Raw genomic sequence first — 55,354 nt, forward strand, 5'->3', positions numbered from 1 at the left:
ACCGGCGTGCTGCCCGGCATGGTGGGCCGCGCCGATCCCGACGTGATCAAGAGCAACTACTACCCGACCAACCGCAACGTGCTGCTGCAAAAGGGCGGCGTGAGCCAGAAGGTCAAGTCCTTCGAGGACACCAAGCTCAACGGCCTGTTCGACGCCATCGCGGCCGAGACCGATGCCGCCAGGCGCCTGGCGCTGGCCGGCGAGGTGCAGAACTACCTGATCGACCAGGCCTATGTGATCCCCATCTTCGAGGAACCCCAGGCCTTTGCGGGCGCGGGCTGGGTGCGCGACGTGGGCTTCGAGGCCGTGGGCCGGCCCAGCTTCTACAGCACCTGGCTGGCCAGGCGCTGACCGGAACGCTCCCTGAGGAACCGCTCCCATGCCGCGCCGCTATCTGCTCAGCCGCATCGCCCAGGCCGCCCTGGTGCTGTGGGCGGCCTTCACGGTCTCGTTCATCCTGCTGCAGCTGCTGCCGGGCGACGCCGTGCTGATCAAGTTTCTGAACCCCGAGCTGGGCCTGGGCCCGCAGGAGATTGCCGACATCCGCGCCGCCTACGGCTCGGACCAGCCCGTGTGGCAGCAGTACCTGCATACACTGGGCCAGTTCCTCACGGGCCATTTCGGCTATTCGCTGCAGGCCGGCGTGCCGGTGAGCCAGGGCCTGGCCACCAGCCTGCCACCCACGCTCAAGCTCGCGGCCCTGGGCTTTGCCGCAGCCGCGCTGCTGGCCGTGGCGCTGGCGGCGGCCGCCAGCCTGGCGCCCTTTGCCTGGCTGCGCAACGCGCTGTATTCGCTGCCCTCGGTCTTTGTCTCGGTACCCGTGTTCTGGCTGGGGATCATGCTGATCCAGGTGGTGTCGTTCCGCCTGGGCTGGATCGCCGTGATCAATCCCGGCCCCTGGGAAGGACTGGTGCTGCCCACGCTGACCCTGGCCGTGCCGATCTCGGCGCCGCTGGCCCAGGTGCTGCTGCGCAATATCGACGCCGTGCTGGCCCAGCCCTTCGTGGCCGTGGCGCGGGCCAAGGGCGCCTCGCGCCGCTGGGTGCTGCTGCGCCATGTGGCGCGCAATGCCCTGCTGCCCACACTGACCATTGCCGGCGTGCTGTTCGGCGAGCTGCTGGCCGGCGCCGTGGTGACGGAGGCCGTGTTCGGCCTCAACGGCCTGGGCACGCTGACCCAGCAGGCCGTGGGCAACCAGGACACGGCCGTGCTCCAGGCCGTGGTGGTCGTCTCGGCCGCCGCCTTCGTACTCATCAACCTCGCCGTGGATCTGCTGTACCCGCTGCTTGATCCGCGCCTGCGCCATTCCGTGGAGAACCGGCCATGAACACTGCCGTCTCAAGCGCTCTTTCCCCGGCCCTGGATGCCCAGGCCGCGCCCCCCACTCCTACTCCCATTCCCACGGCGCTGCCAGCGTCGTCACCGGCCCCTGCGCCAGCCGCCCCGCGCCGCAGCTTCGCCTTGCCGGCCCGCCTGCAATCCCTGAAGCGCCTGCCGCCCACGCTGGCCCTGGCCTGGCTGGTGATTGCCGTGGCCGCGATGTGGGCGCTGGCGCCCGGCTGGTTTGCCCACCAGAACCCGATCGCGGGCCAGGCCGGCCAGCAACTGCTGGCGCCCAGCGCCGCGCACTGGCTGGGCACGGACGCGCTGGGGCGCGACCTGTGGGCGCGCGTGGTGCATGGCGCCGTGCATTCGCTGTCGGGCGCCTTCGTGGCCGTGGGCGTGGGACTGGCCGTGGGCACGCTGATCGGCCTGCTGGCCGGGGCCACGGGCGGGCGCACGGAAGATGCGCTGATGCGCCTGGTCGATGTGCTGCTGGCCGTGCCTTCGCTGCTGCTGTCGCTGACCATCATCATCGTGCTGGGCTTTGGCACCATCAACGCGGCCATTGCCGTGGGCGTGGTCTCGGTGGCCAGCTTCGCGCGCCTGGTGCGCTCGGAGGTCGTGCGCGTGCGCCGCTCCGACTACGTGGAGGCCGCCTTTGGCAGCGGCGGGCGCTTTGCCGCCGTGCTGTGGCGCCATGTGCTGCCCAACTCGCTGACCTCGGTCATCGCCATGGCCGCGCTGCAGTTCGGCTCGGCGATCCTTGCGATTTCCACCCTTGGTTTTCTGGGCTACGGCGCGCCGCCGCCCACGCCCGAATGGGGGCTGCTGATCGCCGAGGGCCGCAACTACATCGCCACCGCCTGGTGGCTGACCACGGCGCCGGGCCTGATCGTGGTGGCCGTGGTGCTGGCGGCCAACCGCATCGCCACGGCCTTCGCACGGAGGCCTGCATGAGCGCCGCCATCGAGGAACGCATCCACGCCGCACCAGCGGTGGCAACCACCGCCCCCGTGCTCGAAGTGCAGGACCTGGCCGTGGCCTACCGCGATGCCGCAGGCCAGGCACAGCGCGTGGTGCACGGCGTGTCGTTTTCCGTGGCGCCGGGCGAGGTGGTGGCCCTGGTCGGCGAGTCGGGCTCGGGCAAGACCACCACGGCGCAGGCCGTGATCGGCCTTTTGGCCGACAACGGCCACCGCGAGCACGGCAGCATCCACCTGCAGGGCACCGAGGTGTCGGAGTGGCCGGCCGCACGCTGGAACGCCATCCGCGGCCGCGTGGTCAGCCTGGTGCCGCAGGACCCCACCATGTCGCTGAACCCCGTGCGCACGGTGGGCGACCAGGTGGGCGAGATCCTGCGCATCCACGGACTGCGCGACCGCACGGCCGTGCAGGCGCGCGTGCTGGAGCTGCTGGCCCGCGTGGGCCTGTCCCAGCCCGCGCTGCGCGCACGCCAGTATCCGCACGAGCTGTCGGGCGGCATGCGCCAGCGCGTGCTGATCGCCATCGCCATCGCGCTGCGGCCCGCCCTCATCATTGCCGACGAGCCCACCAGCGCGCTGGACGTGACCGTGCAGCGGCGCATCCTGGACCTGATCGACGCGCTGCGCCGCGAGACCGGCACGGCCGTGCTGCTGGTCACGCATGACCTGGGCGTGGCGGCCGACCGTTCGCACCGCCTGGTCGTCATGCAGAGCGGCCGCATCCAGGAGCAGGGCCCCACGCTGGAGCTGCTGCGCAATCCGCAAAGCGCCTATACGCGGCGGCTGCTGGCCGATGCGCCTTCGCTGGCGCCCGCGCCGCGCCGCACGCCCAGGCCCGCCACCGCCGATGACTGGGCCATCGAGGTCGAGGACCTGGTGCACGAGTTCGCGGCGCCAGGCCATGCCTCGGCCCACGGGCGCGGCATCTTCCGCGCCGTGGACGGCGTGTCGCTGCGCGTGCGCCGGGGCAGCACGCATGCCATCGTGGGCGAGTCGGGCTCGGGCAAGACCACCACCATCCGCGCCATCGTGGGCCTGGGCCGGCCCACGGCGGGCCGCATCCGCATCGAAGGCACCGAGGTCACGGGCCTGCGCGGCGAGGCCCTGCGCCAGCTGCGCCGCCGCGTGCAGCTGGTCTACCAGAATCCGTTCAGTTCGCTGGACCCGCGCCAGAGCGTGTTCGACATCATCGAGGAGCCCCTGCTGAACTTCGACCCGCTGCCGGCCGATGAGCGCCGCCGGCGCGTGCACGACATGCTGGAGCGCGTGGGCCTGCCGGCCGCCGTGCTGCCGCGACGCCCGCATGCGCTGTCGGGCGGCCAGCGCCAGCGCGTGGCGATTGCGCGCGCCCTGGTGCTGCAGCCGCAGGTGCTGGTGCTGGACGAGGCCGTATCGGCCCTGGACGTGACGGTGCAGGCGCAGATCCTCGCCCTGCTCGCCCAGCTGCAGCAGGACCTGGGGCTGACCTATCTCTTCATCTCGCACGACCTTGCCGTGGTGCGCCAGATTGCCGACACGGTATCGGTGCTGCGCGCGGGCCGGGTGGTGGACGCGGGCAGCGTGGAGGAGGTGTTCCAGCGCCCCACCAGCGACTACACGCGTGAACTCATGGACGCCATTCCCGGCAAAAGGAGCATTGATTTTGTCCCTCACCCCGCCTGATACCAACCGTGGCCACGGCTCCCGCACCGGCCCGCGCCTGGGCTTCTTCAGCCGCCTGCTCGACGATGCGCCGGCCGGCGAGCGCTACCGCCTGGTGGCCGAGCAGATCGCCCATGCCGAGGCCCAGGGCTTCGACTCGGCCTGGGTCGCCCAGCACCATTTCCATGAAAGCGAGGGCGGCCTGCCCTCGCCCTTCGTCTTCCTGGCCCATGTGGCGGCGCGCACGCGGCGCATCCGCATCGGAACGGGCGTGATCACGCTGCCGCTGGAAAACGCGCTGCGCGTGGCCGAGGATGCGGCCGTGCTGGACCTGCTGACCGGCGGCCGCCTGGAGGTGGGCCTGGGCACGGGCGGCACGGCCGAATCCTTCGAGGCCTTTGGCGTGCAGGGCGCCGAGCGCGGCGCCGTCTTCGCGCGCAACTTCGGCGTGCTGCAGGACGCCTGGGCCGGGCGCGCGCTGGCCGGTGGCGTCCACCTGTACCCGGCCGCGCCGCAGCTGCTGGAGCGCGTCTGGCAGGCCACGTTCTCGGCCGAGGGCGGCGCGCGGGCCGGGGCCAACGGCGACGGCCTGATGCTGTCGCGCACCCAGCCACGGCCCGAAGGCGCGCCGCAGGCCACGCTGTCCGAGATCCAGAACCCCATCATCGACGCCTACCTTGCCCGCCTGCCCGCGGGGCGGGCGCCGCGCATCCTGGGCTCGCGCACGCTGTTCGTGGCCGACCGCCGAGACGATGCGCTGCGCTGGGCCGAGGCCGGCCTGCGCCGCGTGGCCCGGCGCCATGCCGCCCAGCCCTCGCAGTGGGCGGCCCGCGTCGATCCGCAGGCGCCGCTGGCCGATCTCATCGCCGCCTACGACGTGCATGTGGGCACGCCCGACGAGGTCATCGCCTCGCTGCGCGCCGACACGGCGCTGGCGCGCGTGAGCGACATCGTCTTCCAGGTGCATTCCATCGACCCGCCGCACGACGCCATCCTGCGCTCCATCGAGCTGACGGCCGCCCATGTGGCACCAGCCCTGGGCTGGCGCCGTGCAGATCTGCAGGCACCCTCTTCCCTCCCCGCAGCCCGGGCCGGACTGCTGCAAGCCGCATGACCATGAACACCACCGTACAGCCCCGTTTTCCGGACGACGTCATCGACCACCTCGCCGGCATCACCCCCGGCAGCGCCCTGGACCGCGTGCGCCGCCACCGGACCGAGGCGCGCACGCAGGCCCAGCAAAGCTTTGCCGCCCTGTTCACGCCCGCCGAGCCCGTGCCCGGCACGGTCTCGCTGCGCGAGCGGCTGGCCCTGGCCGCCTTCACGGCCGGGCTGCATGGCGAGCCGCGCAGCGCCGTCTTCTATGCGAAGGCGCTGGCGGCCGAAGATGCGGAACTGGCTGCCGCCGTGGCATCCGAAGTCGTGCGGGGCCGTGCACAAAGCCTTCAGCCCGGCAGCGGCCCGCACGGGCCGTACGGCCGCTACCCGGCAGGCCCGCTGAGCCGCGAAGACCAGAGCGGCCCCGCCTATGCCGTGGACCCGGCCCATGCCGCGCTGCTGGGCGCGCGCCTGGCCGCGGCGCTGGCCCATGCGCACCTGCTGGCCTACCACCCGCGCGACGCCAGCGCCGGGGCCCTGCAGGCGCTGCAACAGGCGGGCTGGAGCGAGACGGACATCGTCATCGTGTCCCAGCTGGCGTCCTTCCTGTCCTTCCAGATCCGCGTGGTCGCGGGGTTGCGCGTGCTGACTGCACGCCCCGCGTCCCCGGCAGCCCATCAACCCACCCTGCAAGCCCAGCCATGACCTCAACGAACTCCGCCGCTCCCCAGGTCTTCACCCAGGAACAGCTCGACTGGCTGCCATGGATTGAGCCGCTGGACGAAAGCGAGCTGACCGAACGCCACCATGCAGGCCTGGTCGATGCCTCACGCGCGCAGTCGCCCTACTTCCGCCTGCTGGCGCGCGACCCCGACACGCTGGGCGCACGCACGCGCACCGACAAGGACATCTTCTACAACCCCGACGCCGGCCTGCCGCGTGCCGAGCGGGAGCTGGCGGCCGCTGCCACCTCGCGCGCCAATGGCTGCATCTACTGCGCCTCGGTCCATGCGCGCTTTGCCACGCACTTCTCGCGCCGGGGCGGCGACGTGCAGCGCCTGCTCGACGAGGGTCCGGGCACGGACCTGGGGCCGCGCTGGAACGCCATCGTCACGGCGGCCGTGGCGCTGACCCAGACGCCGCCTGCGCTGGAGCCCGCCCACATCGATGCGCTGCGCGCCGCCGGCCTGGACGATGCCGCCATCTCCGATGTGCTGCACGGCACGGCCTTCTTCAACTGGGCCAACCGGCTCATGCTGTCGCTGGGCGAGCCACGGACCACCGCATGAGGGCTTTCGCCCTCACCACAGGCCCAGCAGCTTCCACCAGGCGCTGCCGACCACGGCAAAGACCAGCAGCTCGATCACGCACATGGCCGCGCCCACGCGCCACCAGTTGCCCAGCGTGACATAGCCGCTTCCGAAGATGATGGGCGAAGTGCCGGTGGCGTAGTGGGTCAGCGTCATCATGATGGCCGAGCCGGCCGTCATCATCAGCATGAAGGGCACGACATAGTCGGCCGGAATCAGCTGCCCGCCCACGGTCAGGAAGGCCAGCATCATGGCGCTGATGTGGGCCGTGGTGCTGGCGAACAGGTAATGCGAGAACACGAACACGCCCACCAGGATGGCCGCCACCGGCAGCCAGTCCAGACCGCTGGCGACGATGGCGTTCTTCATGCCCACCGCGAACCAGGACACCACGCCCAGCTTGTTGAGCTGCTCGGCCAGCATGACCAGGGCGCCGAACCACACCAGCGTGTCCCAGGCGCTTTTCTCGGACAGCACGTCATCCCAGTCGATGGTGCCCGTGATGATCAGCACGAACAGGCCCAGGAAGGCGACCACCGTCGGGTCCAGCGTGAAGGCAGGCCCGAACAGCATCTGCGGCACGTTGGCCCACAGCAGCAGCATCAGGCCGAAGGTGCCCAGCATCACGCGCTCCTTGCCCGACAGCGGCCCCATGCGGGCCATCTCGCTGCGCGCGTACTCCACGGCATTGGGCGTGGCCTTGAGTTCGGGAGGCGACAGCAGGTAGATCACCAGCGGCATCAGCAGCAGGCACAGCAGGCCCGGCAGCAGCATGTACAGCGCCCAGGTGGTCCAGCTCAGGTGCAGGGCCTGGCCCGTGGCCTTGGCCACGAAGTCCACCACCAGCGGATTGGGCGCCGTGGCGGTCAGGAACATGGCCGAGGTGATGGGATTGGCGTGGTAGTTGACCAGGGCCAGATAGGTGCCCACCTTGCCCTGCGTACCCTTGGCCGGGTCCGACTCGAAGGCATTGGCGATGGACTTCATGATGGGGTGCACGATACCGCCGCCGCGCGCCGTGTTGCTGGGCGTGAACGGTGCCAGCACCAGCTCGCAGATCGCCAGGCCGTAGCCGATGCCGATGGTCCGCTTGCCCAGCAGCGCGATGAACATCAGTCCGATGCGGTTGCCCAGCCCCGTCTTCTTGAGGCCGCGCGAGATCAGGATGGCCACCACGATCAACCATATCAGCGGGCTGGAAAAGCTGCTCAGCGCATCGGTGACTGCGCCCTTGGACGAGCCTGACGTGACCTGGGACAGCGAGACGATCACGATGGCCATCAAGGCCATCACGCCAATGGGCATGACCTTGAGGATGATGGCCACGATGGTGGTCAGGAAAATGGCCACCAGCTGCCAGGCCTTGGGCGTCAGCCCCTCGGGCACGGGCACCAGCAGCAGCCCGAACAGCACGGCGGTGGCGATCAGCGCCGGCACCAGCCGGAACGGCACGGCCGACTTGAAGTAGCGGAACAGCGAGGCAATCTTCTCGAGCATGTGGATCCTTTGCGTTGCCGGAGCGGCGCCGAGAGAGCATGGCCTGCCGGGAGCAAAAGCCCACCAGCCTGCACGGGCACTGGCGGCCGCGCCGCATGACTGACATCATGATGCAGTGCAGCATGAGCCCGGCTTCCAGCGGGCGCCTGCGCCACCGAAGTTTGACAGGCATCAAGGCCGGGCCAGTAAACCTGGCGACCCAGGCCACCGAGCCCCGCTCACATGACAGCATCCCCAGACCGGGTGCCTTTCGCCCCGGTGTACCCATGCAGTGAAAAAAGGAGAAAAGCCGACATGCCAGCCAACCGATTCTTGCCCGAGGAATGGGAATGCCGGCTCCAGGAGATCGACCTGGAGATCGCCCGCCACGCCGTCATCTGCAAGATCCCGCTGCTGCAGGCCGGCGTGGTGGAGCGCGTGCTGGCCGATGACGCCAGCGTCTGCGGCGGCGGCCACGAGGCCGCTTTCAAGACCCTGCGCGGCCTCTTGTACATGCACTACACCGAGCTGCTGCACATCAGCGAGGTGCTCAGCCCCGATGCCGCCCAGGAAATCGCCCACCGCGTGCGCCTGCGGCTGGGCCAGCGCATCGGCAACCAGCTGGGCGGCTGATGCCGGGCTGTCTGCCTGGCCTTTGCCCTGGCGCGAGGGCATGAAAAAAGGGCTACGACAGTTGTCGTAGCCCTTTTCAATTTGGTTGCGCGAGAAGGATTTGAACCTCCGACCTTTGGGTTATGAGCCCAACGAGCTACCAGACTGCTCCATCGCGCGGTATTCCAAAATTATAGCAGATTATTCAGCTGCCTTGGCTTCGGCGGCGCCTTCTTCAGCGCGCTCGACCAGTTCCACGAAGGCCATGGGGGCGTTGTCGCCCACGCGGAAGCCCATCTTCAGGATACGGGTGTAGCCACCAGGACGCTTTGCGAAGCGGGGGCCCAGCTCGTTGAAGAGCTTGGTCACGCTGTCGCGGTCGCGCAGGCGGTCGAATGCCAGGCGGCGGTTGGCAACGGTGTCGACCTTGGCCAGGGTGATCATGGGCTCGATCACGCGGCGCAGTTCCTTGGCCTTGGGAACGGTGGTCTTGATGGCTTCGTGCTCGATGAGCGAATTCATCATGTTCTTCAGCATCGCCAGGCGGTGCGAAGAGGTGCGATTGAGTTTGCGGAGGCCGTGACCGTGACGCATGGTGCTTTATTCCTAAAATATGTAATTAGGGCTTGCGCAAACAAGGATGCAAGCCTGGACCCGTTACCGGATCTGCAGCTTGCCTCAACCGAATTTGCGCAAGTTGTTGATTAATTCGGGCAGCCGTATCAGGTACTGCCCGAGGCACTGAGGCTCTCCAAAAAGGAGAGCCCGCAATTATAGTGCTTAGCGCTTTTCCAGGCCAGCAGGCGGCCAGTTCTCCAGCTTCATGCCCAGCGTCAGACCGCGGGAAGCCAGGACTTCCTTGATCTCGTTGAGCGACTTGCGACCCAGGTTGGGGGTCTTGAGTAGCTCGTTTTCGGTACGCTGGATCAGGTCGCCGATGTAGTAGATGTTCTCTGCCTTGAGGCAGTTGGCCGAACGCACGGTGAGTTCCAGCTCGTCCACGGGACGCAGCAAGATGGGATCAAAGGCGGTTGCGGCACCACGGCCACCGGCCGGAGCATCGAAGACGCTGGCGATATCGCCGCCGTCCAGCTGAGCGAACACGGCGAGCTGTTCCACCAGGATCTTGGCGGAGGCGCGCACGGCGTCCTCGGCAGTGATCGCACCATTGGTTTCGATCTCCACCACCAGCTTGTCGAGGTCGGTGCGTTGTTCAACGCGGGCCGATTCGACGGCGTAGCTCACGCGCTTGACGGGCGAGAACGAAGCGTCCAGCACAATGCGGCCGATCGACTTCGTGGACTCGTCGCCATAGCGGCGCACGTTGCCGGGCACATAGCCGCGGCCCTTCTCGACCTTGATCTGCATGTCCAGCTTGCCGCCTTGCGACAGGTTGGCGATGACATGATCAGGGTTGATGATTTCCACGTCGTGGGGCGTCTGGATGTCGCGCGCCGTCACGACGCCTTCGCCATCCTTGCGCAGGGAGAGCGTGACCTCGTCGCGGTTGTGCAGCTTGAACACCACACCCTTGAGGTTCAGCAGGATGTTGACCACATCTTCCTGGACACCGTCAATGGACGAGTACTCGTGCAACACACCAGCAATCGTCACTTCCGTCGCTGCGTAACCCACCATGGACGAGAGCAGGACACGGCGCAGGGCATTGCCCAGCGTATGGCCGTAGCCACGCTCAAACGGCTCCAGAACAACTTTGGCGCGATTGTGGCCAAGCTGCTCGACATTGATCGTCTTGGGCTTCAGCAAATTGGTTTGCATGCAGACTTCCTCTCAATACCCCCGGCTCGTTACACCGGTAAGGCTGGTGAAGCACCCCAGCGCGATGCCTCGCGGCTGGGGGACGGTTTTACAGAAATGTCGCTGCGCGGAATTAACGCGAGTACAACTCAACGATCAGGGATTCGTTGATGTCTGCACCGAACTCGTCGCGGTCAGGCGACTTCTTGAACGTGCCTTCAGCCTTGTCGGCCGACACTTCCACCCATGCGGGGAAACCGACTTGACCAGCCAGTTGCAGGGCTTCGACGATGCGGGCCTGCTTCTTGGACTTTTCACGCACGGCGACCACGTCACCCACCTTCACCATGTAGGAAGGGATGTTGACGGATTGGCCGTTGACCGTGATGGCCTTGTGCGACACCAGCTGACGCGCTTCCGAGCGGGTCGAGCCGAAGCCCATGCGGTACACCACGTTGTCCAGACGCGACTCCAGCAGCGACAGCAGATTGGCACCGGTGTTGCCCTTCTTCTTGTCGGCGGCTTCGAAGTAGCGGCGGAATTGCTTTTCCAGCACGCCGTACATGCGCTTGACCTTCTGCTTTTCACGCAGCTGCAGGCCGAAGTCGGAAGTACGCTGACCGGAAGTGCGGCCGTGCTGACCGGGCTTGGTGTCGAACTTGGACTTGTCGGCGATCGAGCGACGTGCGCTCTTCAGGAACAGGTCAGTGCCTTCACGGCGGGAGAGTTTGGCCTTGGGGCCGATATAGCGTGCCACTTGATTTCCTTTGTGTCATCTGCCGTGCACAAGCACGGGAGCCGCCCGCGATGTTACACATCTGGGCGGCGGTGGGCTTGGTGAAAAAGCTTAGATACGACGGCGCTTTTGAGGGCGGCAGCCGTTGTGGGGAACCGGCGTCACGTCCGCGATGGAAGTGATGCGGATGCCCAGGGCGCCCAGGGCGCGAACCGAGGATTCACGGCCGGGACCGGGACCCTTGATTTCGACGTCCAGGTTCTTGATGCCCTGTTCGATGGCAGCACGACCAGCCACTTCCGAAGCCACCTGGGCAGCGAAGGGAGTCGACTTGCGCGAACCCTTGAAGCCCTGGCCACCCGACGAGGCCCACGACAGAGCGTTGCCTTGGCGGTCGGTGATGGTGATGATCGTGTTGTTGAACGAAGCGTGCACGTGGGCAATGCCGTCCGAAATGTTCTTACGGACTTTCTTGCGAACGCGCTGTGCAGCGTTGTTTGCGGGAGACTTAGCCATAGTGATCTTTCAATCTCTTTATTTCTTCAAAGCCGCGGCACCCTTGCGCGGACCCTTGCGGGTACGTGCATTCGTGCGGGTACGCTGACCACGCATGGGCAGGCCACGACGATGACGGAAACCGCGATAGCAACCGATGTCCATCAAACGCTTGATGTTCATCGTTGTTTCGCGACGCAGATCACCTTCCAGCGTCAGGGAAGTCAGCTGATCGCGGATCTTTTCCAGATCGCCGTCAGTCAGTTCCTTGATTTTCTTGGAATATGCGATGCCAGCGGCTTCGCAGATCTTGCGTGCAGTGGTGCGACCGATCCCATAGATAGCGGTCAGGCCGATTTCAGCGTGCTGATGCGGCGGGATGTTAATGCCAGCGATACGTGCCATTATTCGTCCTCAAACTTTCCTATCAACCCTGGCGCTGCTTGTGGCGCTGGTCCGTGCAGATCACTCGCACCACACCCTTGCGGCGGATGATCTTGCAGTTACGGCAGATTTTTTTGACCGAAGCCGAAACTCTCATTTCATTCTCCTAAAACTCTACATCCGTTACGGCCTATCGACCGGGAAACATGCCCGCGATGGATAGATCGAATGGGCGTCTACTAACTCTTACTGGACCCGCCGGCACCGCCGGCCAGGCCCATCACTTAGTTCAATTGCCAAGTGTCGCTTTGAAGTTCGCCTTTTTGAGGAGCGATTCGTACTGTTGCGACATCATGTAGTTCTGCACCTGGGCCATGAAGTCCATGGTCACCACCACAATAATCAGCAGTGATGTACCACCGAAGTAGAACGGGACGTTGTACTTCAGGATCAGGAACTCGGGCAACAAGCACACGAATGTGATGTACACCGCACCAGCCAGGGTCAGGCGAACCAGGATCTTGTCAATGTAGCGGGCCGTCTGGTCACCGGGACGGATCCCGGGGATGAAGGCACCACTCTTCTTCAGGTTGTCGGCGGTTTCCCGGCTGTTGAACACCAGGGCCGTGTAGAAGAAGCAGAAGAAGATGATGGCGGTGGCGTAGAGCATCACATAGATCGGCTGACCGGGGGTCAGCGTGCTAGCAATGTCCTTCAGCCAGCGCATGGATTCCCCTGCACTGAACCAGTTCACAACGGTCGCCGGCAGCAAGATGATCGAGGAAGCGAAGATGGGAGGAATGACCCCCGCCATGTTCAGCTTCAGCGGCAAGTGCGAAGACTGACCGCCATACACCTTGTTACCCACCTGACGACGCGCATAGTTCACCAGGATCTTGCGCTGTCCCCGCTCGACAAACACGACGAAGTACGTCACGGCTGCCACCACGAGAACGATGAAGATCGCGGCCAGGATGCTCATGGCACCGGTGCGCACCAGCTCCAGCAGACCACCGATGGAGCTCGGCAGACCTGCGGCGATACCTCCAAAGATGAGGATCGAAATGCCGTTGCCCAGACCACGTTCCGTGATCTGTTCACCGAGCCACATCAGGAACATGGTGCCGGCCGTCAGGCTGACCACCGCCGTGAGGCGGAAGCCGAAACCGGGGCTCAGAACCAGACCTGCGGAGCTTTCCAGAGCCACGGCAATTCCCAGGGACTGAAAAATCGCCAGGCCCAGAGTGCCATAGCGGGTGTACTGGGTGATCTTGCGACGACCCGATTCACCTTCCTTTTTCAGCTGCTCGAATGTAGGGACCACATAGGTCATGAGCTGCATGATGATCGATGCCGAGATGTACGGCATGATCCCCAGTGCGAACACCGTGAAGCGCGACAGCGCCCCACCCGAGAACATGTTGAACAGATTGAGAATGCCGCCCTGCTGGCCATTGAACAGCTGCTGCAGCTGCGCTGGATCGATGCCCGGCACGGGGATATGAGCCCCGATGCGGTAAACGACCAGCGCGAGCAACAGAAAAACCAGACGGCGGCGAAGATCGCCGAATTTTCCGGTTTTTGCAATTTGAGCTGCGCTAGTAGCCACGGATGTCTTCTTTCAGATCATTAATCAGGCGATGCTGCCGCCGGCAGCTTCGATGGCAGCCTTGGCGCCGGCGGTAGCGCCGATGCCGTTGAGCTTGACAGCCTTGCTGATTTCACCGCTCTTGATGATCTTGACCACCTTTGCGATTTCACCAACCAGACCGGCTTGCTTCAGAGCTGCCAGATCGACTTCGGCCAGGCCCAGCTGTTCCAGAGCGGACAGGGTCACTTCTGCGTTGAACTTCAGCAGATGCGACTTGAAGCCACGCTTGGGCAGACGGCGCTGCAGAGGCATTTGACCGCCTTCGAAGCCCACCTTGTGGTAGCCACCCGAACGCGACTTCTGGCCCTTGTGACCACGGCCGGCAGTCTTGCCCAGGCCGGAGCCGATGCCGCGGCCGACACGGCGCTTGGCATGCTTGGCACCTGCTGCAGGCTTGATGCTATTGAGTTCCATCATCAATCCTTTCAGAGGACTTTGACCAGATAGCTGATCTTGTTGATCATGCCGCGCACAGCAGGCGTGTCCTGCAGTTCGCTGATGCTATTCAGCTTGCGCAGGCCCAGGCCACGGACGGTGGCGCGGTGCGATTCCTTGGTGCCAATGGGGCTGCGCACCAGTTGCACCTTCACGGTTTGTTGCGTTGTCATGTGATTGACTCCGATCAGGCGGTGAAGATGTCTTCAACCGACTTGCCGCGCTTGGCTGCCACTTCCGAAGGGGTCGTGGAGTTCTTCAGAGCGTCAAAAGTCGCGCGGACCATGTTGTAGGGATTCGACGAGCCATGGCTCTTGGCCACGATGTCGGTGATGCCCAGCACTTCGAAGACGGCGCGCATCGGGCCGCCGGCGATGATGCCGGTACCCTTGGGAGCGGGGTTCAGCATCACGGATGCTGCGCCATGCTGACCCATCACGGTGTGATGGATCGAGCCGTTCTTCAGGGACACCTTGATCATGTTGCGACGGGATTCTTCCATCGCCTTTTGCACGGCTGCAGGCACTTCCTTGGACTTGCCCTTGCCCATGCCAACACGGCCATCACCGTCGCCAACCACGGTCAGTGCAGCGAAGCCGAGGATACGACCGCCCTTCACAACCTTGGTGACGCGGTTCACCGCGATCATTTTTTCGCGCAGACCGTCGTCACGACCTTCGTCTTGCACCTTGGGAGAAAACTTTGCCATTTCTATCCGCTCCGCTTAGAACTGCAGGCCGGCTTCACGAGCGGCTTCTGCCAAAGCCTTCACGCGGCCGTGGTATGCGAAACCAGCGCGATCGAAAGCCACTTTCTCCACGCCTGCAGCCTTGGCCTTCTCGGCAATGCGCTTGCCGATCAGCGTAGCGGCAGCCACGTTGCCACCCTTGCCGATGGCGCCCAGTTGGGTGCGCACTTCGGCTTCGGCAGTCGAGGCCGAAGCCAGCACCTTGGTGCCGTCTTCCGACACCACGCTTGCGTAGATGTGGAGGTTCGTACGGTTCACGCTCAGACGTGCCACGCCTTGCTGTGCAATGCGGATGCGGGTCTGGCGGGCACGACGGAGACGCTGCTCTTTCTTGGTCAACATAATGCAGCTCCTTACTTCTTCTTGGTCTCTTTGATCACGACCTTCTCATCCGAGTAACGGATGCCCTTGCCCTTGTAGGGCTCGGGAGGACGAACGGCACGGATCTCAGCAGCCAGTTGGCCAACGGCCTGGCGGTCAGCACCCTTGACCACGATTTCCGTGGGCGTGGGGGTGGCAACAGTGATGCCGGCCGGCATTTCGAAGTTCACCGGGTGCGAATAGCCGATCGCGAGGTTCAGCTTGGCGCCAGAGGCCGAAGCCTTGAAGCCCACGCCGACCAGCGACAGCTTCTTCTCGAAGCCCTTGCTCACGCCCACCACCATGTTGTTCACCAGCTGACGCATGGTGCCGCTCATGGCGTTGGCTTCGCGCGAGTCGTTGACGGGCTCGAAAGACAGCTTGCCTTCGTTGTTGGAGATCTTCACCAGAACGTTCTGGGCCAGCGACAGCGTGCCGCCGGTGCCCTTCACATTGATCTGGTCAGCCTTGATGGACACATCCACGCCTGCGGGGATGGCCACGGGAGTCTTTGCTACGCGAGACATTTCAGTATTTCTCCTTAATGTCCGTTAGGCCACGTAGCACAGCACTTCGCCGCCCACGCCGGTGGCGCGTGCCTTGCGATCCGTCATCACGCCCTTGGGAGTGGTGACGATGGCCACGCCCAGACCGTTCATGACCTGGGGGATTGCGTCGCGGCCCTTGTACACGCGCAGGCCGGGACGGCTCACGCGCTCGATGCGCTCGATCACCGGACGGCCGGCGTAGTACTTCAGGGTAATTTCGAGTTCGGACTTGCCAGCGTCGGTCTTCACTTGGAAGCCGTCGATGTAGCCTTCATCCTTCAGCACCTGGGCGATGGCAACCTTGACCTTGGAGGAAGGAGCCGTCACGGTGGTCTTGGAGACCATTTGTGCATTGCGGATGCGGGTCAGCAAGTCAGCGATGGGATCACTCATGCTCATGTTTAATCTCTCCTGCTTGCTTACCAGCTGGCCTTGGTGACACCGGGGATGTCGCCAGCGAAGGCCAGTTCACGGATCTTGGCGCGGCCCAGACCGAATTGACGGAAGGTGCCACGGGGACGACCCGTGATCTCGCAGCGGTTGCGCTGGCGAGTGGGGTTCGCGTTACGGGGCAGCTTCTGCAGGCCCAGGCGAGCGGCGTCGCGCTCTTCGTCGCTGCGCTTTGCGTCAGCGGCGATTGCCTTCAGTTCTGCGTACTTGGCAGCGTACTTGGCCGCCAGCTTTTCGCGCTTGAGTTCGCGCTGAATCAATGCAACTTTAGCCATGCGCCACCTCAGTTCTTGAAGGGGAAACGGAAAGCGGCGAGCAGTGCCTTGCACTCGTCGTCGGTCTTTGCCGTAGTCGTGATGCTGATGTTCAGACCACGCAGAGCGTCCACCTTGTCGTACTCGATTTCGGGGAAGATGATCTGTTCCTTGACGCCGACGTTGTAGTTGCCGCGACCGTCGAACGAACGGCCGGAGATACCACGGAAGTCACGCACGCGGGGCAGAGCCACGGTGACGAAACGATCCAGGAATTCATACATCTGAACGCCACGCAGGGTCACCATGCAGCCGATGGCCTGGCCTTCGCGGATCTTGAAGCCGGCGATAGCCTTCTTGGCCTTGGTCACCACAGGCTTCTGACCAGCAATCTTGGTCAGGTCGGCCACGGCGTTGTCCATCACCTTCTTGTCGGCCACGGCTTCGCTCACACCCATGTTCAGGGTGATCTTGGTCAGGCGGGGCACTTCCATGGTGGAGGTGTAGCCGAACTTTTCCTTCAGTTCAGCCGCGATCTTTTCGCGATACAGTTTTTGCAGTCGTGCCATGTGTTACCCCTTAGGCCGCCTTGATTTCGGCGCCGTTGGACTTGAACACGCGAACGCGCGTGCCGTCGGCTTGCACCTTGATGCCCACGCGATCGGCCTTGCCGGTCGCTGCATTGAAGATGGCCACGTTGGATTGGTGGATAGGCATGGCCTTTTCCACGATGCCGCCGGTGGTGCCCTTCATGGGGTTCGGCTTGACGTGCTTCTTCACCAGGTTGATGCCGTCGATCAGCAGGTGGGAGTCGTCCTTGCGAGCCGAGACCACGCCTTGCTTGCCCTTGTCACGGCCGGTCAGCACGATGACTTGGTCGCCCTTGCGAATCTTGTTCATGGTGCTTCCTTTAGAGAACTTCAGGTGCCAGGGACACGATCTTCATGAACTTTTCGTTGCGCAGTTCACGAGTCACGGGGCCAAAGATGCGGGTGCCGATAGGCTCCAGCTTGGCGTTCAGCAGCACGGCGGCATTGCCGTCGAACTTGACGAGCGAGCCATCAGCGCGGCGAATACCCTTCGCCGTGCGCACCACGACCGCGCTGTAGACCTCGCCTTTTTTGACGCGTCCACGCGGTGCAGCTTCCTTGATGCTCACCTTGATGATGTCACCAACACTCGCATAGCGACGATGAGAACCGCCCAGCACCTTGATGCACTGAACAGACTTCGCGCCGGTGTTGTCGGCAACCTCTAACCGAGATTCTGTTTGGATCATTTCAATATTCCCAACTTGCTCCAGCAAACACCCGACAGCCCCAGAGTCTTCTCAAGGGCCGCGAGCAGCCAGTCAGTCTTGGGCCCGTCGTCCACGCCGAAAACCATTTCTCGGCGCTTCCACTGGGCAGATAACTTCACGATTTTCACGTGAAGCATGGGATTGTCCCAGAAATTCCTTTGCGCGTCAAACCCTTAGCGACTTTTCCCGCCCCTGCCCGGCAGCGTTGCGCAACGCCCACAAGGGCGCCGGCAACCGAGGGGCCGCCCGGGTCTCCCGATCGGCCCATGCCACCGGAGACGCCCATAAAAAAGCCGAGCCACGCGGGCTCGGCAAAGGGTGGCAGACTCAACGCAATTGTTGGCTGCGGACGGACCGCGCCGACGACGGCACAGACCGCGCAGCGGCTTTGGGGCCACCGCGTCGGGCTTGGGCGCGGCCCTTGCCCTGCGGAAAACGCACTTTCAAGCGCTTTCTTTTTGCTTCCCTCCCTCGTCAGCCTTGTGCTGGCTGCTGTTCACTGGCACTGAAGCTGGGCGCCATGAACCGCATTCTCATTCATAAAACCAATCGAGTACATATATTCATCAATTTTGACAATCATTCGTGGCGCAAGCGTCTTACGCAGAAAGCACAACGCCCTGCGCTGCAGGGCGTTGTGCATGGAGATGGACAGGATCAGGCAGGCAGGTACTGCGCCGCCAGCGGCATGAAGTCCGCCAGGCCGGCGTCGTGTCCCAGCTCCTCCTGGAGGATGGCCGCCACGCGCGGGGCCACTTCGGCGGCCTTGCGCGCGTCGAGGAACAGCAGGCGGCTGCGGCGCGCCAGCACGTCTTCCACGGTGCGCGCGTATTCGAAGCGCGCGGCAAAGCGCACCATGGCTTCGTTCAGGCCGTCGGCCAGCCATTCGTCGTTGCCCGGCAACGCCTGCACCGCCGAGGCTTCCGTGCCGTAGGAATGCAGGCCCTGGATCTGGTTCATGCGGTGGTGCACGGCGGACTCGGCCGGGGCGCCGGCCAGCGGCAGGCGGGCCGTGACACCACCGGGGCGGTGCGGCAGGCGGCCGATGGCAAAGCATTCGGAGAGCACATCTTCGGCCATGGCGCGGTAGGTGGTCCACTTGCCGCCCGTGACGGTCACCAGGCCGGTGCGGCTGGACATGACGGTGTGCTCGCGGCTGATCTTCTTGGTGTTTTCGCCATCGTCGTCCTGGGGCTTGACCAGCGGGCGCAGGCCCACCCACATGCTGCGCACGTCGGCCAGCGTGGGCTGGCGCGTGAGGTAGCGGCCTGCCTCGGTGAGGATGAAGTCCAGTTCTTCGGGGAAAGGCAGGGGTTCGCGCGCCAGGTCGTTGCGCGGCGTGTCGGTGGTGCCCAGGATGACCTTGCCCAGCCAGGGCACGGCAAAGAGCACGCGGCCATCGGCCGTCTTGGGCACGAGCAGGGCATGGTCGCTGGGCAGGAAGTCGCGGTCCACGACCACGTGCACGCCCTGGCTGGGCGCGACCATGGGCTTGACGGGACGGCCCTGGGCCTCGGCGTCCTGCTGGCGGAACAGGTCCACCCAGGGGCCGGTGGCGTTGACCACGCACTTGGCGCGCAGCGTGAAGCGCTGGCCGGATTCCGAGTCTTCGCAGATCAGGCCGGCGACCTTGCCGCCTTCGTGCAGCAGTTCACGTGCGGGGCAGTAGTTGACCAGCAGCGCGCCCTTGGCAGCGGCCGTGCGGGCCAGCGCCAGCGCCAGGCGGGCATCGTCGAACTGGCCGTCCCAGTATTTGACGCCGCCCTTGAGGCCCTGCTGCCGCACGGTGGGCAGGCACTTCACGGTGCTGGAGCGCGAGAGGAATTCCGTGGCGCCCAGGCCTGCCTTGCCGGCCAGCGCGTCATACATCTTGAGGCCGATGCCGTAGAACGGCGTGTCCAGCAGCTTGTAGGACGGCATGACGAAGGCCAGCGGCTGCGCCAGGTGGGGCGCGTTGTGCAGCAGCGTGGTGCGCTCATGCAGCGCTTCCCGCACCAGGGCGATGTTGCCCTGCGCCAGGTAGCGCACGCCACCATGGACCAGCTTGGTGGCACGCGAGGACGTGCCCTTGGCGAAGTCATGCGACTCCACCAGCACGACCTTGAACCCGCGCGCCGCCGCGTCCAGGGCCACGCCCAGGCCGGTGGCACCGCCGCCGATGATGGCCAGATCGTAGGTTTCAGGCTGGGCCAGGCGTTCCAGCAGGGCGGCGCGGCCGGTGGGCAGAGGGGAAGCAGCGAGGGACATGGATCTTCGACGAAGGAATGTGGGGCAAGTTAACAGGGCGCCATGTAGCCGCCATGTCAGCACCCGGGACGCCACGCCTGCGCCCAATGCGAAGGGGACGGAATCGGGTTTTCCGCTATTTTCGCTCGTTTTTGTATTTTTTTCTTCGCTATCTTTCGTTTCGTGTTTTTTGCAGTCAACGAATTTGGAGATAGGCCGGGAGACCAGCACAGGGCATGTTGTCCAAAGCCGACACGGCCCAACTCAGGGACGCCGAGCAAGAGCCGCCTCGCGGCGAGGGCGTCGTCCCCCTCCCTTGCGAAGCAAGTAGAGAGGGGGAAGGCGCGCAAGCGCCTCAGGGGGTGCTAACGCACCTTGCCGTTTTTCCAGGCATTGAGCAGCGTGTCATACGCAATCGTCTCGCCCTTGGGCTTTTCATTGGCCAGCTTCTTCCACGGCGCCTGCTTGTCGCTGAGCCACTTGGCCGGGTCGCCCTTGGGGTTGAGCTTGGGCGCGCAGTGCGCCATGCCTGCGCGCTGCAGGCGGGCCATGACCTGGTCCATTTCCTCGGCCAGGTTGTCCATGGCGCCCTGGGGCGTCTTCTCGCCGGTGACGGCCTGGGCCACGTTCTTCCACCACAGCTGGGCCAGCTTGGGATAGTCGGGCACGTTGTTGCCGGTGGGCGTCCAGGCCACGCGGGCGGGGCTGCGGTAGAACTCGACCAGGCCGCCGAGCTTGGGCGCCATGTCGGTCATGGCCTTGGAGCGGATGTCGCTTTCGCGGATGGGCGTCAGGCCGACGATGGTCTTCTTGAGGCTGGTGGTCTTGGCGGTGACGAACTGCGCGTAGAGCCAGGCGGCGGCCGTGCGGTTGGCGTCATGGTCCTTGAAGAAGGTCCAGCTGCCCACGTCCTGGTAGCCGTTTTGCATGCCGTCCTTCCAGTACGGCCCGTTGGGGCCGGGCGCCATGCGCCATTTGGGCGTGCCGTCGGCATTGACCACGGGCAGGCCGGGCTTGGTCATGTCGGCCGTGAAGGCGGTGTACCAGAAGATCTGCTGCGCGATATGGCCCTGGGCCGGCACGGGGCCGGACTCGCCGAAGGTCATGCCCATGGCTTCCTTGGGCGCGTACTTCTTCATCCAGTCCACGTACTTGGTGAGCGCGAACACGGCGGCCGGCGAGTTGGTGGCGCCCCCGCGCGAGACCGAGGCGCCCACGGGCGTGCACTTGTCGTCGGCCACGCGGATGCCCCACTCGTCCACGGGCATGCCGTTGGGAATGCCCTTGTCGGCCGCGCCGGCCATGGACAGCCAGGCATCGGTGAAGCGCCAGCCCAGCGAGGGGTCCTTCTTGCCGTAGTCCATGTGGCCGTAGATGGGCTTGCCGTCGATCTGCTTGACGTCGTTGGTGAAGAACTCGGCGATGTCCTCGTAGGCGCTCCAGTTCAGCGGCACGCCCAGCTCGTAGCCGTACTTGGCCTTGAACTTGTCCTTGAGGTCCTTGCGCTCGAAGAGGTCGGCGCGGAACCAGTAGAGGTTGGCGAACTGCTGGTCGGGCAGTTGGTAGAGCTTGCCGTCGGGCGCGGTGGTGAAGCTGGTGCCGATGAAGTCCTTGATGTCCAGGCCCGGATTGGTGAAGTCCTTGCCGGCGCCGGCCATGTAGTCGGTCAGGCTCATGATGCGGCCGTAGCGGTAGTGCGTGCCGATCAGGTCGGAGTCGGAGATCCAGCCGTCATAGATGGACTTGCCCGACTGCATCGAGGTCTGCAGCTTCTCGACCACGTCGCCTTCCTGGATCAGGTCGTGCTTGACGGTGATGCCCGTGATCTCGGTGAAGGCCTTGGCCAGCGTCTTGCTCTCGTACTCGTGCGTGGTGATGGTCTCGGACACCACGGCGATCTCCTTGACGCCCTTGGCCTGCAGCTTCTTGGCCGCCTCGATGAACCACTTCATCTCGGCCATCTGCTGGTCCTTGGACAGCGTGCTGGGCTGGAACTCCGCGTCGATCCACTTCTTGGCTTCCGCCTCTCCGGCCCAGGCCGCCTGCCCCGCCGCCAGCAGGGCCGCCGCGAGGGCGATGGTGTGAAGTCGTTGTTTCATCTGCCGTCTCCTAGATTCTTGCTGTCTCCCCGACATGCACATGCACCAGCGGGCCCCGGGGGAGCTTCGGACCCGGCTGTCGATAAATGGAATGAAGTGATCAGCCTTTGCGCATCACGACGGCCAGCACGAGCATGGACAGCACGAAACTGATCCACACCGAAGGCTCGGCCTCCAGCGAGAACCACTGCGCCATCTTCTCGCCCAGCCCCACCCAGGCCAGATTGACATAGGCCGCCAGCAGCAGCCCGATGAACAGCCGGTCCCCGCGCGTCGTCGCCATCGGCAGCCAGCCCTTGCGCATCACGGTCGGGCTGCGCAACTCCCACAGCGTCATGCCCACCAGCATCAGCACGATGCAACTGAAGAACACCGCCACCGGCAGCGTCCAGGCCATCCAGGAAAACATTGACGAGTCCTTTCAGAAATCCAGCATCAATACAGCAGCTTCTCGAAACCGGCAGAGCCCAGCCCAGGGACACCGAGGAAGGGCCTACGCCGGCCGCGCCGCCCCGCCCCGAGGGTGTCGTCCCCCTCCCCCGCGGAAGCGGGTAGAGAGGGGGAAGCGGCGTAAGCCGCTCAGGGGGTGCCTCACACCCTCCCCATTGCGAACCCCTTGGCGATGTAATGCCGCACGAACCAGATCACGATGGCGCCCGGCACGATGGTCAGCACGCCCGCCGCCGCCAGCGTCGCCCAGTCCATGCCCGAGGCCGAGACGGTGCGCGTCATGGTCGCCACGATGGGCTTGGCGTTCACGCTGGTCAGCGTGCGCGCCAGCAGCAGTTCCACCCAGCTGAACATGAAGCAGAAGAAGGCCGCCACGCCCACGCCGGCCTTGATCAGCGGCAGGAAGATGGTGAGGAAAAAGCGCGGGAAGGAGTAGCCGTCGATATAGGCCGTCTCGTCGATCTCGCGCGGAATGCCGCTCATGAAACCCTCCAGGATCCAGACGGCCAGCGGCACGTTGAACAGCAGGTGGGCCAGGGCCACGGCGATGTGCGTGTCCATCAGGCCCACCGTGGTGTAGAGCTGGAAGAAGGGCAGCAGGAAGACGGCCGGCGGCGTCATGCGGTTGGTCAGCAGCCAGAAGAACACATGCTTGTCGCCCAGGAACTGGTAGCGCGAGAACGCATAGGCCGCCGGCAGCGCCACCGTCAGCGAGATCACGGTGTTGATGGCCACGTAGATCAGGCTGTTGATGTAGCCCGAGTACCAGGAGGCGTCGGTGAAGATGGTTTGGTAGTTGGCCCAGGTGAAATGCTGGGGCCACAGCGAGAAGCTCGACAGGATCTCCTCGTTGGTCTTGAAGCTCATGTTGACCATCCAGTAGATGGGCAGCACGGCGAACAGCAGGTAGGCGACGAGGAACAGCGTGCGCTTGTGGAAACGGCGGTCTTCAGTCATGTCCAGCCTCCCGCAGGGCCACCCCAAGGCAGGCCGAGCCCCCTCGGGGGGCAGTGAACGAAGGGAGCGTGGGGGTCATTCTCTTGCCCCTTCCTTGTCTGCCGTGCCCACGCGCTGCATCCAGTTGTAGAGGATGAAGCACAGCAGCAGGATGATGAGGAAATAGATCAGCGAGAAGGCCGCCGCCGGCCCGAGGTCGAACTGGCCCACGGCCTTTTGCGTCAGGTACTGCGACAGGAAGGTGGTCGCATTGCCGGGCCCGCCGCCCGTGAGCACGAAGGGCTCGGTATAGATCATGAAGCTGTCCATGAAGCGCAGCAGCACGGCGATCATCAGCACGCCGCGCATCTTGGGCAGCTGGATGTAGCGGAACACCGCGAACTTGCTGGCGCCGTCGATGCGCGCGGCCTGGTAGTAGGCGTCGGGAATGGAGCGCAGGCCCGCGTAGCACAGCAGGGCCACCAGCGGCGTCCAGTGCCAGACATCCATGACCAGCACGGTGAGCCAGGCATGGGTGGCATTGCCCGTGTAGTTGTAGTCCACGCCCAGTGCGTTGAGCGCCGCGCCCAGCAGTCCGATATCGGCGCGGCCGTAGATCTGCCAGATGGTGCCGACCACGTTCCACGGAATCAGCAGCGACAGCGAGACCACGACCAGCACCGCCGAGGCCTTCCAGCCCTGGGCCGGCATGGACAGGGCCAGCGCGATGCCCAGCGGAATCTCCACCACCAGCACGGCCAGCGAAAAGCCGATCTGGCGCAGCAGGGCCGAGTGCAGCTCCTCGTCGCGCATGACCTGGGCAAACCATTCCGTGCCCACGAACACGCGCCGGTCCGGACTGATGATGTCCTGCACCGAGTAGTTCACCACCGTCATCAGCGGGATGATGGCCGAGAAGGCCACGCAGATGATGACCGGCAGGATCAGCAGCCAGGCCTTCTGGTTGACGGGCTTGATGGTCTGGCTCATGCCTGCAGCTCCTCGTTGACGTAGTAGCAGGTGTGGGGGCCCTGCAATTGCACCCAGACGGTCTGCCCTGCGGCGGGCAGGAAGGCGTCGGCGCCGCAGCGCAGCTTGAGAAGCCGCTCGCCCAGGCGCGCCACCAGCAGTTGGTGCGTGCCCACGTCCTGCACGCGCTCCACCGTGCAGGCCACGGCGCCAGGCGCGTCGGCCGAGGCCAGTGCCAGGTACTCGGGGCGTATGCCCAGGCTCAGGGGCAGGCCGGGCGCCACGCCGGCCAGTGCGGCGGGCAGGGACAGGTACTGGCCCTCGGCCAGCAGCCGGCCGCCGTCCTGCTGCAGCGGCACGAAGTTCATGCCCGGCGAGCCGATGAAGTGGCCGACGAAGGCGTGGCTGGGCCGCTCGAAAAGCTGGGCGGGCGTGCCCACCTGCACGGCACGGCCACGCGTCATGACCACCACCTGGTCGGCAAAGGTCAAGGCCTCCACCTGGTCGTGCGTCACATAGATCAGCGTGAGCCGCAGCTCGTGGTGGATCTGCTTGAGCTTGCGGCGCAGCTGCCACTTGAGCTGGGGGTCGATCACCGTGAGCGGCTCGTCGAACAGCACGGCCGAGACATCGGGCCGCACCAGGCCCCGGCCCAGCGAGATCTTCTGCTTGGCATCGGCCGACAGGCCCGCCGCGCGCTGGTCGAGCTGGCCGCTCATCTCCAGCATCTCGGCGATCTGGCCCACGCGGGCGCGGATGCGGTCGGCAGGCATGCGGCGGTTCTTCAGCGGAAAGGCCAGGTTCTCGGCCACGGTCATGGTGTCGTAGATCACCGGGAACTGGAACACCTGGGCGATGTTGCGCTCCTGGGGCGTGGCGCGCGTCATGTCGCGGCCGTCGAACAGCACCTTGCCCTGCGAGGGCACCAGCAGGCCCGACATGATGTTGAGCATGGTGGTCTTGCCGCAGCCCGAGGGACCCAGCAGCGCGTAGGCGCCGCCGTCCTCGAAGACCATGCTCAGCGGCAGCAGCGCATAGTCGCTGTCCTGCTGCGGGTTCGGCTTGTAGGAGTGGGCCAGATCGAGTTCTATGCGGGCCATCTCATCGTCCTCCGGGCCGCGCCGGCGCCAGCAGCAGCGCGCCGTCCGCGCCGAACACGTAGGCATGGGCCGGGTCCAGGTGCAGCGTAACCGCGCTGCCCAGATCCAGGTGGTGCACGCCCGTGACCTGGGCCACCAGCTCGCCCCAGGGCGTGGTGGCGTGCACGAAAGTGTCCGACCCCGAGATCTCGGCCAGTTCCACCACGCCTTGCAGCGCCACATCCCCGGGCCGGGCCTGCAGGCGCAGCGCGCTGGCGCGCAGGCCCAGGGTCAGGGGGCCGGCAGCGGCCAGGTCCACCGGCAGCGCCATGGGCAGCCGCGCGCCGCCGGGCAGCTCCAACCCGGTGTCCACGGCCTGCGCGGGCACCAGGTTCATGGGCGGATCGCTGAAGGCCCGCGCCACACGCAGCGAATTGGGTCGGTGGAACACCTCCGCCGTGGGGCCGTACTGCAGCAGCTCCCCCTCGTGCAGCACGGCCGTGTGGCCGCCCAGCAGCAGGGCCTCGCCGGGCTCGGTGGTGGCGTAGACCACGGTGGAGCTGCCGGTGGCGAACAGCTGGGTCAGCTCCTCGCGCAGTTCCTCGCGCAGCTTGTAGTCGAGGTTGACCAGGGGCTCGTCCAGCAGCATCAGCGGAGCGCCCTTGGCCAGCGCCCTCGCCAGGGCCACGCGCTGCTGCTGGCCACCCGACAGCTCGGCCGGATAGCGGTCCAGGAACATCTCGATGTGCAGCCGCTCGGCCAGGGCGCGCACGCGCTGCGCCACGTCGCGATCGCCGCGCAGCTTCAGCGGCGAGGCGATGTTGTCCGCCACCGTGAGCGAGGGATAGTTGATGAACTGCTGGTAGACCATGGCCACGTTGCGCTCGCGCACGGGCATGCCGGTCACATCGACGCCATCGACGCGCACCCGGCCTTCGGTGGGCACGTCCAGGCCGGCCATGATGCGCATCAGGCTGGTCTTGCCGGCCTGCGTGGCGCCCAGCAGCACGGTCACCGCGCGGCTTTCCAGTTCCAGGTGCATGGGGTGCAGCCAGGTCTGGCCACCCACACGCTTGCTGATTCTCTCCAACACCAGTTCCACGACTGCCCTCTTTTGGCGAGGCCGCCACCGGGGCAGCATTTGAACAAGGAGAAAGGCGGGCCTCCAAAGCGCGTTTGAAGGCCCGAACGTCTTCATTTTTGTTCTTTCCGGATCGCAGCCCATCAACACATACCCTAGGTGCTGTTCCTTTTTCTTCGTTTTAAAGTTCCCCAGCCCACGGCTGGCCGCGTCAAATGCGCTATAAACCCGTCGCCCGGCCCGATTGACTGCCCGACCATCCACCCGTCCCCCCGATCGCCCCTCCGATGGATTTGCCGTGAACACCAACCCCCGCCAACTACAGCTGCTGGACGAAGTCCGCAGCCGCCAGTCCACCACGGTGGAGCAGCTGGCCGAGATCCTGGGCGTGACGCTTCAGACCGTGCGCCGCGACATTCAGAAGCTGGCAGATGCCGGGCTGATGGTGCGCTTTCACGGCGGCGTGCGCGTGCCCAGCGCCACGGTCGAGAACCTGGGCCACCCCCAACGCCAGGTGCTGCATGCCGAAGGCAAGTCGCGCATTGCGCGCGCCGTGGCCGAGGCCATTCCCAACGGCTGCTCGCTGATCCTGAACATCGGCACCACCACCGAGGCCGTGGCCCAGGCCCTGCTCAAGCACCGGGGCCTGCGCGTGATCACCAACAACCTCAACGTGGCGGCCATCCTCAGCTCCAACGCCGACTGCGAGGTCATCGTGGCCGGCGGCGTGGTGCGCACGCGCGACCGGGGCATCGTGGGCGAGGCGGCCGTGGATTTCATACGCCAGTTCAAGGTGGACATCGCCCTGATCGGCATCTCGGCCATCGAGCCCGATGGCAGCCTGCGCGACTTCGACATGCGCGAGGTCAAGGTGGCCCAGACCATCATTGCCCAGTCGCGCGAGGTCTGGCTGGCCGCCGACCACAGCAAGTTCCACCGCCAGGCCATGGTGGAGCTGGCACGCCTGGACCAGATCGACCGCCTGTTCACCGATACCGCGCCCCCTGCGCCCTTCGACGCACTGCTTCGCGAAGCCGAGGTGCAATGCGTGGTGGCGCAATAAGTTTTCCGCAGCCGCTGCGCCACCGCCCGCACAGGACACGCGCACCGGCCCTGCTTTTCCTGGATACCGCACCATGACCTATCTGCTTGCCCTGGACCAGGGCACCTCCAGCTCGCGCAGCATCGTCTTCGACACCCAGGGCCGCATCGTGGCCTCTGCCCAACTGGAGCTGCCGCAGATCTATCCCCGCCCCGGCTGGGTGGAGCACGATCCGCGCGAGATCTGGCGCACCCAGCTGGCCACGGCGCGCGAGGCCCTGGCCAAGGCCGGGCTGGCGGCGGCCGACATCCGCGCCCTGGGCATCACCAACCAGCGCGAGACCACCGTGGTCTGGAACCGCGCCACGGGCCAGCCCCTGCACCACGCCATCGTCTGGCAGGACCGCCGCGCCGAGCCGCTGTGCGCCCAGCTGCGCGAGGCCGGCCATGCCGACACCATCCAGCGCAAGACCGGCCTGCTGATCGACGCCTATTTCTCGGGCACCAAGCTGCGCTGGATCCTGGACAACGTCAATGGCGCACGCGCCGCCGCCGAGCGCGGCGAACTGGCCTTCGGCACCGTGGACAGCTGGCTGATCTGGCAGCTCACGGGCGGACGCCGCCATGTGACCGATGTCTCCAACGCCAGCCGCACCATGCTGTTCAACGTCCACACCAACCAGTGGGACGACGATCTGCTGGCGCTGCTGGAGATTCCGCGCGCGCTGATGCCCGAGGTGCTGCCTTCCGCCGCCGATTTCGGCCGCACGGCAGCCGAGGTGCTGGGCGGCGAGATCGCCATCGGCGGTGTGGCCGGCGACCAGCAAAGCGCCCTCTTCGGCCAGGCCTGCTTTTCCGCCGGCATGGCCAAGAACACCTATGGCACGGGCTGCTTCATGCTCATGCACACAGGCGGCGTGTTCCAGACCTCTGCCAACGGCCTGCTGACCACCGCTGCGGCACAGCCCACCGCTACGCCGGCCTATGCGCTGGAAGGCAGCGTCTTCGTGGGCGGCGCCGTGGTCCAGTGGCTGCGCGACGGGCTGCGCGCCATCGAGCACAGCGGCCAGGTGCAGCAACTGGCCGAGAGCGTGCCCGACTCGGGCGGCGTGATGATGGTGCCGGCCTTCACGGGACTGGGCGCCCCCTACTGGAAGCCCGATGCACGCGGCACCATCACGGGCCTGACGCGCGGCACCACCATCGCCCACATTGCGCGGGCCGCGCTGGAATCCATCGCCTTCCAGAGCGCCGCCCTGCTGCTGGCCATGAGCCGCGATGCGGTCGCCAGCGGCGGCGCGCCGGTCAGCGAATTGCGCGTGGACGGCGGCGCCTGCGTCAACAACCTGCTCATGCAGTTCCAGGCCGACCTGCTGGGCATTCCCGTCGTGCGCCCGGCCTGCGTGGAGACCACGGCCCTGGGCGCGGCCTACCTGGCGGGCCTGTCCTCGGGCGTGTACCAGAGCACCGAGGAACTGTCGGCGCTGTGGAAGGCCGAGCGCCGCTTCGTGCCCACGCTGGACAAGCACCGCGCCGACGAGCTGATGGCGCGCTGGGAGCATGCGGTGGCCCAGACCGCGCTGGCGGCCTGAGGCTGACTGTCTTGCGCCGGCTTGCCAGCCTGGTTGCTTGCGGCCTGTGGCTGGCAGGCTGTGCCGCGCCACCGCAGGCGCTGCCGGTCCCGCAGCCCACCGCCTGCGCACGCCTGCAATGGCTGGGCAGCACCACCCTTGCGCGGGACGAGCCCATCGACGGCGCCATCACAGGCGGCATCTCGGGCCTGGACTACGACGCGCAGCGCGGCGACTACATGGCCATCAGCGATGACCGCTCGGCACGCGGGCCCGCGCGCTGGATGCGGCTGCGCGTGGAGCAGGTTCCTGCCGGGCAGCGCGCCGGCTCCAATCCCTGGCAGGCGCGGATCACCGAGCTGCACCCGCTGCGCGATGCCCAGGGCCAGCGGCTGCTCCCGCGCCATGCCGCGCCCGCCACCCAGCCCGTGCCCGACCCCGAAGCCATCCGCCTGCTGCCGGACGGCGGCCTGCTGTGGACCGATGAAGGCGACCCGGGCCGGGGCTTTGGCACCTCGCTGGTGAGGACCGACGCCACGGGCCGCCAGATCGCGCGGTGGTTCTACGCATTCAAGGACAAGGACGGCAGGCCGGGCCTGCGCTCGAACTTCGGCTTCGAGGGGCTGGCCGTCACGCCGGACGGACAGCAGGCCTGGCTGGCCCTGGAGGCGCCGCTGCGCCAGGACGGCCCGCGCGCCAGCGCCGCCACGGCGGGCGCGCCCGTGCGCATCAGCCTGGTCAGCCTGGACGACGGCCGGCTGCTGCGCCAGATCGCCTACCAGCCCGATGCCGTGCCGGCCGCCAGCTGGGCCCTGCCCCAGCGCGAGGTCAACGGCATCAGCGAAATCCTGCCGGACGGTCCCGACCATCTGCTGGTACTGGAGCGCTCCTACAGCCCGGGCCACGGCTTTGGCGCGCGGCTGTACCGCATCGGCCTGCAAGCGCCCGATACGCTGGCCATGGACAGCTTCATGCGCAACCCGCCGCAGGTGGCAGCCAAGCAGCTGATTGCGGACCTGTCCACGGTTCAGCGCGGGCGGCTGGACAACATGGAGGCCATGTCCTGGGGCCCGCCGCTGCCCGATGGCACGCGCGTGCTGGTGTTCGCCAGCGACGACAACTTCAACCCGGCGCAGGCCAACCAGATCCTGGTCACCGCCTACCGGCCCTCGACGCCCTGCGCCCCCTGAAGGCGCTTCAGGGCGTGGCCTGCACCTGCTCCTGCGGCAGGTAGATGCGCGTCAGACCGCGCGCAATCGCCTCCACGATCTGCTCGCGCCGCAGGCCGATGTGCTCGGCCATCAGGCGTTCGCTGGCCTGGGCGTCGCGGTCGCTCAAGGCCTGCAGGATTTCCAGGTGCTCTTGCTGGGTGGAGGCGCGCCCCACGTTCTCCATGTCGATCCACCGGATGAAGCGGATGCGCTCGTTCAGGCTCGCCAGCATGCGCCGCAGCTCGGCATTGCCGGCCATGTCGGCAATGCGCAGATGGAATCCCTCGTCCAGGTCCACCAACTGCCGCACCGGCGTATCGGAGGCCACGCGCTGGCTCTGCTCCAGATAGGCCCGCGCCTCGTCGATCTGGGCATCGGTGGCGCGCTCCACGGCCAAGCGCACGCATTCGCGCTCCACGGCCACGCGGGCCTCGTACAGGTCCAGTGACTCCTTCACGTCCAGCTCGCGCCGCATGTAGCCGCGGCTGGCGGGCAGCAGAAAACCGTCGGCCACCAGCCGCGTCAGTGCCTCGCGCACGGGCGTGCGGCTCACGCCCAGGCGCAGCGCCAGTTCGCTCTCGCTCAGGCGCTCGCCCGGTTTGAACTCGTAGGAAATGGCCATGTCACGCAGCGTGCTGTAGACGCTGGAGCCCCGTTCGTGGCGGATGTTGGAGATTTTCATGGCGCCATTGTGCCCTCTGGCGCTTTGGATACTTTTAAGTATACTGAAATGGATTCTTAAAAACCCCTCAGCCAACCTGCCCGGAGACTCCCGACATGACCACCGCTTTCAATGGCGCCGACGCCATGGTCCGCATGCTTCAGCTCAACGGCGTCAAGCACATCTTCGGCCTGTGCGGCGACACCAGCCTGCCCTTCTACGACGCCATGGCGCGGCTGGACCACGGCATGGACCACATCCTCACGCGGGACGAGCGCAGCGCCGGCTACATGGCCGACGCCTATGCGCGCGTCACCGGCAAGGTGGGCGTGTGCGAAGGCCCCAGCGGCGGCGGCGCCACCTACCTGCTGCCCGGCCTGGCCGAGGCCAACGAATCCTCGGTGCCCGTGCTGGGCATCACCTCGGACGTCTCCGTGGGCGCACGCGGCAAGTTCCCGCTGACCGAACTGGACCAGCAGGCGCTGTACAGGCCGCTGACCAAGTGGAATACCACCATCGACCGCGTGGACCAGATTCCGCATGCCGTGCGCAGCGCCTTTCGCGCCATGACCACGGGCCGGCCGGGCGCCACCCATATCTGCCTGCCCTATGACGTGCAAAAGCACGCGCTGGATCCGGCCGATGTCTGGGCCCAGCCCGGCCATGACCGCTATCCCGCCTACCGGTCCGCGCCCGATCCGGCGGCCGTGGCCGAGGCAGCCGACCGCCTGGTGGCGGCACGCTCCCCCGTGCTGATCTGCGGCGGCGGCGTGCTCATCGCGGGCGCCGGCGCCGCGCTGGATGCGCTGGCCACCCTGCTCAACGCGCCCGTGTGCTCCAGCGTCAGCGGCCAGGGCAGTCTTGCCGGCAGCCATCCGCTCAATGCCGGCGTGGTGGGCACCAATGGCGGCGTCGAGGCCACGCGCGCCGTGGTGGCGCAGGCCGATCTGGTGATGTTCATCGGCGCACGCGCCGGCTCCACCACCACCGAGCACTGGCAGATGCCCTCGCGCAAGGTGACCATCGTCCATCTGGACGTGGACGCCATGACCATAGGCACCAACTACCGCACCGACGTGGCCCTGGTGGGCGACGCCCTGCTGGGCCTGCAGGCGCTGCACGCAGCCGTGCAGCAGCGCATCGCCCGCCGCCCCGCCGATGCCGCGGACGGCGCCGCGCTGGCGGCCACCGCGCGCGCCGCCAAGCTGGCCTTCTTCGCGCCGCTGGCCGCCTCGCTGGAGCGCCCCATCAAGCCCGAGCGCGTGGTGGACACGCTCAACCGCCTGCTGCCCGCGCGCGCCATCGTGGTGGCCGACCCCGGCACGCCCTGCCCCTACTTCACGGCCTATTTCGACGCGCCCCAGGCCGGCCGGCACTTCATCACCAACCGCGCGCACGGGGCGCTGGGCTTTGCCATGTCCGCCGGCTTTGGCGCAGCCATCGGCCAGCCCGATTCCGTGGTGGTCGCGGTCATGGGCGACGGCAGTTTCGGCTTCACCTGCGGCGAGCTGGAAACCATCGTGCGCCGCAACGTGCCGCTGAAGATGATCGTGTTCTCCAACAGCGTGTTCGGCTGGATCAAGGCCAGCCAGAAGTCCGGCTACGATGAACGCTACTTCTCCGTCGACTTCAACCGCACCCACCATGCCCGCGTGGCCGAGGCCTTCGGCGTCAAGGCATGGCGCGTGGAGGACCCGGCAGACCTCGAAGCCGCGCTCAAGGCTGCGCTGATGCACGACGGCCCGGCGCTGGTGGATGTGATCTCGCAAGAGCTCCAGGACACGGCCGTGCCGGTGAGCCAATGGATGGGTTGACGCCAGGCCCCACGCACAGACCCCCTCTCCCCTCTGCCCGTCAATGCGCTTGAAAAGGAGTTTCCATGCCCTGCCGCCCTTCACGCAGCCCTTCACGCAGCCCTTCACGCAGCCCTTCACGCCACCTCTACCGCCGCCAGCTGCTGCTGGCCATGGCCGCCGCATCCCTGCTGGGGCCGGCGGGCACGGCGTTCGCGCAGGGTGCCGCCCCGCTCAAGCTGGTCATCACCTTCCCGCCAGGGGGCAGCACCGACATCGCCGCGCGCATACTGCAGCCGCGCCTGGGCGAGGTGGCCGGGCGGTCGGTCATCGTCGAGAACCGCCCCGGCGCCGCCAGCCAGATCGCCACCCAGTACGTGGCCAAGTCAGCCCCGGACGGCAACACCCTGCTGTTCAGCTTCGACACCCATGCCATCAATCCCATCGCCAAGTCCCGGCTGCCCTACGACACCTTCAAGGACTTCACGGGCGTGTCGCTGGCGCTTCGCTTTCCGCTGGTGATCGGCGCCTCGGCCTCGGTGCCCGCCAAGGACCTGGCCGGCTTCCTGGAGATGGCGCGCCGCAACCCGGGCAAATACAGCTACGCATCGACCGGCCTGGGGTCCATGAACCACCTGGTGATGGAAGACATCAAGCGCCGCTCGGGCACCTACGTGCTGCACGTGCCCTACGGCGGCGGCGGCCCGGCCGTGCAGGCCGTGCTCGGCAATGTGTCCGACCTCACGCTGCTCAGCTACGCGGCGCTGCGCGGCCAGATTTCGGCGGGCAAGATCAAGCCGCTGGCGGTGACTGGCCTCAAGCGCCTGCCCGAGCTGCCCGACGTGCCCACCGTGGCCGAATCGGGCTTTGCGGGCTTCGAGGCCTATTCGTGGATCGGCGTCTTCGCGCCTTCCGCCACGCCGGCCGCCACGGTGCACAAGCTCACCGAAGACTTCCAGGCCACGCTGAACACGCCCGACATCCGCAGCAAGCTCATGCAGTCGGGCTTCGAAGTCATGGCCACGGACGGACCCGCCCTCGACCGCTGGGTGCGCCAGGAATATGAGCGCTGGGGCCGCTTCGTGCGGGACAACAAGATCCAGCTCGAAGACTGAGAATCCGGACGGCACCCCCTTACAACACAGGAGCATTCATGGCACTTCCGCTGGACCACATCGTCATCGCCGTGCAGGACCTCGAGGCCGCCGTGGCGGACTACCGCGCGCTGGGCTTCCAGGTCGTCATCGGCGGCCGCCATCCGGGCCGCACCTCGCACAACGCGCTGGTCGTCTTTGCCGATGGCGCCTACCTGGAGATCATTGCCTGGACCGCACCGGCCCCCGAAGAGCGCTGGTACCGCACGCTGCGCGACCATGGCGAGGGGCTGGTGGACTTCGCCCTGCTGCCCGGCAGCACCTCCCAGGCCCTGGCCGAGGCGCGCGGGCGGGGGCTGGACACCCTGGTCGGCCCCGTGGATGGAGGCCGCGTACGCCCCGACGGCGCGCAACTGCTGTGGCAGACGGCGCGCCACGCCACGCCCGACCTGCCCTTCCTGTGCGGCGACGTCACGCCGCGCGCGCTGCGCGTGCCCGAAGGCAGCGTGCGCGAGCATCCCAACGGCGCGCTGGGCGTAGCCTCGCTGACCGTCGCCGTGCACGATCTGGACGCCAGCCTGGACCGCTACCGGGCGCTGCTGGGCCCGGGCCTGCCGCTGGAGAAGCTGGACAACCAGGGCGCGCGGCTGGCATTGCCGGGGTTCGACCTGCTGCTGCAAGGTGCGCAGGCACTGGCGGCCTGCGACGCACTGCGCCAGCGCCTTGCCACGCGCGGAGAGGGCCCTTGCGCGCTCACCCTGCGCCAGCGGCCCGGCGCCCCGGCACAGCCCCTGGACCTGGCCGCCAGCCATGGCGTGGACATGCGCTGGCACGGTGGGAACACGCTCTAAACTCTTCGTTTTCCTTCTCCACCGCCACCAGCATGAACACCGTTTCCACAGCCTCCCCTGTCATCGCCTTCATCGGTGGCGGCAATATGGCCAGCGCCATCATTGGCGGACTGATCGGCCAGGGCCAATCCGCAGACCGCATCGTCGTCGTCGAACCCTTCGAGGCTGCACGCGACGCGCTGCGCACGAACTTCGGCATCACGGCCCATGCCGATGCCGCGGCCGCCGCCAGCGCGCTGGACGGTGCCGGCATCGTGGTCTGGGCCGTCAAGCCCCAGACCTTCAAGGAAGCCGCCCAGGCCGTGGCGCCGCACACCGCCCAGGCCCTGCACCTGAGCGTGGCCGCCGGCATTCCCACGGACGCCATCGCCCAGTGGCTGGGCACGGGCCGCATCGTGCGCGCCATGCCCAACACGCCGGCCCTGGTGGGCAAGGGCATGACGGGCCTGTTCGCCCGCGCCCAGGTCGATGCCGCGGGCAAGAGCGCCATCGAGCAGGTGGTGGCCACCACGGGCCAGTTCGTCTGGGTCGACCAGGAAGCGCACCTGGACGCCGTGACCGCCCTGTCGGGCTCGGGCCCGGCCTATGTCTTCCTGTTCCTCGAAGCCATGACACAGGCTGGCGTGGACATGGGCCTCACGGCCGAGCAGTCCTACCGCCTGGGCGTGGCCACCTTCCAGGGCGCGTCGGAGCTGGCCGCCCGCTCCAGCGAAAGCGCCGAGGTGCTGCGCCAGCGCGTCACCAGCAAGGGAGGCACCACCCACGCCGCCATCACGCACCTGCAGGCGCAGCAGGTGCCCGAGCATTTCGTGGCCGCCATGCGGGCGGCGGAAACACGGGCCAAGGAGCTGGCCGCCGAATTCGGCCGCTGAGCCCGGCGCAACGCGCCCCAGGCTCCATGCAAAAGGGAGGCACCGGCCTCCCTTGTTTTTTCAGCGCTGAGCCCTCAGCGCAGCGCAAACCCCAGCGCCACGCCCGCGAACAGGCTGGCACCGATCCAGTGGCTCTTGCTGAAGGCGACGAAGCAGCCCTCGCGCGTGCGGTGGCGGATCAGGGTGAAGTGCCAGATCACCTGGGCCGCGGCCACGGCCAGGCCCAGCCAGAAAGGCCAGGCCAGGCCGAAGGGTGCCAACGCCCAGACCGTGAGCAGGCCGCAGAGCACGAAGAAACCCATGACGGCCACCACGTCGAAGCGGCCCAGGGTGATGGCCGAGGTCTTCATTCCGATCTTGAGGTCATCGTCGCGGTCCACCATGGCGTATTCGGTGTCATAGGCCAGCACCAGGAACATGTTGGCCAACCACAGAATCCAGGCCGTGGCGGGCACCTGCCCCTGCACGGCGGCGAAGGCGATGACGATGCCGAAGTTGAAGGCAATGCCCAGGAAGGCCTGGGGCATGGCGAAGAAGCGCTTGGTGAACGGGTAGAGGATGGTGAACAGCACGGCGGGCACGGACCAGGCCACGGCCTCCCAGCGGGTGGTCAGCACCAGGCCCAGCGAAACCAGGGCCAGGGCCGCGCCCAGCAGCGCGGCCTCCTTCACCGAGACCAGTCCCGAGGTGATGGGGCGCTGCGTGGTGCGCTTGACGTGGCGGTCGAAGTCGCGGTCGGCGATGTCATTGATGCAGCAGCCGGCGCTGCGCATCAGCACCGTGCCCAGCACGAAGACCACCAGCAGATGCCAGCCCGGAAACCCGCCCGCCGCCACCCACAGTGCGGCCAGCGTGGGCCAGACCAGGACCAGCCAGCCGGCCGGCCGGTTGAAGCGGACCAGGTCCAGGTAGAGCGACAGTTTGCTGCGCCGGGGCGCAGGCATGGGCGTAGAGGAGGAGGTAGGCATGGCGTCTGGGCGCCGATGGCGGCCGTGGGCCGACCATCGCACGCATCACATTCGAAAATGCCCGCATTGTCGCCGCTGGGCGGGCGGGCTCGGCGGCGCGCCTCAGCCGCGCCTGCCGGCAACGCGGGTTTGCGCCCACTCCACGGCACAGATCACCAGCGCCATCCAGGCCAGGCCCAGCAGCCAGCCAGCCAGCACATCGCTGGCATAGTGCACGCGCAGCACGACGCGGCTGGCCCCCACGCCCAGGGCAACGGCCAGGGCCGCCAGGCCCACGCACCAGCGCCAGGCAGGCCGCAGGTACGGCAGCAGCAGCCAGGCCAGCATCAGATAGAGCACGAAGGTGCCGGCGCTGTGGCCGCTGGGGAAGCTGAAGCCGCCCTCGGGCACCCAGCCGCCCACGGGGCGCGGGCGGCCCACGCTGGTCTTGATGGCGCGTATCCACAGACCGACTCCCGCCGTGGCCACCACCCAGGCGGCCGCATGCAGCCAGTCGCGGCGCCACAGCAGCAGCGCCAGCACGGCAACAGACAGCGACACCATCCAGCCCACATGGCCCAGCTGGGTGAAGGCGACCACGGGGCGCACCCAGGCATCGGTGGCATGGCCAGCAAGCCACTGGTGCAGGGCATCATCCAGCACCGGCCAGTCGGTGCAGGAGTCGCAGCCTGCGGGCTGGCCCAGGCCCAGCATGTCGCGCACCATCACGCCCAGGGCCAGCGCGGCCAGCAGGCCCGCCGCAACCAGGCCCTGCCATGCGGCGCGTGGCATCGGCAGGCCTGCATGGCGCAGCCGCGCGGCGGCGGGCAGGCGCAGGTAGAAAAAAAGGCCGCCCAAGGCGGCCAGTACCAGGCACAGGCCGCTCGTGGCGGCGTGTGCGTCAATCCAGGTCCGGAGCATGCGCGGTCATCACTCCCGGGCCGTGGCAGGTGCTTGGGACATGTGCAGCATCACTCTTCAAGCAGGGCACGCAGCATCCAGGCGGTCTGCTCATGCACGGTCAGGCGCTGGGTCAGCAGGTCGGCCGTGGGCTCGTCGCTGGCTTTGTCGGCCAGCGGGAAGAGGCTGCGCGCCGTGCGTGCCACGGCTTCATGGCCTGCCACCAGGATGCGCACCATCTCCAGGGCCTTGGGCGGATCGTGGGGCACGTCGGCCAGGCTGGTGAGCTTGCCGAAGTCGGCATAGGAACCCGGTGCGAAATGGCCCAGGGCGCGGATGCGCTCGGCGATGGGATCAACGGCGTTCCACAGTTCCGTGTACTGCCCCATGAACATGGTGTGCAGTGTGTTGAACATCGGGCCCGTGACGTTCCAGTGGAAGTTGTGCGTTGTCAGATAGAGCGTGTAGGTGTCGGCCAGCAGGGCCGACAGGCCCTTGGAGATGGCGGCACGGTCCTTGTCGCTGATGCCGATGTGGATGGCGCTGGAGCGCACGGACACCGGTGCGACATCGGCCGTCGCTGCCTGCACGGTCTTGGCGGCCTGCACGGCCTCTGGCTTCTTTGCACCGGACTTGTCTTTGCTGGCATTTTTGGCCATGGGATCCCTTTCAACTTCGTACGGATGGAATATGCCCCGGGCAGACCGCCCGGAGACCGAAAGCAACGATAACGCAAGCGCGGTGGCCCTGGAGGCACGGCCCGCGCAGCGGTGCAGTCATCAGGACAGGCGTTTGACGCCGGGCAAGGCGCAGGCGTAGACCGCGTTGCGCAGGGCGGCGATGGCCTCGTAGCGCGTGAAGCTGCGGCGCCAGGCCAGGACCACGCGGCGCGTGGGCGGTGCCGAGCCGTCGTCCTCGAGGATGGGCAGGTAGCGGATGTGCGGCTCGTCGGTCTTGCGGCGGCGCGCCGTGGTCTCCAGCGCATCGGCGGGCACGGACAGGCGCGGCACCAGGGTCACGCCCATGCCGGCGGCCACCATGTGCTTGATGGTCTCCAGCGACGAACCCTCGAAGGTGCGGCGAATGCCTTCGGCGTTGCTGGCATAGCGTGCGAACTCGGGGCAGACCTGGAGCACATGGTCGCGGAAGCAGTGGCCCGAGCCCAGCAGCAGCATGGTCTCGTTCTTGAGATCGCTGGTGGAGACATGGTCCTTCTGGGCCAGCGCATGGGTGCTGGGCACGGCAGCCATGAAGGGCTCGTCATACAGCGGCGCCAGCGCCAGGCCGGTGTCGGGGAAGGGCTCGGCGACGATGGCGCAGTCGATCTCGCCCGTGCGCAGCATCTCCAGCAGCTTGATGGTGTAGTTCTCCTGCAGCATCAGCGGCATCTGTGGCGTGCGCAGGATGGAGTTGCGCACCAGATCGGGCAGCAGGTAGGGGCCGATGGTGTAGATCACGCCCAGCGTGAGCACGCCCGACAGCGGGTCCTTGCCGCGCTTGGCGATTTCCTTGATCTCGGCGGCCTGCTCCAGCACGCTTTGCGCCTGCCGGATGATCTCCTCTCCCAGCGACGTGACCGACACTTCGCCGGCGCTGCGCTCGAAGAGCTTGACATCGAGCTCCTCCTCCAGCTTTTTGATCGCCACGGACAACGTGGGCTGGGACACATAACAGGCTTCGGCGGCGCGGCCAAAATGCTTTTCACGTGCCACGGCCACGATGTATTTGAGTTCGGTAAGTGTCATTGGCGAGCTGTGTCTGGGAGGGAACCTCGGGAAATACGATGGTCTTAGACCTGGAACCTGGGCCGAAACCTTTGTGCAACCAGGCCTTGCGGCCCGGTTGCCGGGGTGCTCCCCTCAAAAGTTCCTGTGCAGACTCTAGGATTTGTCCTATTTCGATTGTGCCAGTCCTCGTCCACGCATGACCACTGCGCGCTCCCCGACCTGCCGGCTTTTTGCATTTATCCACCTAGTGCAGCGGCCGGCGCATCCGGCCGCGCTGCTGCATGAGCTGGTCCATGCCTATCAATGCTGCCAGGCCTATGGCCACGATCACGGTAAAGACGGGAAGGTCCAAAGCGCTGATCACGGCAAAACCTTGCGGCCGAGCATACCGCTGTGTCTCGGAAATGCATACAAAGTCTGCTGCGGCCATGCCCGTGTAATGCATGGAGCATACTGCCGCCCCCATCACGGCAGCCGCCAGCGCCCGCATGCCCAGCGAGCCGGTGCGAAACGACAGCCAAAGAGCGGCGCTGGCCGCCACCACGGCAATGGCCACGGACAGCACCACGGTGGGAACGGACCAGACGATGAAGCCCGGAAAGCGCATGCCGTACATGCCCAGGTAATGCATGAAGGCCACGCCCAGGCCCAGCAGGGTGCCGGCGCCCAGCACGCGCAACCCGCTTTCGGGCCGCCGCGCGACAAAGGCCAGCGCCACCGAGGTCGCAGCGACGGCAGCCACCAGGGACACCAGGGTTTCGACCATGGAGTAGCCCGAGCCCATGCCCAGGTTCAGCGCCAGCATGCCCGTGAAATGCATGGACCACACGCCTATGCCGCCCAGCGCCGTGCCGGCCGCCAGCAGATTCAGCCAGCTGATTCCCGTGCGCCCGCGAATGCGCTGTGCCGCCGTGAGGGCCACGAAGGAGCCCAGCACGGCAATGCCATAGGACAGGGCCACCAGGCCCATGCGCCAGGAGGTCTCGACGAGTTCATTCGCTTGAACGGCTTCATTCATGTGGACGGCTCCTCATTCTCAGAAAGATGGGACAACACAAGAGTGATCACGGCCGTCCTCCCCGTGGGGAAGCGTGGGGAGGAGTGGCAGGCCATCCCCTCCCGGATGGACCTACCCTGTTTTTTGCGACTCAATGTACCAAAATGTCACAAATACTCAATGCCGTCGCCGCGCGCAGCTGTCACCGCCAGGACCGCATGAAGCGCTCCCTACCGACAGCTACAACGCACACGCAAACCTTGTCTGGCGCGGGCTGCAGGCCTGCGGAGCAGGCCGCCACCGGGCAGCGCCCGGGCGCGTAAAAATACGTAACAGGAACATCCCGCAAGCAGGGGCCGGCCCATCAGGCCTTGAGGAATTCGGCCTTGCCGCCCAACCAGCGGTCCACATGCCGCTGGGCCAGTTGCGGGTGCTGCTCCAGCATGCGAGGCGCCAGCTCGCGGGCCCAGTCGAGCAGCATCAGGTCCTGCTCCAGATCGGCAAAGCGCAGCATGGGAGCGCCTGATTGGCGCGCACCCAGGAATTCGCCCGGACCGCGAATCTCCAGGTCGCGCCGCGCGATCTCGAAGCCGTCGTTGGTTTCGGCCATGGCACGCAGCCGGTCCTTGGCCGTCTCGCCCAGGCGGCCGCTGTCTCCCACCGAATACAGCAGCACGCAGGCCGAAGCTGCAGCGCCCCGTCCCACGCGCCCGCGCAGCTGGTGCAGCTGCGACAGGCCAAAGCGCTCCGCATGCTCGATCACCATGAGCGAAGCGTTGGGCACATCCACGCCCACTTCGATCACCGTGGTGGAGACCAGCACGCCCATGACGCCGGCCGAGAACAGCTCCATCACCGCCTTCTTCTCGGCCGTGGGCATGCGCGAATGCAGCAGGCCGACCATGACATCGGGCAGCATCTCGCTGAGGTAGGCGTGGGTGGCCGTGGCGTTGGACAGGTCCAGCGCCTCGCTTTCCTCGATCAGCGGACACACCCAGTAGACCTGGCGCCCCTGGGCGACCTGGGCGCCGATGCGTTCGATGACTTCGTCCTTGCGGCTGTCGGCAATGAGCTTGGTGACGATGGGCGTACGCCCAGGCGGCAGCTCGTCGATGGTGGAGACATCCAGGTCGGCGTAGTAGCTCATGGCCAGGGTGCGCGGGATCGGGGTGGCGCTCATCATCAGCAGATGGGGCTCCATGCCCGAGGCTGCGAGTTTCTGGCGCAGCGCCAGCCGCTGGGCCACGCCGAAGCGGTGCTGCTCGTCGATGACGGCCAGCGCCAGGTTCTTGAACTCCACCTGGTCCTGGATGACGGCATGCGTGCCCACCACCAGGGCCGCCTCGCCGCTGCGGACCAGCTCCAGCATGGCGGTGCGCTCCTTCTTCTTCTGCGCGCCGGCCAGCCAGGCCACGCGCTTGCCCAGCGGAGCCAGCAGCGGCTCCAGCCAGCCGACCAGCTTGCCGAAATGCTGCTCGGCCAGGATTTCGGTGGGCGCCATCAGCGCGCACTGCCAGCCGGCCTCGATGCAGGCCACGGCCGACAGCGCCGCCACCACCGTCTTGCCCGATCCCACATCGCCCTGCAGCAGCCGGTGCATGGGCATGCGGCGCTGCATGTCGGCGAGGATCTCGCCCACCACGCGCTGCTGGGCACCGGTCAGGCCAAAGGGCAACTGGTCGAGAAACTGGCGCGCCAGTCCCTGGGCGCTGTCCATGGGCAATGCGCGCAGCACGGGCGCTCTGAGCCGCGCGCGCTCGCGCTTGGCCTCGTATTGCGACAGTTGCTGGGCCAGCAGTTCCTCGGCCTTCAGGCGCTGCCAGGCCGGATGCGAATGGTCTTCCAGCGTGGCCAGGGCCACATCGGGCGTGGGATGGTGCAGGAACTGCAGCGCGTCACGCAGGCTGAACAGCGGCGGCAGCCCGCCGTTGCCGTGGAAATGGGCCACGGGCGGGTGCTCTCCTGCGGGCAGCGTATCGGAGAGGTCGGCCCGCAGCATGGCCGTGGCCGCTGCGCGGCGGATATAGGCCTGGGGCAGTCCTGCCGCCACCGGATAGACGGGCGTGAGCGCCGTGGGCAGATCCCCCCCGGCCGCGCGGAACGCGGGGTGCAGCATCTGCCGTCCCCAGAAGCCGCCCTTGACCTCGCCGCGTATGCGCAGCCGCGCGCCCACGGACAGGGTTTTCTGGTGCGAAGGGTAGAAGCTGAAGAAGGTCAGCACGCATTCGGCCGTGCCGTCGTCCACCGTGACCTTGAGCATGCGGCGAGGGCGCAGCTGCACTTCGCTGTGGGTGACCGTGGCCTCGATCTGCACCGTATCGCCTTCGCGCGCATTGCGCAGCGCGGTGATGCGGGTCTCGTCCTCATAGCGCAGCGGCAGGTGCAGCGCCAGGTCGATGTCGCGCACCAGGCCCATTTTCTGCAGCGCCTTCTGCGCGGGACTGGCGGCAGGCCTGGCGGCGGGCTGTGCAGGCGAGGCGGCCTTGTCGCCCGAAGTGGCCGAGGCCTTGCCGGCCTTCCTGGCGCCGCCCTTGCCTGCGCCAGCCTTTGCCTTGCCGGCGCGCGCGGCCTTGCCACCAGGGGCGTCGCGCCCCAGGTCGGGAAAGGCAGAGGAGACGTTCAGGGGCATGGGCTTTCCTGTTTCAGAACATGCGCATTGGCTTGCAGCATAGTGTATGAATATACAGGTGTAGGCAACACGCCACGTTCATGCCGGCCGGCCCTGCCCAAAGCACCCTTGACGCCCCGGGTCTCTGGGGAAGCCGCTACCATGCACGCTGACGTTACGTAGTGTTACCCCGCCACCGAATGCCATGTTGAAGCGTATCAATGTCCAGCATGTCACTCTGGGCATGTTCCTGCACGAGTTCTGCGGCTCCTGGATGGAGCATCCCTTTTGGCGAACCCGTTTCCTGCTTCGCTCCGAGGCCGATCTCCAGCGTCTGCGCGCCACCTCCATCCAGGAGGTCTGGATCGATGTGCGCAAAGGCCTGGACGTGGGCGTGCAGGTGCCCTGCCTGCGCTTCGACCCGCAGGACGAGCTTCGCCACCAGATCCCCGACAACGCCCGCCCTGCGTCCGAGCAGAGCACGGCCCCCATCTCCACCGCCACCGAGCTGCGCCGCGCGGCCCAGACCTGCGCCCAGGCCAGGCAATTGCTGAGCCGCCTGTTCAGCGATGCGCGGCTGGGCCGGCCCGTGGACGCCTCGGCCGCCGGACAGCTGGTGGACGATGTGACGGCCTCCGTGGCACGCAATCCCCATGCGCTGATCGGCCTGGCCCGCCTGAAGACCGCCGACGACTACACCTACATGCACAGTCTGGCCGTGTGCGCGCTGATGGTGGCCCTGGCCAAGCGCATGGGCCTGGACGACCACAGCCTGCGCAAGGCCGGCATGGCCGGCCTCATGCACGATCTGGGCAAGACCGCCATTCCGGTGACCGTGCTCAACAAGCCCGGCCCGCTGGACGACGCCGAATGGGCGCTGATGCGCGCCCATCCACGCCACGGCGAGCAGCTGCTGCGCCCGCTGGGCCTGGACGACGAGGTCATCGATGCCTGCCTGCACCACCATGAAAAGGTGGACGGCAGCGGCTACCCCGACGGGCTGCAGCAGGGCGACATCGGCCTGCTGGCGCGCATGACGGCGATCTGCGACGTCTACGATGCCATCACCTCGGACCGGCCCTACAAGAAGGGCTGGCCGCCTTCGGAGGCGCTGCGTCGCATGGCCGAGTGGAGTCCGCGCCATTTCGACAAGCGGCTGTTCGAGCAGTTCGTGCAGACCGTGGGCATCTACCCGCTGGGCTCGCTGGTGCGCCTGCATTCGCAGCGTCTGGCGGTGGTGGTCGATGCCTCGCCGGCCAGCCTGCTGGCGCCGCGCGTCAAGGTCTTCTATTCGCTGCGCCAGTCCTGCCGCATCACGCCGGAGATCGAGGACCTGTCCGAAAGCCAGGGCAACGACCGCATCATCGCGCGCGAAGACCCTGCGGACTGGGACTTCCCCGATCTGGAATCGCTGTGGCTGGAGTTCGAGCGCCAGCCCCAGGCCGCCATGGCCAGGTGATCGCCGGCAATTCCGGGGATGACCCCAGGGTTTGCGACAATTGCCAGCTTCCGTTCAACGAACTTGGAACGGGCCATGTCCGGCCCTCAAGCACTGCATGTCCTCCCTGTCCCGTGTGTTCTCGCTCAGCGATTTCGACTTCGAGCTTCCCGAGAAGCTGATTGCCCAGCATCCTGCCGCCCAGCGCAGTGCCTCGCGCCTGCTCGACGGCCGCGACGATGCCAACCCGCCCGCCGACCGCATCTTCCACGAGCTGCCCGATCTGCTGCAGCCCGGCGACCTGCTGGTGTTCAACGACACGCGCGTGATCAAGGCGCGCATCTTCGGCGAGAAGGCCAGCGGCGGCCGGCTGGAGCTGCTGGTCGAGCGCGTGCTCGAAGGCAACGACGTCGTGGCCCACATGCGCGTCAGCAAGAAGCCCCTGCCCGGCTCGCGCATCCACCTGTGCGGCGGCAAGAACGGTGGCGGCTTCGACGCCGTGCTGCGTGGCCGCTGGCCCGACGAGAACGGCCCGCTGTTCCACCTGAGCTTTGAAGGCCCGCGCGGCGAGACGCCCCATGAGCTGATGGAGCGCTTCGGCCATCTGCCGCTGCCGCCCTACATCGAGCGCCACCAGGAAACCGGCAACGACCCCGATGCCGCCGAAGACAGCGAGCGCTACCAGACTGTCTTCGCGGCCCGCCCCGGCGCCGTGGCCGCGCCCACGGCCGCACTGCACTTCGACGACGCCGTGCTGGCCCGCCTGGCCGAGCGCGGCATCGAACGCGCCAGCGTCACGCTGCACGTGGGCGCCGGCACCTTCCAGCCCGTGAAGACCGAGAACCTGGCCGACCACCAGATGCACAGCGAGTGGTACGAAATCCCGCTGGCCACCCTGGCCGCGCTGGAACGCTGCCGCCAGCGCGGCGGCCGCATCATCGCCGTGGGCACGACCACGGTGCGTACGCTGGAGTCCTGGGCCCAGACGGGCAACTTCTCAGGCGATACGCGCATCTTCATCACACCGGGCTTCGAGTACCAGGTGGTCGATCTGCTGATCACCAACTTCCACCTGCCCAAGAGCACGCTGATGATGCTGGTCAGCGCCTTCGCCGGCTACGAGCAGGTGATGGCGCTGTACCGCCATGCGATCGCGCAGGAGTACCGCTTCTTCAGCTATGGCGACTCCATGCTGTTGAAGAAGAAAAGCACCCCCTGAGCGGCCGGCTTAGGCCCTTGCTTGGTGTCCCTCGCCTCAGGCCGCGCCAGGTTCAAGCGCCAAGCCCGAAACACCGCATGTTCAGCCAAAGTAATGGCAGAGCCTGCGGCCCTTGACCTCGTGCACGCTGACGGGGATGCCGTATAGGGTGCTGAGGACCTCGTCCTGCACGACCTCGGCCGGCGTGCCCGCCACGGCCAGGCGGCCGTCCTTGAGCGCGATGATGTGGTCGGCGTAGCAGGAGGCGAAGTTGATGTCGTGCAGCACCATGACCACGGTCTTGCCGCGTTCGGTGACGGCGCGGCGCAGCAGGCCCATCATGCTGACGGCATGGGCCATGTCCAGGTTGTTCAGCGGCTCGTCCAGCAGGATGAAAGGCGTGTCCTGGCACAGCACCATGGCGATGTAGGCGCGCTGGCGCTGGCCGCCTGACAACTCGTCGAGAAAGCGCTCGGCCAGCGGCGTGAGCTGCAGGTACTCCAGCGCCTCGTCCACATGGCGCACATCCTCGGGGCCCAGCCGGCCCTTGCTGTGCGGAAAGCGGCCGAAGCCCACCAGGTCGCGCACCGTCAGGCGCAGCGTGCTCTGGTTGTCCTGGCGCAGGATGGCCATGATGCGCGCCAGCGCCTCGGTGGGCGTGGTGGCCACGTCGCGGCCAGCCACCAGCACCTGGCCTTCCGTGATCGGCATGAGGCGGCTGACCAGGGACAGCAGCGTGGATTTGCCGGCCCCGTTGGGGCCGATGATGGCCGTCAGCGCCCGCTCGGGCACGTTGAAGTTGAGCTCCTGCAGCACGGTCGTGCCGCCATGGCGCTTGAGCAGATCACGCACCTCGATCATTGGGTCCCCTTGCGCATGAGCAGCACGATGAAGACGATTCCACCCAGGAACTCCACCACGATGCTCAGCACGGTATTGAATTGAAAAAGCTGCTCCAGCAGCACCTGGCCGCCCATGAGCAGCACGCAGCCCCAGAGCACGGCCGCAGGCAGCACCCAGGCATGGCGGCGCGTGCCCATGGCGTGATACGCCATGTTGCTGACCAGCAGGCCGAAGAAGATGACAGGCCCGACCAGGGCCGTGGACACGGCCACCATGCAGGCCACCACGGCCAGCAGCCGCAGCACGCGGCCATCGTAGTCCAGGCCCAGGCCGATGGCGGCATCGCGCCCCAGCGAGATCACGTCCAGCACGTGGCGCTGGCGCCAGATCCAGGCGCTGCCCAGCGCGATCAGCAGCAGCGACGGCACCAGCAGCTGCAGGTTCACCGCGTTGAAATTGGCGAACATGCGGTCCTGCAGCGCCGTGAACTCATTGGGATCGAGCACGCGCATGGCCAGCCCCGCCAGGCTGCGAAAGAAGATGCCGCCCACCATGCCCACCAGCAGCATCAGGTGCAGGCTGCTGGCATGGCCCACGAAGAGCCAGCGCATCAGCAGCACGCTGAAGCCCACCATCAGCACGATGTTGAGCGCATAGCGCCCGACCTCGCCCATGGCGGACACGCCTGCCGCGCCCAACATCAGCACCATGGCCGCCTGCACGAACAGGTACAACGCATCCAGCCCCATCACCGAAGGCGTGAGGATGGTGTTGTGCGACACGGTCTGGAACACCACGGTGGACAGGCCGATGGCGCAGGCCACCAGCGCCATGGTCAGCACCTTGGCGCCCCGGTGCTCCAGCACGAAGGCCCAGTCGGTCCTGACGCCCACGGTCATGAAGGCCAGCAGGCACAGCAGCGCCAGCCCTCCCAGCAGCGCCAGGCGTCGGCCCCGGCCCCAACTGCGCGCAGACGGATCGGCGCAAGCAACGGATTGCGGCAGGCTGCTCATGCTCGGTCCTTGCGGCGGCGCAGGATGAGCGCCAGGAACAAGGCACTGCCCAGCACGCCCAGCACGGTGCCCACGGGGATTTCATAGGGCGCGATCAGCATGCGCCCGACCAGATCGCACAGCAGGGTCAGGCCCGCGCCGATCAGCGCCACCCACAGCACGCTGCGGCGGACGTTGTCACCCAGGACCAGGCGCACCACGTTGGGCACGATCAGTCCCACAAAGGGAAGGCTGCCGGCCGTGACCACCACGGCGGAAGTGGCCACGGCTACCACCACCAGCCCCTGCCAGACCAGGCGCCGGTAGTTCAGGCCCAGATTGGTGGCAAAGCTCTCGCCCAGGCCGGCGACGGTGAAGCGGTCGGCCGCCAGGCAGGCCAGGGCGGTGACACCCAGCGACAGCCACAGCAACTCGTAGCGGCCCTGGACCACCAGCGAGAAATCGCCGTTGGACCAGGACTTGAGCGCCTGCATCATGTCGAACTGCAGCGCCAGAAAGCTGGCGGCTGCCTCCAGCACGCCGGCCAGCACCAGGCCGACCAGGGGCACCATCCACGACGAGCGCAGCCGGATGCGCGAGAGCACGGCCAGGAACAGCGCCGTGCCCAGCAGTGCCGCCACGGCCGAAATTCCCATCTTGGCCATCACCGGCCAGTGCGGCACCCAGAGGAACGCAGCCAGCATGCCCAGGCTGGCCGACTCCACCGTGCCCACGGTGGAAGGCTCCACGAAGTGGTTGCGTGCCAGCATCTGCATGAGCAGTCCGCAGACCGCCATGGACGCGCCGGCCAGCAACAGGGCCAGGGTGCGCGGCACGCGGCTGTAGACCAGCACCTGGCTGGCCAGGTCGTCCTCGCTACGCGACCACAGCACGCTCCAGTGCATGTCGCCCGCGCCCACCATCAGGCTGGCCAGCGACAGCGCCAGCAGCAGGCCCAGCGCGAAAAGCCAGGCAAGGGCCTGGCGAGAGGGGCGTGACATGGGCACGGCGTGCGCGGTGGCGACAGGCGGGCTCAACGCTTTGGCGTCATGTGCGGGCAAAGGCATCCGACAGCTGCTGGATATTGGCCTTCAGCGCGCCCGGCCCGGCGTTGGACAGGGTGTACCAGTTGGCTGCGTTCAGATAGACCACCTGCTTGCCGCGCCAGGCCTTGGTGGCGCGCACCAGCGGGTTGTCCAGCAGTTGCTGGGCGGTCTTGCCATCCTGGCCGATGGCCACGTCGCGGTCGATGACGAACAGCCAGTCGGGATTGGTCTTGAGCAGGAACTCGAAGGAGACCACCTGCCCATGGCGCGCCACCGTCAGGTTGTCGATGGCCGGCTTCACGCCGAACACATCGTGCAGCATGCCGAAGCGCGAGCCCGGACCGTAGGCGCTGAGCTTGCCGCCCGAGGTCAGCAGCACCAACCCCTTGCCCGCGTTCTGCGCCTTGCCATGCAGCGCGGCGATGGCCTGCTCCACGGCCCGGACCTCGGCCTCGGCCTTGTCCTGCAGGCCGTAGACGGCGCCCAGCGTGCGGATGTTGCGGTAGATATCGGCCATCTGGTGCTCGTCGCTGACGCTCAGGTCCAGCACGGGGGCGAAGCGCGACAGCTCCTTGTACTTGGCCTCGGAGCGGCCGCCCACGATGATGAGGTCGGGCGACAGCGCCTTGACGGCCTCGTAGTCGGGCTCGAACAGGCTGCCGATGCGTGCGTATTTCGCATCGGCATAGCGGGCCAGCAGCGGCGGCATCTTGAACTCGGGCACGCCACGCACCTCGCCGCCCAGCGCCTGCAGCGTGTCCAGCGCCGCCAGCTCGAACACCAGCACGCGCACGGGCTTGAAGGGCACCTGGACCTCGCCCTTGGCGTGCGGCACGGTCACGGTCTTGCCGACCGCTGCCGTCTGTGCATGGGCCATGGACAGTGTCAGAGGCAGCGTGACCAGCATGCCCGCGCCCTGGCCCATCGTCGCCAGGATGTGGCGCCGGGAATGATTTGCATTCAAGGTGTTCATTCTTTCAATGATTGCTGTATCGCCAGGAAGTTCAAACATTAGCCTTGGCGGCCTCAGGGAAGTGCGGGCGTGCTGTCCGGCATGCGCTCGCAGGCCGGCAGGCCCTGGGCAAAGCGCCCGGGGTTGAGCAGGGCCACCAGGCCGCAGGCCAGCGATCCCTGCCATTGCAGGTAGTCATGGCTGGTTTCATGCTCGGCCTGCGTGACCTCGTAGCCCTTGGCGCGCAGCACGTCGGCCAGGTGGCGGTTGGTTTCCAGGATGCCGTCCTGCCCGCCGCGTGCACGCTCGTAGCGGCCTGCATCCAGATAGAAGCGCACGGGCTGGCGCGGCTCCTGGGCATAGCGGCGCTGCACCCAGCCCGGCACCTCGCCGGCCGGCGACCACCAGAACGATCCCGACATGCTCAGCACATTGCCGAACCAGCGCGCATTGACCAGGCCCGCATAGGCCGAGGCCAGGCCGCCGAAGCTGGAGCCGCCGATCACCGTGCGCGCCGCAGGCTGGCCCAGGCCCTGCTCCCCCACCCAGGGCATCAGCTCCTCATCCAGAAAGCGCGCGAAGGCGGTGTTGGGCGGCAATTCCCTGCCGCGTGCCTGCGGGCTGGCGTTGTCCACCAGCACCACGGCCGTGGGCGGGATCAGGCCGTCGGCCATGAGGTTGTCGATGAGGGTGGGCGTGGACACCTGCTTTGCATAGGCATTGCCGTCGAACAGCACCAGCAGCGCCTCGGGCGCCTGGCCGCCTGCCGGGCGGTAGGTCCAGACATTGCGGCTGTTGCCCAGCACGCGGCTGGACAGGCGGTGCTGCACCAGCGCCCCCTGGGCCACGCCCGCGCGCGGCACCACCCAGGGCTGGGGCGGCGCCTTGGGCAGCTCCAGCACGGAGGCGCCCTGGAAGACATCGATGAAGCCGCCCTCGGGCGGCTGCGGGAAGGTCTTGGGATTGAGCGGATCGCGCTGCGCCGTGGCCAGCAGGGCGCGGCGCTGCTCCATGGCCGAGCCTTCGATCAGCGGCACATCGGGCGCCAGCCGGTAGCTGAGCCTGGCGTTGTCCGCCATGCGGAAGCTGGCCCACCAGACATCGCTGCCGGGCAGATGCTGCAGCGGATCATGGTTGCCGGCCGGGCTGCCGAACAGGCGCACGCCCTGCATGCCCGCACGCGGCCGGCCGCGCCACAGGAAGGTGACCAGGGAGTGCCCCTCGGACAGGGGCTCGACCATGGGTGTTCCTTCCTCCTGCACGCGCCGCCAGAAGGCGTCGGCAGCCACACCAGCACCCGCGCCGCGCTGGATTGCCTGCGCCAGAGCCCGCAGCCGCGGGCTTTGCAGTGCCGGAGGCTCGGAGGTGGCCGAGGCCTTGTTGCCGGCAGGCGCCAGGCTGGAGGTCAGCCGCAGCGCGAAGCGCCCCGCTTCTTGCGCCTCACCGCCGGAACCGGGGTCAGCCAGGGCCACACGCCTGGCCACCAGCCGCTGCCGTCCGGCTCCCTCCGTGACCCACATCAGCGACTGGGCGCCGCCATCAGGCCTGGCCAGGCGACGCAGGTGCCGGCCCTGGACATCCTCCAGGTCCAGGGCCACGCCCTGCCCCTCGAATTCACCCTGGACCACATGGCCGGCGGGCAGATCGACGCGCCAGGACTCGCGCCCACCGGCAGCCAGGACCCCTGTGGCCGCCTGGCCCGGCGCCAGCGTGCCCGGCCGTGCGGCCAGGGCCTGCCGCGATGCGGCTGCCGTCATGTCTTCAGCGGCATGGACGGCTGCGCCCAGCAGGCACAGCAGCGAGGCGGCCAGGCACAGGCCTTGTCGTGCAGCTTGCGCCATGGCGTCAGAAGTCCACCGTGGCCGAGACACGCACCGTGCGCGGGCCGCCCGTGGTGGCGAAGTTGTCGTTGAAACTGCCGGCCCAGTAGGACTTGTCGAACAGGTTCTCCACCGTGGCGCGGAAGGTGACGGGTTTGGCCGCGATGCGGGTGGCATAGCGCGCGCCCACGTCCACGCGGGTCCAGCTGGGCATCTTCAGCGTGTTGGCCGAATTCACCCATTGCGCGCCCGTGTAGATCAGGCGGCCGGTGAGCGTGGCGCCCGGCAGCGCGGGCACATCCCACTCGCCGCCCAGGTTGGCCGTCCAGCGCGGCACTCCGTAGACGCCGTAGCCGTCGCGCGCGCCGCCCTGGGTCTTGCTCTGGATGGCCTGCGTATAGGCCAGGCCGCCCAGCACGCGCGTGCCGCGCAGCGGCTCGCCGAACACATTCCACTCCAGGCCCCGGTTGCGCTGCTCGCCATCCATCAGCAGGCGGTTGGTCGCAGTCTCCACCACGGACGAAGGCCGCTCGATCTGAAACAGCGAGACCGTCTGCGTGAAATCACCCGTGCGCCACTTGGCGCCGATCTCGAACTGCTTGGTCTTGTAGGGCGCGAACACTTCGCCGGCATTGGCGTAGGTGGCGCCGACGATGGAGCCCGCGCTCAGGCCCTGCACATGGTTGGCGTACAGCGAGACCGCATCGCCCCAGGGCTTGACCACCAAGCCCAGCGCGGGCGAGATGGCATGTTCGTCATAGCGCGCCATCTTCTGGTTCACGCGCTGCAGGCGCGCGCCCACGGTGAGCTGTACGGTGTCGCCACCCCAGCTCAGCGTGTCGGCCAGGGCCAGGCTGCTGAGCACGTCGTCGCGCTCCTGCTTGATGGCGCCGTAGGGGCCGGCCAGCGTGATGGGCGCAGGGTCGTAGATGTTGGTGATGTAGCTGGCGCTGGTGGCCACGGCCGCGCGGCCGCCCTTTTGGTTCATCCAGTTCACGGAGGCGACCAGCAGATGGTTCACGCTGCCCGTGCGCAGGCGCCCGCGCACGCCGAACTCGGCCGCCATGCTGTCGGTGTAGCCGTACTGGTTGTAGGTCTGACCCACGGCCGAGCCGTCGCCCTGGGCGCGCAGCACCACGCGCGTGCCGTTGAGCATGCCGTCATAGGAATGCTTGCCGCTGCCCACCGAGCCGAACAGCGTCCAGTCCGCCCCCAGGTCCACCGAGCCGCGCAGCATCAGCGCATCGCTTTGCTGCTTGGCACGTATGCCCGGGAAGAGATTGGTCTTGGCGTCGGGCGCTGCAATCACCTGCTTGAGGTTCTGCATGCTGACCATCATCGGGCTGCCGTCACGGATGTTGGAGCGGTAGCTGTAGGCATCCAGCCCCAGCGTGAATCCGTCGCCCTGGTAGTCGAGCGCCAGTGCGCCCAGGCCATGGCGGCGGTTCTGGCCGTCGATCTCGGTATCGCCGCCCGAGGTGCTGCCGTTGATGCGTATGCCCAGGCGGCGTTCCGGGCCGAAGCGGCGCGACACATCGGCCTGCAGGCCCAGCTGCGAGGAGCTGCTGAGCATGGTCGTCACGCGCGTGAGGTCCCGGACCAGCGGACGCTTGGTCACCAGGTTGATGGTGCCGCCCACGGCGCCGCCCGGCGTCATGCCGCTCAGCAGCGCACCCGGGCCCTTGAGCACTTCCACGCGCTCGATCATCTCGGTGGGCACATGGCCATCGGGCGCCAGGCCGTACAGGCCGTTGAAGCCCAGCTCCGAGGCATTCACACCCAGGCCGCGGATGGTGAAGTTCTCGTAGGCGTGGCCGGTGTTGGTGGTGAAGCGCACGGAGGGGTCGTTTTCCAGCACCGACATCAGCGTGGTCGCGTGCTGGTCGGCAATGCCTTCGGCCGTGTAGGAGGTGATGTTGAACGGCGTATCCATCACATCGCGCTGGCCCAGTACGCCCAGGCCCGCGCCCTTGGCCACCTGGCCGCCCGGCGCCACGGTGGGCAGTGCCTGGGGATCGGTGGTGCTGCGCACCGTGATCTCGCCCAGTTCGGCGTCGGCCGCCCAGGAGGCGGCGGGCAAAGCGGCAGCGGCAACCATGGCGCAGACACGGGCGATGGTGCCCAGGCCGTGGAACGGTGAAACGGGGGCGAAGGGGCTGACAGCGCCTGCGCGCGGCAGGCCGGTGCGGGAACGAGAGGACATCCGGGAGGGCTTTCAAGGCGGAAGAAAATGCGCCGCATCCAGGCCCGCAGCCCGTCGGGACACAGGCCGGATACGGCATCTGCCCGAATTATAGAAAATGAGAATTATTCTTATTTGAGAAAACAACGACAACGCACCGCGCGCAAACATGGGCGCACGGTCCGCAAACAATCCCGGGGAAAACAGTGGGGGCCAGGCAACAGGCCGCCGGCAACAGGCAGCCGGACGCCGCGACGGCGCAGACCGCTAGAAGGTGTCGCCGCGTTCCATGGCGCGGCGGTGGCGCTGCACGAATTCCTGGTAGGTGTCGATGCCGCGCAGCTGCAAGATGGCATTGCGCACGGCCGCCTCCACCAGCACGGCGATGTTGCGGCCCGCCACCACCTGGATCACCACCTTGCGCACGGGCACGCCGAGCACATCCTGCGTCAGCGGCTCGGCTGGCAGCCGCTCGTATTCGCGCTCCATGGTTTCCTTGCGCACCAGGTGCACGATGAGCTTGAGACGCATCTTGCGGCGCACGGCCGTCTCGCCAAAGATGGCGCGGATATCGAGCAGGCCGATGCCGCGCACCTCCAGCAGGTTCTGCAGCAGCTCGGGGCACTTGCCTTCGATCGTGGTCTGGTTGATGCGGTACAGGTCCACGGCATCGTCGGCCACCAGGCCGTTGCCGCGCGTCACCAGCTCCAGCCCCAGCTCGCTCTTGCCCAGGCCCGATTCGCCCGTGATCAGCACGCCCATGCCCAGGATGTCCATGAACACGCCATGCATGGTCGTGCGGTCGGCGAAATGCTTGGCCAGGTAGGCACGCAGCACATCGATCACGAAGGCCGACTGCTCGCGCGTGGCGAACATGGGAATGTGGGCGCGCTCGCACATGGACAGCAGCGCCTCGGGCGCCGTCTGGCCATCGGCCAGCACCAGCACGGGCGGCTCCAGCGTGACGATGCGTGCCACGCGGCGCTGGCAGTCCTGCGGCGTGGCGTTGGTCAGATAGGCGATCTCACGCTCGCCCAGCACCTGCAGCCGGTAGGGATGGATGTAGTTCAGGTAGCCGACGAGATCGGCGCCCGAGCGCGCCGAGCGCACGGCCATCTCGTCGAAGCGGCGCTCCGAGGCCCCCAGGCCCGCCACCCACTCCCAGCGCAGGCTGGAGCGGAACTCCTCGAAAAGGACGTCGGCGCTGATGGCACTGGGTCTCATGGCAAGGCCCGTGAAAAGGGGAAGACGAAAGTCTAGACCAGCGGGGCGGCGGAAGACTGCCAGCCGGCAATCATTCCATGCAGCCGGGCCGCATCGCCGCAGGACTTCAGCCGCTCGCGCAGCTGGCTGTCGCTGAGCAGTTCGGCGATTTCAGAAAGGATTTCCAGATGCTTTTGCGTCGCCGCTTCGGGCACCAGCAAAAAGATCAGCAGGCCCACGGGCTGCTCATCGGGCGCATCGAAGCCAATGGGATGGTCCAGCTGGAACACGGCTGCCATCGGAGCGGTCAGCCCCTTGATGCGACCGTGGGGAATGGCCACGCCATGGCCCAGCCCCGTCGAGCCCAGGCGTTCACGCGCGAAGAGGCTGTCGGTGATGAGTGCGCGGGACAGGCCATGCAGGCTCTCGAATAGCAGACCTGCTTCTTCGAAAGCGCGCTTTTTGCTGGTGACGTCGACGCTCACGAGCACTTGAGCGGCGGGCAGGATGGAGGCAAGACGGTTCATGGTTCGGGAAACAATTATGCACCGCAGTGCCGGAAACCGTGGGGAAACCCTGACCCCCATCAAAAACCGCCCCGAAGGGCGGTGGTCGTGCGTGGCACATCAGCCACAAAAACGCAGGTATTGTAAGCGCCCGCACAGGGCCGGCGCCTTACCTGTCAACCGACTGACGCCAGGGTCAGTCCAGCATCATCGAGCCGCTTGGCCGTGCCGTAGCGGCTGCCCTGCTGGCGGGTCTTGTAGCGCACCACGAGGCGGTCCAGCTTGTCAGCCAGCGCGTCGACGGCGGCATAAAGGTCGAAGTGAGAGGTTTCGACAAAGAGATCCTGGCCCTTGACGCGCAGCGTGCAACCGGCACGTTGGCGCTTTTCCTTCTCCTTCTGGTTATGAACGGTCAGCAAGACCTTTACATCCACCACCTGGTCAAAGTGTCGAAGAATGCGTTCGAGCTTGGCCATGACGTAACTGCGCAGCGAGGGAG

The 55,354-nt window shown here is 66.9% G+C and carries 58 protein-coding genes and 1 tRNA gene (2 of these 59 only partly in view); 17 read left to right on the top strand and 42 right to left on the bottom strand.

Annotation, left to right across the window (positions count from 1 at the left end; all coding sequences use genetic code 11):
• The 7 genes in view from ACF8O7_RS02540 to ACF8O7_RS02570 are tightly spaced (at most 28 nt apart) and all read left to right on the top strand, a layout consistent with a single transcriptional unit that may run on beyond the window.
• Positions 1-351, top strand: the 3' end of a protein-coding gene (locus tag ACF8O7_RS02540; protein WP_280047568.1) for a TIGR04028 family ABC transporter substrate-binding protein. It extends 1,323 nt beyond the left edge of the window; 351 of the gene's 1,674 nt are visible here — the last part of the coding sequence; the start codon falls outside the window, past its left edge; the stop codon is at positions 349-351.
• Between the two features lie 28 nt (positions 352-379).
• Entirely contained in the window at positions 380-1,327 is a 948-nt protein-coding gene (locus tag ACF8O7_RS02545) for an ABC transporter permease (RefSeq protein ID WP_012202987.1), read from the top strand.
• Complete coding sequence (locus ACF8O7_RS02550; RefSeq protein WP_280047570.1) at positions 1,324-2,280, top strand: ABC transporter permease; 957 nt, start codon at positions 1,324-1,326, stop codon at positions 2,278-2,280. The genes ACF8O7_RS02545 and ACF8O7_RS02550 overlap by 4 nt, the downstream gene beginning before the upstream one ends.
• On the top strand, positions 2,277-3,968 hold the full coding sequence (locus tag ACF8O7_RS02555; RefSeq protein ID WP_280047571.1) for an ABC transporter ATP-binding protein: 1,692 nt from the start codon (positions 2,277-2,279) through the stop codon (positions 3,966-3,968). The genes ACF8O7_RS02550 and ACF8O7_RS02555 overlap by 4 nt, the downstream gene beginning before the upstream one ends.
• A complete protein-coding gene (locus ACF8O7_RS02560; protein ID WP_126311190.1) occupies positions 3,949-5,061 on the top strand; it encodes a putative FMN-dependent luciferase-like monooxygenase in 1,113 nt (370 codons plus the stop codon). The genes ACF8O7_RS02555 and ACF8O7_RS02560 overlap by 20 nt, the downstream gene beginning before the upstream one ends.
• Positions 5,058-5,750, top strand: a complete 693-nt coding sequence (locus ACF8O7_RS02565) for a CMD domain protein (RefSeq protein WP_126311188.1) — start codon at positions 5,058-5,060, stop codon at positions 5,748-5,750. Before ACF8O7_RS02560 ends, ACF8O7_RS02565 begins: the two co-directional genes overlap by 4 nt.
• The gene (locus ACF8O7_RS02570; RefSeq protein ID WP_016449182.1) at positions 5,747-6,334 is read left to right on the top strand and encodes an alkylhydroperoxidase domain protein; all 588 of its coding nucleotides are present in this window, start codon (positions 5,747-5,749) and stop codon (positions 6,332-6,334) included. Before ACF8O7_RS02565 ends, ACF8O7_RS02570 begins: the two co-directional genes overlap by 4 nt.
• Before the next feature lie 12 nt (positions 6,335-6,346).
• On the opposite strand, the gene ACF8O7_RS02575 is transcribed toward ACF8O7_RS02570, so the two are convergent.
• Positions 6,347-7,852 (bottom strand): DASS family sodium-coupled anion symporter, encoded by a 1,506-nt coding sequence (locus ACF8O7_RS02575; protein ID WP_392442182.1) that lies wholly within the window; start codon positions 7,850-7,852, stop codon positions 6,347-6,349.
• 294 nt (positions 7,853-8,146) lie between these two features.
• Between ACF8O7_RS02575 and ACF8O7_RS02580 the strand changes: the two genes are divergently transcribed.
• Entirely contained in the window at positions 8,147-8,464 is a 318-nt protein-coding gene (locus ACF8O7_RS02580; RefSeq protein ID WP_203400076.1) for a hypothetical protein, read from the top strand.
• 82 nt (positions 8,465-8,546) lie between these two features.
• Here ACF8O7_RS02580 and ACF8O7_RS02585 read toward each other — a convergent pair.
• The 25 genes from ACF8O7_RS02585 to ACF8O7_RS02705 all read right to left on the bottom strand — a co-directional run bounded on the left by ACF8O7_RS02585 (position 8,547) and on the right by ACF8O7_RS02705 (position 26,423).
• Positions 8,547-8,623: transfer RNA gene (locus ACF8O7_RS02585), tRNA-Met, on the bottom strand.
• Positions 8,624-8,644: 21 nt separating this feature from the next.
• Positions 8,645-9,037, bottom strand: coding sequence for a 50S ribosomal protein L17 (gene rplQ, locus ACF8O7_RS02590; protein WP_012202979.1), 393 nt, complete (start codon positions 9,035-9,037; stop codon positions 8,645-8,647).
• Between the two features lie 186 nt (positions 9,038-9,223).
• Positions 9,224-10,222: a DNA-directed RNA polymerase subunit alpha gene (locus ACF8O7_RS02595; RefSeq protein ID WP_012202978.1), complete on the bottom strand. Its 999-nt coding sequence runs from the start codon at positions 10,220-10,222 to the stop codon at positions 9,224-9,226.
• Between the two features lie 112 nt (positions 10,223-10,334).
• Positions 10,335-10,958 (bottom strand): 30S ribosomal protein S4, encoded by a 624-nt coding sequence (gene rpsD, locus ACF8O7_RS02600; protein ID WP_012202977.1) that lies wholly within the window; start codon positions 10,956-10,958, stop codon positions 10,335-10,337.
• Between the two features lie 90 nt (positions 10,959-11,048).
• The gene (rpsK, locus tag ACF8O7_RS02605) at positions 11,049-11,453 is read right to left on the bottom strand and encodes a 30S ribosomal protein S11 (RefSeq protein WP_012202976.1); all 405 of its coding nucleotides are present in this window, start codon (positions 11,451-11,453) and stop codon (positions 11,049-11,051) included.
• A gap of 18 nt (positions 11,454-11,471) precedes the next feature.
• A complete protein-coding gene (rpsM, locus tag ACF8O7_RS02610) occupies positions 11,472-11,837 on the bottom strand; it encodes a 30S ribosomal protein S13 (protein WP_012202975.1) in 366 nt (121 codons plus the stop codon).
• A 22-nt stretch (positions 11,838-11,859) separates the two neighbouring features.
• Complete coding sequence (rpmJ, locus tag ACF8O7_RS02615; protein ID WP_003050535.1) at positions 11,860-11,973, bottom strand: 50S ribosomal protein L36; 114 nt, start codon at positions 11,971-11,973, stop codon at positions 11,860-11,862.
• A 132-nt stretch (positions 11,974-12,105) separates the two neighbouring features.
• Positions 12,106-13,425: a preprotein translocase subunit SecY gene (gene secY / locus ACF8O7_RS02620; RefSeq protein WP_012202974.1), complete on the bottom strand. Its 1,320-nt coding sequence runs from the start codon at positions 13,423-13,425 to the stop codon at positions 12,106-12,108.
• 24 nt (positions 13,426-13,449) lie between these two features.
• Positions 13,450-13,881 carry a 50S ribosomal protein L15 gene (rplO, locus tag ACF8O7_RS02625; RefSeq protein ID WP_016449179.1) on the bottom strand — a complete coding sequence of 144 codons (432 nt, stop codon included), beginning with the start codon at positions 13,879-13,881 and terminating at the stop codon, positions 13,450-13,452.
• Between the two features lie 11 nt (positions 13,882-13,892).
• Positions 13,893-14,075, bottom strand: coding sequence for a 50S ribosomal protein L30 (rpmD, locus tag ACF8O7_RS02630; RefSeq protein WP_012202972.1), 183 nt, complete (start codon positions 14,073-14,075; stop codon positions 13,893-13,895).
• A gap of 14 nt (positions 14,076-14,089) precedes the next feature.
• Positions 14,090-14,611, bottom strand: a complete 522-nt coding sequence (gene rpsE, locus ACF8O7_RS02635) for a 30S ribosomal protein S5 (protein ID WP_016449178.1) — start codon at positions 14,609-14,611, stop codon at positions 14,090-14,092.
• A 15-nt stretch (positions 14,612-14,626) separates the two neighbouring features.
• Positions 14,627-14,992, bottom strand: coding sequence for a 50S ribosomal protein L18 (gene rplR / locus ACF8O7_RS02640; RefSeq protein WP_012202970.1), 366 nt, complete (start codon positions 14,990-14,992; stop codon positions 14,627-14,629).
• Between the two features lie 11 nt (positions 14,993-15,003).
• Positions 15,004-15,537 (bottom strand): 50S ribosomal protein L6, encoded by a 534-nt coding sequence (rplF, locus tag ACF8O7_RS02645; protein WP_016449177.1) that lies wholly within the window; start codon positions 15,535-15,537, stop codon positions 15,004-15,006.
• Positions 15,538-15,561: 24 nt separating this feature from the next.
• Positions 15,562-15,957: a 30S ribosomal protein S8 gene (gene rpsH, locus ACF8O7_RS02650; RefSeq protein WP_016449176.1), complete on the bottom strand. Its 396-nt coding sequence runs from the start codon at positions 15,955-15,957 to the stop codon at positions 15,562-15,564.
• A 20-nt stretch (positions 15,958-15,977) separates the two neighbouring features.
• Positions 15,978-16,283 carry a 30S ribosomal protein S14 gene (gene rpsN, locus ACF8O7_RS02655; RefSeq protein WP_012202967.1) on the bottom strand — a complete coding sequence of 102 codons (306 nt, stop codon included), beginning with the start codon at positions 16,281-16,283 and terminating at the stop codon, positions 15,978-15,980.
• 8 nt (positions 16,284-16,291) lie between these two features.
• On the bottom strand, positions 16,292-16,831 hold the full coding sequence (gene rplE / locus ACF8O7_RS02660; RefSeq protein WP_016449175.1) for a 50S ribosomal protein L5: 540 nt from the start codon (positions 16,829-16,831) through the stop codon (positions 16,292-16,294).
• A gap of 10 nt (positions 16,832-16,841) precedes the next feature.
• A complete protein-coding gene (rplX, locus tag ACF8O7_RS02665) occupies positions 16,842-17,162 on the bottom strand; it encodes a 50S ribosomal protein L24 (protein ID WP_016449174.1) in 321 nt (106 codons plus the stop codon).
• Between the two features lie 10 nt (positions 17,163-17,172).
• Positions 17,173-17,541, bottom strand: coding sequence for a 50S ribosomal protein L14 (gene rplN, locus ACF8O7_RS02670; protein WP_016449173.1), 369 nt, complete (start codon positions 17,539-17,541; stop codon positions 17,173-17,175).
• Between the two features lie 678 nt (positions 17,542-18,219).
• Positions 18,220-19,809, bottom strand: coding sequence for a glycerol-3-phosphate dehydrogenase/oxidase (locus ACF8O7_RS02675; protein WP_016449171.1), 1,590 nt, complete (start codon positions 19,807-19,809; stop codon positions 18,220-18,222).
• Positions 19,810-20,153: 344 nt separating this feature from the next.
• Entirely contained in the window at positions 20,154-21,887 is a 1,734-nt protein-coding gene (locus ACF8O7_RS02680) for an ABC transporter substrate-binding protein (RefSeq protein WP_126311186.1), read from the bottom strand.
• A gap of 100 nt (positions 21,888-21,987) precedes the next feature.
• Entirely contained in the window at positions 21,988-22,296 is a 309-nt protein-coding gene (locus tag ACF8O7_RS02685) for a DUF2160 domain-containing protein (protein ID WP_016449169.1), read from the bottom strand.
• A 182-nt stretch (positions 22,297-22,478) separates the two neighbouring features.
• Complete coding sequence (locus ACF8O7_RS02690) at positions 22,479-23,294, bottom strand: carbohydrate ABC transporter permease (protein WP_013804448.1); 816 nt, start codon at positions 23,292-23,294, stop codon at positions 22,479-22,481.
• 75 nt (positions 23,295-23,369) lie between these two features.
• Entirely contained in the window at positions 23,370-24,263 is an 894-nt protein-coding gene (locus ACF8O7_RS02695; protein WP_212645155.1) for a carbohydrate ABC transporter permease, read from the bottom strand.
• Positions 24,260-25,342, bottom strand: coding sequence for an ABC transporter ATP-binding protein (locus ACF8O7_RS02700; protein ID WP_252653414.1), 1,083 nt, complete (start codon positions 25,340-25,342; stop codon positions 24,260-24,262). The genes ACF8O7_RS02695 and ACF8O7_RS02700 overlap by 4 nt, the downstream gene beginning before the upstream one ends.
• 1 nt (position 25,343) lies before the next feature.
• Positions 25,344-26,423 (bottom strand): ABC transporter ATP-binding protein, encoded by a 1,080-nt coding sequence (locus tag ACF8O7_RS02705; RefSeq protein ID WP_310036520.1) that lies wholly within the window; start codon positions 26,421-26,423, stop codon positions 25,344-25,346.
• 277 nt (positions 26,424-26,700) lie between these two features.
• Here ACF8O7_RS02705 and ACF8O7_RS02710 point away from each other — a divergent pair, with 277 nt between their 5' ends.
• The 3 genes from ACF8O7_RS02710 to ACF8O7_RS02720 all read left to right on the top strand — a co-directional run bounded on the left by ACF8O7_RS02710 (position 26,701) and on the right by ACF8O7_RS02720 (position 30,204).
• Positions 26,701-27,465, top strand: a complete 765-nt coding sequence (locus ACF8O7_RS02710) for a DeoR/GlpR family DNA-binding transcription regulator (RefSeq protein WP_016452008.1) — start codon at positions 26,701-26,703, stop codon at positions 27,463-27,465.
• Positions 27,466-27,538: 73 nt separating this feature from the next.
• Positions 27,539-29,035, top strand: a complete 1,497-nt coding sequence (glpK, locus tag ACF8O7_RS02715) for a glycerol kinase GlpK (protein WP_392442187.1) — start codon at positions 27,539-27,541, stop codon at positions 29,033-29,035.
• A gap of 11 nt (positions 29,036-29,046) precedes the next feature.
• Positions 29,047-30,204 (top strand): esterase-like activity of phytase family protein, encoded by a 1,158-nt coding sequence (locus ACF8O7_RS02720; protein WP_392442190.1) that lies wholly within the window; start codon positions 29,047-29,049, stop codon positions 30,202-30,204.
• 7 nt (positions 30,205-30,211) lie between these two features.
• Here ACF8O7_RS02720 and ACF8O7_RS02725 read toward each other — a convergent pair whose 3' ends face one another.
• On the bottom strand, positions 30,212-30,907 hold the full coding sequence (locus tag ACF8O7_RS02725) for a GntR family transcriptional regulator (RefSeq protein WP_392442192.1): 696 nt from the start codon (positions 30,905-30,907) through the stop codon (positions 30,212-30,214).
• A 95-nt stretch (positions 30,908-31,002) separates the two neighbouring features.
• Between ACF8O7_RS02725 and ACF8O7_RS02730 the strand changes: the two genes are divergently transcribed.
• The 4 genes from ACF8O7_RS02730 (at position 31,003) to proC (ending at position 35,496) form a co-directional block, all read left to right on the top strand.
• Positions 31,003-32,700 carry a thiamine pyrophosphate-binding protein gene (locus tag ACF8O7_RS02730; RefSeq protein ID WP_016449161.1) on the top strand — a complete coding sequence of 566 codons (1,698 nt, stop codon included), beginning with the start codon at positions 31,003-31,005 and terminating at the stop codon, positions 32,698-32,700.
• Positions 32,701-32,765: 65 nt separating this feature from the next.
• Entirely contained in the window at positions 32,766-33,794 is a 1,029-nt protein-coding gene (locus ACF8O7_RS02735) for a tripartite tricarboxylate transporter substrate binding protein (RefSeq protein ID WP_392442194.1), read from the top strand.
• A gap of 38 nt (positions 33,795-33,832) precedes the next feature.
• Positions 33,833-34,624, top strand: coding sequence for a VOC family protein (locus ACF8O7_RS02740; RefSeq protein WP_016452014.1), 792 nt, complete (start codon positions 33,833-33,835; stop codon positions 34,622-34,624).
• A gap of 32 nt (positions 34,625-34,656) precedes the next feature.
• Entirely contained in the window at positions 34,657-35,496 is an 840-nt protein-coding gene (gene proC, locus ACF8O7_RS02745) for a pyrroline-5-carboxylate reductase (RefSeq protein ID WP_016449158.1), read from the top strand.
• A 74-nt stretch (positions 35,497-35,570) separates the two neighbouring features.
• On the opposite strand, the gene ubiA is transcribed toward proC, so the two are convergent.
• The 6 genes from ubiA to recG form a co-directional block, all read right to left on the bottom strand.
• Positions 35,571-36,440, bottom strand: coding sequence for a 4-hydroxybenzoate octaprenyltransferase (gene ubiA, locus ACF8O7_RS02750; protein ID WP_016449157.1), 870 nt, complete (start codon positions 36,438-36,440; stop codon positions 35,571-35,573).
• A 126-nt stretch (positions 36,441-36,566) separates the two neighbouring features.
• Positions 36,567-37,364 (bottom strand): phosphatase PAP2 family protein, encoded by a 798-nt coding sequence (locus tag ACF8O7_RS02755; RefSeq protein ID WP_016449156.1) that lies wholly within the window; start codon positions 37,362-37,364, stop codon positions 36,567-36,569.
• Between the two features lie 50 nt (positions 37,365-37,414).
• On the bottom strand, positions 37,415-38,002 hold the full coding sequence (locus tag ACF8O7_RS02760; protein ID WP_016449155.1) for a Dps family protein: 588 nt from the start codon (positions 38,000-38,002) through the stop codon (positions 37,415-37,417).
• A gap of 120 nt (positions 38,003-38,122) precedes the next feature.
• On the bottom strand, positions 38,123-39,088 hold the full coding sequence (locus ACF8O7_RS02765; RefSeq protein ID WP_016449154.1) for a LysR substrate-binding domain-containing protein: 966 nt from the start codon (positions 39,086-39,088) through the stop codon (positions 38,123-38,125).
• A 226-nt stretch (positions 39,089-39,314) separates the two neighbouring features.
• Complete coding sequence (locus tag ACF8O7_RS02770; protein WP_016449153.1) at positions 39,315-40,088, bottom strand: MHYT domain-containing protein; 774 nt, start codon at positions 40,086-40,088, stop codon at positions 39,315-39,317.
• Positions 40,089-40,431: 343 nt separating this feature from the next.
• On the bottom strand, positions 40,432-42,696 hold the full coding sequence (gene recG / locus ACF8O7_RS02775; RefSeq protein ID WP_016449152.1) for an ATP-dependent DNA helicase RecG: 2,265 nt from the start codon (positions 42,694-42,696) through the stop codon (positions 40,432-40,434).
• Between the two features lie 184 nt (positions 42,697-42,880).
• On the opposite strand from recG, the gene ACF8O7_RS02780 reads away from it, so the two are divergent.
• Positions 42,881-44,134, top strand: a complete 1,254-nt coding sequence (locus ACF8O7_RS02780; RefSeq protein ID WP_016449151.1) for an HD-GYP domain-containing protein — start codon at positions 42,881-42,883, stop codon at positions 44,132-44,134.
• Between the two features lie 97 nt (positions 44,135-44,231).
• A complete protein-coding gene (gene queA / locus ACF8O7_RS02785; RefSeq protein ID WP_016449150.1) occupies positions 44,232-45,332 on the top strand; it encodes a tRNA preQ1(34) S-adenosylmethionine ribosyltransferase-isomerase QueA in 1,101 nt (366 codons plus the stop codon).
• A gap of 81 nt (positions 45,333-45,413) precedes the next feature.
• Here the strand turns inward: queA and ACF8O7_RS02790 are convergent, their stop codons facing one another.
• The 9 genes from ACF8O7_RS02790 to hpf all read right to left on the bottom strand — a co-directional run.
• Positions 45,414-46,172: an ABC transporter ATP-binding protein gene (locus ACF8O7_RS02790; RefSeq protein ID WP_034363473.1), complete on the bottom strand. Its 759-nt coding sequence runs from the start codon at positions 46,170-46,172 to the stop codon at positions 45,414-45,416.
• Positions 46,169-47,167: an iron chelate uptake ABC transporter family permease subunit gene (locus ACF8O7_RS02795; protein ID WP_016449148.1), complete on the bottom strand. Its 999-nt coding sequence runs from the start codon at positions 47,165-47,167 to the stop codon at positions 46,169-46,171. The genes ACF8O7_RS02790 and ACF8O7_RS02795 overlap by 4 nt, the downstream gene beginning before the upstream one ends.
• The gene (locus ACF8O7_RS02800; RefSeq protein WP_016452016.1) at positions 47,164-48,147 is read right to left on the bottom strand and encodes an ABC transporter permease; all 984 of its coding nucleotides are present in this window, start codon (positions 48,145-48,147) and stop codon (positions 47,164-47,166) included. The genes ACF8O7_RS02795 and ACF8O7_RS02800 overlap by 4 nt, the downstream gene beginning before the upstream one ends.
• Before the next feature lie 46 nt (positions 48,148-48,193).
• Entirely contained in the window at positions 48,194-49,204 is a 1,011-nt protein-coding gene (locus tag ACF8O7_RS02805; protein ID WP_392442198.1) for a siderophore ABC transporter substrate-binding protein, read from the bottom strand.
• Between the two features lie 14 nt (positions 49,205-49,218).
• Positions 49,219-50,985: an enterochelin esterase domain-containing protein gene (locus tag ACF8O7_RS02810; protein WP_392442201.1), complete on the bottom strand. Its 1,767-nt coding sequence runs from the start codon at positions 50,983-50,985 to the stop codon at positions 49,219-49,221.
• Between the two features lie 4 nt (positions 50,986-50,989).
• Complete coding sequence (locus ACF8O7_RS02815) at positions 50,990-53,167, bottom strand: TonB-dependent receptor (RefSeq protein WP_392442203.1); 2,178 nt, start codon at positions 53,165-53,167, stop codon at positions 50,990-50,992.
• Between the two features lie 246 nt (positions 53,168-53,413).
• Positions 53,414-54,370, bottom strand: coding sequence for an HPr(Ser) kinase/phosphatase (gene hprK / locus ACF8O7_RS02820; protein ID WP_016449143.1), 957 nt, complete (start codon positions 54,368-54,370; stop codon positions 53,414-53,416).
• A gap of 32 nt (positions 54,371-54,402) precedes the next feature.
• Complete coding sequence (locus ACF8O7_RS02825; RefSeq protein ID WP_016452020.1) at positions 54,403-54,876, bottom strand: PTS sugar transporter subunit IIA; 474 nt, start codon at positions 54,874-54,876, stop codon at positions 54,403-54,405.
• Positions 54,877-55,031: 155 nt separating this feature from the next.
• A protein-coding gene (hpf, locus tag ACF8O7_RS02830; protein WP_016449141.1) for a ribosome hibernation-promoting factor, HPF/YfiA family crosses the window boundary here: on the bottom strand, positions 55,032-55,354 show its 3' portion. 37 nt of this gene lie beyond the right edge of the window; only the last 323 of its 360 coding nucleotides appear in the window; the start codon falls outside the window, past its right edge; its stop codon occupies positions 55,032-55,034.

It is taken from the genome of Delftia sp. WSY_16 (assembly GCF_043104415.1).
Taxonomy (GTDB): Bacteria; Pseudomonadota; Gammaproteobacteria; order Burkholderiales; family Burkholderiaceae_C; genus Comamonas; species Comamonas tsuruhatensis.

Bases quoted from the DNA above. Each gene is read 5' to 3' on its own strand.
- ACF8O7_RS02545 (WP_012202987.1), top strand. From the start codon at position 380: ATGCCGCGCCGCTATCTGCTCAGCCGCATCGCCCAGGCCGCCCTGGTG.
- ACF8O7_RS02550 (WP_280047570.1), top strand. From the start codon at position 1,324: ATGAACACTGCCGTCTCAAGCGCTCTTTCCCCGGCCCTGGATGCCCAG.
- ACF8O7_RS02555 (WP_280047571.1), top strand. From the start codon at position 2,277: ATGAGCGCCGCCATCGAGGAACGCATCCACGCCGCACCAGCGGTGGCA.
- ACF8O7_RS02565 (WP_126311188.1), top strand. From the start codon at position 5,058: ATGACCATGAACACCACCGTACAGCCCCGTTTTCCGGACGACGTCATC.
- ACF8O7_RS02570 (WP_016449182.1), top strand. From the start codon at position 5,747: ATGACCTCAACGAACTCCGCCGCTCCCCAGGTCTTCACCCAGGAACAG.
- ACF8O7_RS02575 (WP_392442182.1), bottom strand. From the start codon at position 7,852: ATGCTCGAGAAGATTGCCTCGCTGTTCCGCTACTTCAAGTCGGCCGTG.
- ACF8O7_RS02580 (WP_203400076.1), top strand. From the start codon at position 8,147: ATGCCAGCCAACCGATTCTTGCCCGAGGAATGGGAATGCCGGCTCCAG.
- rplQ (WP_012202979.1), bottom strand. From the start codon at position 9,037: ATGCGTCACGGTCACGGCCTCCGCAAACTCAATCGCACCTCTTCGCAC.
- ACF8O7_RS02595 (WP_012202978.1), bottom strand. From the start codon at position 10,222: ATGCAAACCAATTTGCTGAAGCCCAAGACGATCAATGTCGAGCAGCTT.
- rpsK (WP_012202976.1), bottom strand. From the start codon at position 11,453: ATGGCTAAGTCTCCCGCAAACAACGCTGCACAGCGCGTTCGCAAGAAA.
- rpsM (WP_012202975.1), bottom strand. From the start codon at position 11,837: ATGGCACGTATCGCTGGCATTAACATCCCGCCGCATCAGCACGCTGAA.
- rpmJ (WP_003050535.1), bottom strand. From the start codon at position 11,973: ATGAGAGTTTCGGCTTCGGTCAAAAAAATCTGCCGTAACTGCAAGATC.
- rplO (WP_016449179.1), bottom strand. From the start codon at position 13,881: ATGGAACTCAATAGCATCAAGCCTGCAGCAGGTGCCAAGCATGCCAAG.
- rpmD (WP_012202972.1), bottom strand. From the start codon at position 14,075: ATGACAACGCAACAAACCGTGAAGGTGCAACTGGTGCGCAGCCCCATT.
- rpsE (WP_016449178.1), bottom strand. From the start codon at position 14,611: ATGGCAAAGTTTTCTCCCAAGGTGCAAGACGAAGGTCGTGACGACGGT.
- rplR (WP_012202970.1), bottom strand. From the start codon at position 14,992: ATGTTGACCAAGAAAGAGCAGCGTCTCCGTCGTGCCCGCCAGACCCGC.
- rplF (WP_016449177.1), bottom strand. From the start codon at position 15,537: ATGTCTCGCGTAGCAAAGACTCCCGTGGCCATCCCCGCAGGCGTGGAT.
- rpsH (WP_016449176.1), bottom strand. From the start codon at position 15,957: ATGAGCATGAGTGATCCCATCGCTGACTTGCTGACCCGCATCCGCAAT.
- rpsN (WP_012202967.1), bottom strand. From the start codon at position 16,283: ATGGCTAAAGTTGCATTGATTCAGCGCGAACTCAAGCGCGAAAAGCTG.
- rplE (WP_016449175.1), bottom strand. From the start codon at position 16,831: ATGGCACGACTGCAAAAACTGTATCGCGAAAAGATCGCGGCTGAACTG.
- rplX (WP_016449174.1), bottom strand. From the start codon at position 17,162: ATGAACAAGATTCGCAAGGGCGACCAAGTCATCGTGCTGACCGGCCGT.
- rplN (WP_016449173.1), bottom strand. From the start codon at position 17,541: ATGATCCAAACAGAATCTCGGTTAGAGGTTGCCGACAACACCGGCGCG.
- ACF8O7_RS02675 (WP_016449171.1), bottom strand. From the start codon at position 19,809: ATGTCCCTCGCTGCTTCCCCTCTGCCCACCGGCCGCGCCGCCCTGCTG.
- ACF8O7_RS02680 (WP_126311186.1), bottom strand. From the start codon at position 21,887: ATGAAACAACGACTTCACACCATCGCCCTCGCGGCGGCCCTGCTGGCG.
- ACF8O7_RS02685 (WP_016449169.1), bottom strand. From the start codon at position 22,296: ATGTTTTCCTGGATGGCCTGGACGCTGCCGGTGGCGGTGTTCTTCAGT.
- ACF8O7_RS02690 (WP_013804448.1), bottom strand. From the start codon at position 23,294: ATGACTGAAGACCGCCGTTTCCACAAGCGCACGCTGTTCCTCGTCGCC.
- ACF8O7_RS02695 (WP_212645155.1), bottom strand. From the start codon at position 24,263: ATGAGCCAGACCATCAAGCCCGTCAACCAGAAGGCCTGGCTGCTGATC.
- ACF8O7_RS02700 (WP_252653414.1), bottom strand. From the start codon at position 25,342: ATGGCCCGCATAGAACTCGATCTGGCCCACTCCTACAAGCCGAACCCG.
- glpK (WP_392442187.1), top strand. From the start codon at position 27,539: ATGACCTATCTGCTTGCCCTGGACCAGGGCACCTCCAGCTCGCGCAGC.
- ACF8O7_RS02725 (WP_392442192.1), bottom strand. From the start codon at position 30,907: ATGAAAATCTCCAACATCCGCCACGAACGGGGCTCCAGCGTCTACAGC.
- ACF8O7_RS02730 (WP_016449161.1), top strand. From the start codon at position 31,003: ATGACCACCGCTTTCAATGGCGCCGACGCCATGGTCCGCATGCTTCAG.
- ACF8O7_RS02735 (WP_392442194.1), top strand. From the start codon at position 32,766: ATGCCCTGCCGCCCTTCACGCAGCCCTTCACGCAGCCCTTCACGCAGC.
- ACF8O7_RS02740 (WP_016452014.1), top strand. From the start codon at position 33,833: ATGGCACTTCCGCTGGACCACATCGTCATCGCCGTGCAGGACCTCGAG.
- proC (WP_016449158.1), top strand. From the start codon at position 34,657: ATGAACACCGTTTCCACAGCCTCCCCTGTCATCGCCTTCATCGGTGGC.
- ubiA (WP_016449157.1), bottom strand. From the start codon at position 36,440: ATGCCTGCGCCCCGGCGCAGCAAACTGTCGCTCTACCTGGACCTGGTC.
- ACF8O7_RS02755 (WP_016449156.1), bottom strand. From the start codon at position 37,364: ATGCTCCGGACCTGGATTGACGCACACGCCGCCACGAGCGGCCTGTGC.
- ACF8O7_RS02760 (WP_016449155.1), bottom strand. From the start codon at position 38,002: ATGGCCAAAAATGCCAGCAAAGACAAGTCCGGTGCAAAGAAGCCAGAG.
- ACF8O7_RS02765 (WP_016449154.1), bottom strand. From the start codon at position 39,088: ATGACACTTACCGAACTCAAATACATCGTGGCCGTGGCACGTGAAAAG.
- ACF8O7_RS02770 (WP_016449153.1), bottom strand. From the start codon at position 40,088: ATGAATGAAGCCGTTCAAGCGAATGAACTCGTCGAGACCTCCTGGCGC.
- recG (WP_016449152.1), bottom strand. From the start codon at position 42,696: ATGCCCCTGAACGTCTCCTCTGCCTTTCCCGACCTGGGGCGCGACGCC.
- ACF8O7_RS02780 (WP_016449151.1), top strand. From the start codon at position 42,881: ATGTTGAAGCGTATCAATGTCCAGCATGTCACTCTGGGCATGTTCCTG.
- queA (WP_016449150.1), top strand. From the start codon at position 44,232: ATGTCCTCCCTGTCCCGTGTGTTCTCGCTCAGCGATTTCGACTTCGAG.
- ACF8O7_RS02790 (WP_034363473.1), bottom strand. From the start codon at position 46,172: ATGATCGAGGTGCGTGATCTGCTCAAGCGCCATGGCGGCACGACCGTG.
- ACF8O7_RS02795 (WP_016449148.1), bottom strand. From the start codon at position 47,167: ATGAGCAGCCTGCCGCAATCCGTTGCTTGCGCCGATCCGTCTGCGCGC.
- ACF8O7_RS02800 (WP_016452016.1), bottom strand. From the start codon at position 48,147: ATGTCACGCCCCTCTCGCCAGGCCCTTGCCTGGCTTTTCGCGCTGGGC.
- ACF8O7_RS02805 (WP_392442198.1), bottom strand. From the start codon at position 49,204: ATGTTTGAACTTCCTGGCGATACAGCAATCATTGAAAGAATGAACACC.
- ACF8O7_RS02810 (WP_392442201.1), bottom strand. From the start codon at position 50,985: ATGGCGCAAGCTGCACGACAAGGCCTGTGCCTGGCCGCCTCGCTGCTG.
- ACF8O7_RS02815 (WP_392442203.1), bottom strand. From the start codon at position 53,167: ATGTCCTCTCGTTCCCGCACCGGCCTGCCGCGCGCAGGCGCTGTCAGC.
- hprK (WP_016449143.1), bottom strand. From the start codon at position 54,370: ATGAGACCCAGTGCCATCAGCGCCGACGTCCTTTTCGAGGAGTTCCGC.
- ACF8O7_RS02825 (WP_016452020.1), bottom strand. From the start codon at position 54,876: ATGAACCGTCTTGCCTCCATCCTGCCCGCCGCTCAAGTGCTCGTGAGC.